We start from the raw sequence: 55915 nt of genomic DNA on the forward strand, positions 1-55915 counted from the left end.
CGGCCTGCATCGCCGCGGCCGCTCGCAATTGTGGGATACCTTGCTGGCGCTGCCGCGGGAGCGTGAGTCCGAAAAGGAACTGCGGACACGCGCGGCGGAAATCCTGGCGCTGGTTGGTATTGAACGCCGCTCGCGTGAAATGGCAGGCTCGCTCGCCTATGGCGATCAGCGGCTTCTGGGTGTGGCATTGGCGTTGGCTGCGGATCCTTCGATGCTGCTGCTCGATGAGCCGGTCTCGGGCATGAACGCAACTGAGACAGCGCGATTCATGCAGCTTCTCGATAAGTTACGTGGTCTCGGCGTCACGATCCTGCTCGTCGAGCATGACATGCCAATGGTGATGGGCGTGTCGGACCGCATTGTTGTTCTTAACTACGGCCGGATCATTGCCGAAGGCCCACCGTCGGCAATTCAGGGTAATCCTGAAGTCATTCGTGCTTATCTCGGGCAAGGAGCGAAGAAACGTGCTAGAGATTAGCGATCTCGTTTGCCGTTACGGCAAAGTTGAAGCGATCAAGGGTATCTCTCTCTCGATCAAGCAGGGGCAGCTCGTCGCGCTGATTGGCGCGAACGGGGCCGGGAAGAGCACGACATTGCGCTCCATTTCTGGAATCTTGCCCTCGGCGTCCGGCCGCATGATCTTCGAAGGAGAAGACATCACCCGGTGTTCGGCGCGGGAGATTCTGGCGCGAGGTATTGCCCACTGTCCTGAAGGACGCCGGGTGTTCCCTGACATGACAGTCGAGGAGAACCTCGATATGGGGGCGTATCTGCGGCGTGACGCTGATGGTGTTGCAGAGGATCGTGATCGGGTTCTCACGCAGTTTCCCCGGCTTGCGGAGCGGCGCAGTCAGGTGGCAGGGACTCTGTCGGGCGGCGAGCAGCAGATGCTGGCAATCGGCCGCGCGATTATGTCCAAACCGAAGCTGATGATGTTCGATGAACCATCCCTGGGGCTCGCGCCGAATATTGTGGAGCAGGTATTCGAGATCATCGACGGAATCCGCAAATCAGGCACCACGGTGCTGATGGTGGAGCAGAATGCCTACTCCGCGCTGGATATGTGCGACTATGCTTATCTGATGGAAGCTGGGTCGATCGTATTGTCGGGGCGGGGAGAAGAGTTGATCGACGACAAGCACATTCGCGAGGCTTATCTCGGCGGCTGACGATCTGACGGCGCAATTGTGCGCGCCACTTTGTGTGTAAAAAATCGCCGTGCTCCTTCATGGAGCACGGCGAAAATTTTTGCGGGGGCCTTAGCTGGCGCGATTCTGGGTTGTCTCCCGGCGAATGCCGCCGGCGGTTTCCTCGCGTTTCACTTCCGGAAACAGCCACATCGCGAACACCATGAAGACGCCCAGAAACACCACGAGATACTGAACGCGCTCGTGGCCGAGCGTGTGTTGCATATAGAATGCGACGGCCGCGACAATGATAACGACCAAAGACAGCGCCAATTTGATCTTCACGGGCATCGATTGCTCCTTTGGTTATATGGACAGAACGTCACGACAGGATCGCGAACGCTGAACCGCCGACTTTGGCAAGTACGGCGAGCGCCAGGATCTGAATGCCGACTAATACGGATAGTTCGATTGTTGTGTTACGCAGGGGCCAGCGCCATTCCTCGAATAGCGCTGGCGTGAACAGGAAAATAAGTCCGCTGACGACGACCAGCGTGCTCCACCGCAGTTCGGCATATCCGTAGAGTACAGTGCCGGCGAGCAGCATCGCGAGCAGAACGACGTTGCCGATAATCAACAAGGTTGCGGGAAGCGACCTTGCCGCGTCGGGCCGGGCATCGAGCGGAAATTTTCCAGCAACTATGAGAAAGGCAACGCCACAGACGGTTGCCAGTCCGGCGAACCAAACCAGGGACAACCAGTTCGGCTCAATCGTGCTCATGTCGAATCTCCCGCGCGTTTATTCGGCGGGCGTGGCAAAGCCCGAGCGCTGGCCGACAGCGTCGGGTTTTGGCGTACGCGAGGTTTTACGCATGTTTTTGCGGATGTAACGGGTGTCGTAGCCGTTGAAGATGTGGCCGATCAGTCCGCGATCGAGATCCGATGTGCCGAACAGCCAGTCCATTACGGGGAAGGTCAGGTTCATGTTTCGCTCCATCATGATCGATTGATTGTGATGAGCCGCATGATGCCGCCGGATGGTGTTGACGAACGGCATGTTGCGGACGAACCAGTTTTCGTCGACGTGGCAGCAGAAGTGCATGAACTCATAGATGAGATACATCGATGTCGTGGTGCAGATCAGTAGCCAGCCGACGTTCGGTGACACCAGCCACCCCAGCACGAGTGCCGGCGGAATCGACATCAATGTGAAGGTGACCAAGGCGTAGGGCGGGAAAAACGTCACGCGCCAGTCGTTATGGTCTGCGAAGCGCATCTCCTCTTCGGTGAAGAATTGGTGATGCATCAGGGTGTGCCGGTTGTAGATCGCACGGAATGCCTTGATCTGCGACGGCCGGTGCATGACGAACCGGTGAATCCACCATTCGAAGAAATTTGCCGCCAGGAAGGTGACAGGCACGATCAGCCATTCCCACCAGCGAACATTGCCGATGTTGGCGATGTAGACCGAGAGGGCAGTGAGCCCGATCACATAAATGACGAAGGCGTGTAGCCAGCCATTGTACCAGCCAGCGATGCGATCCCTGTAGGTGGCCCGGTATTTACGCTGCCGGTCGGTCATTGGGCTGGATGAGAGTTCCATGGCGCAATCTCCGTCATCTTCTGAACGGCCGGCGACGTCGTCCAGCCTCTTCAATCTGACATATCACCAATCTATTAGACCGGCAACCGGCATTGCGACACTGCGGCACGCAAAAAATGCTTGCTGAAATCTGTCTGATATATTTATCGTATGGCAACAGCGCACGGCAGATGCGCTTAGCTTACATGGGAGGATATCAATGGGGCTCACCCGTCGTGCCTTTTCGAAGCTCGCAGGTGCCGGTGTTGCCGCCGCCGCGGCGCCCCAGCTATTTGCCCCGGCCATTGCCCAGGACAAGCCATTCAAGATCGGCATCATCGCACCACGCTCCGGTGTCGCCGGTACCGCCGGCGAATGCGGTATCCGCGCCGTGCAATGGGCGGCGGACCGTATGAACAAGGAGGGTGGCATTGCCGGACGCAAGTTCGAGCTTGTCATTGAAGAAGAGACCAACCCCAAGGACACGATCGAACGTTTCCGTCGCCTGGTGCTGCAGGAGAAGGTCGAAAGCGTCCACGGACTGATCTCGACAGGCGTCAGCCTTGGCGTAGCTCCTGTTGCGGAAGAAGAGCAGTCGCTCCTGGTGATGTGGGATGGCACCACGCAGGACGGCGTCAAGGAAGTGATGCCGAAGTCGCGCTATGTATTTCGCTCGACTGACAATGAATGCGAGGCTGTGATGGCGTCGCTGCTCGCGGTCAAGCACTTCAAGGGTAAATTCAAACGGGTCGCTGGCATCAATCCGGATTACTCCTACGGCCGCAACAACTGGGAAGCTTTCCGGCAGATTCTCGCACGCTATGGTGTGGAGGCTGAGTTCGTCGCCGAGCAGTGGCCAAAGGTTGGCACCCTTGATCTGACATCACATATCGCCGCGCTCAAGGCCGCCAAGCCCGATCTGATCTTCTCATCGATGCTGTTCGCCGATCTTCCGGTATTCATGAAGCAGGGCGCTGCGGCGGGTCTGTTCGACGGCGTGAAGGTCGTGCTGCCGGCAGCCGGCTGGCAACTCAATCAGCTCAAGAAAGAATTCATGCCCGAGGGCGTGATCTTCGGACACAACACCCTCTATTTCGATCATCCGCAGGCATCGCCGCTGCAAAGGGCGTTTGTTCAGGATTACATGGATCGCTACAAGGAGGCGCCGCACTGGGAAGCGGATCGTGCCTACTTCGCGCTCGCAAGTTACAAGGCGGGCGTTGAAGCCGCGCAGAAAGCCGCGAAGAAATGGCCGACGCCGGATGTGGTCGCGGAAGCAATGCCCGGCCTCGAAGTGGAAAGCCTCGGCGGCAAGGGCCGATTCCGCAAGGACAAGATCGCGGAGCAGGTGTTCTATCAGGGGCCGTCGACAAACACGAACAAGTACGATTTCCCGACATTGGCTTCGATCGACACATTCCAGGCCGAACAGCTGCAGAAACCGCCGGGCGCGGATTTCTGGGAATGGATCAAGACCGCCAAGATGCCTGTCTGAGCCATGACGGCGATCGTCGATATCATTCTCGGTGGGACATTCCACGCCGCCATCCTGTTTCTGGTGGCGGCGGGGCTTCAGCTCGTATTCGGCGTGCAGCAGATCGTGAATCTCGCCTGTGGCTCATTTTATGCCCTCGGTGCATATTTCGGGATTACTGCGGTCGCTGTTGCGATGAAGTTCGGATTGCCGCCGCTCATGTTCTTTCCTGTGCTTATTCTCGCGGGGCTTGTAATCGGCGTCGTTGGACTGCCGATCGAGCGGGTGCTGCGTACGGTTTACCGCCGGGACGAGAGCTATCAGTTGCTGCTCACTTTCGGCCTGCTTCTGATGTTTCAGGATGTCTTTCGCTTCACGTGGGGCGCGACGCCGCGCACCATGGACAATGCCTACATGATATATGGCACGACCCATATCATGGGTGTGCAAGTGCCGACCTATAATCTGCTGGTGATAGCGGCGAGTATCGGCATTGCCGCCGCGCTAGGGCTGTTTCTGCAACGTACGAAAACCGGCCGCATCGTGCGGGCGACTGCGGAAAACCGCGATATGGCCGAAGGACTCGGTGTCAATGCGTCGAAAATTTTCGCGCTTGTCTTCACTGTTGGCTGCATGCTCGGAACGGTCGGCGGCGCACTGGTCGTCCCATCCAGTGCTGCGTCGCTCGACATGGCCGTTGAGCTGGTCGTGGAGGCGTTTGCCGTCGTTGTGATCGGCGGGCTGGGAAGCATGCGCGGCGCGCTTGTCGGTGCGTTGATCGTCGGACTGATGCGTGCGGCATCGATCTCGATCATGCCGGAAATGGAGCTGCTGTCAGTCTATCTCGTGGTCGTCGCGGCGCTCATCCTCAGACCCGCCGGATTGTTTGGCAAGGTGACGGCATGAGTGAACAATCCATCGATATTTCGTTGACTGCGCCGAGGCGTAACCCGTTCCCCCGGATCAAGGGCCTTTGGGTCTTTTTCGGCTTGATCGCGATTATGGGTCTGCTTCCGCTTGTCGCATCGCCGTATGCGCTTCTCTTGCTCGTGCCGTTCTTTGCCTACGCAATCGCGCTGTTTGGATTCAATCTTCTGTTCGGAACGACGGGCCTGCTGTCGTTTGGGCACGCCCTCTTTCTTGGCGTCGGTGCGTATACTGCATCGACACTGACGTCAAAATTCGGTGTGCTGAGTTTCGAACTGATTGTTTTGACCAGTGCGGTGGTCTCCGCTCTTGTTGCGCTTGTTATTGGCGTTCTTTGCGTTCGCTACACCCGAATCTTCTTTGGGATGCTGACGCTGGCTTTCGGGATGCTATTTCATTCCTTCCTGTTCAAATTCTACAGCGTGACCGGCGGCGACCAGGGGATGCGCGTGTTGCGTCCGCTGCTGTTCGGCATGGAATGGCGCGGAGGCAAGACCGCATTTCTCACGGGGCCTTTCTACTACTATGTGCTGGCGTTGCTGGCGCTGTTGGGAGCAACGATGTGGCGCATCACCCAGTCGCCATTTGGTTTGCATCTGAAGGCAATCCGGGAAAACGCCGGCAAGGCGGCTTACGTAGGCGTGCAGATTTTTCGCATGAGGCTGGCGGCGTTCGTGATCTCGGCGGTTTATGGCGGGATCGGCGGAACGATTCTCGCAATCACCACTGGCCTAGCCGATCCCGAACTCGCGTATTGGACCCACTCCGGCAACCTCGTTTTCATGGCGGTCCTTGGCGGTAGCGGAACTTTTGTCGGCCCGGCCATCGGCGCGCTCGCCTTTGTGCTGTTGCAGGACTTCGTGATGGCGATCACGCAGTACTGGCGCTTTGTGATGGGCGGCGTCCTGGTTCTGCTTGTTATCTTCTTGCCACAAGGCTTGTCAGGTGCCGTCGAGATGCTCGTCTCTCGCAAAGCAGGGGGCAGATGATGCATCCGATCAGTACATCGCCGGATGTCCGGGCGCCGCTATTCGAGACCATCAGCGTTTCCAAACACTACGGTGCATACAGAGCGCTACAGGACGTGTCTTTCCACGTCGCCGACGGCGAGTTCGTTTCGATTGTCGGACCAAACGGCGCAGGCAAGACCACCCTTGTCAATGTTGTCACCGGCCTGTTGCGGCCGACCATCGGCGAGGTTCGCTTTCTCGGGAACGACATCGCAGGTGTGGGTCCGGTTGAGTTGGCCCGGCGCGGAATGTCGCGTGCTTTCCAGCTCGTGAATGTATTTCCGGCGCTGACGGTACGCGAAACCCTTGCGGTTGCGGTTGCTTCGCGCTTGCGGCGCATTGCCAATCCATTCCGTTCGCTGTCGAAAGACAGCGAACTTCAAGCCGACGTTGAGCGCGTGGCGGAGGTTCTCGGTCTTCGCGCCAAGCTGGATACGGTGGCATCCACCCTTTCCCAGGGTGAAAAGAAGCTGCTGGATATTGCCAGCGCTTTTGCACTTAATCCGACAGTCATCCTGCTCGACGAGCCGACAAGCGGCGTGTCCACGGGAGACAAGCATTCCATCATGGAAGTTCTCGTGTCGGCAGCGAAGGCGGCAGGGGTACGAGCTATCGTTCAGGTCGAGCATGACATGGATCTCGTGGCGCGCTATTCGCACCGGATCGTGGCTCTGCAGGAGGGCAAGGTCCTGGCCGACATGCCCCCAGACCGGTTCTTTGCCGATCCGGCGATGATTTCGGCCGTCGTTGGAACACGGCCCCCGACCTTGAGGAGGGCGTCGTAATGCTCGAGCTCTCCAACGTAAAAGTCGATATTCAGGGCAGCCGCATTCTCAACGGTATCAGCCTTTCGGTTGCGGCGGGCGAACTCGTCTGTCTGGTCGGCCGTAACGGAGCGGGCAAAACCACGACATTTCGCAGCATTATGGGTTATCGCCGTCCGCTATCCGGTGAGATGACTTTTGACGGCGCCGATCTGACGAAGCTTCCGACGTGGCGGATCGCCCAGAGCGGGATCGGCTTCTCGCCAGAAGAGTCTGAAGTTTACGCCGACCTTACCGTGGCTGAAAACATCGAGCTTTCGACATGGACGCGGCCAACCGGTCGGCCGGCTCAGGAGCGCATCGAGGAAGCTTATGCGGTCTTCCCGAAACTGCGGCAGTATCTTGCGCGCGGCGGTGCGCAGTTGTCAGGCGGCGAGCGCAAGATGGTGTCCATTGCGCGTGCGCTGACGCTTGATCCGAAGCTTCTGTTGCTGGACGAGCCGTTCGAGGGATTGTCGCCAGCCATCATTCCGCTGATTGCAGAGGGCGTCGCGTCGATCCGGGCAATGGGGAAGGGCGTGTTGATGGCGGAATCGAATGTCCATCACATCCCTGACTACGTCGATCGCCTGTATGTGCTGGAGCGCGGCGAACTGATGTTTTCCGGCTCTCTGGCAGAAGCGCACCGCGACCGCGACGTCATGCGTGTGATCGCCGGCGAGGTGGAAGTGACGCACTAGTCCGATCGGCAACCGGGACGCAATGAGTGGAGAGAAAGAATGAAACATTATGTTGGGGACCGGACGATCGACGGCGTGAAGGTGACGGTCGACGGTGCACCGTTGAATCCCCGAACCGATGTGATGGAATATAGCAAAAATGGCTTTGAGTGGAGCTATGAGGGACCGGAGCCGCGCCAGCTCGCGTTGGCGCTACTCGCCGACCATCTTGGCGACGCGGCTGCTGCGAGAACGGCAGTCGATCCGTTCATGCGCGCCGTTGTGGCTAACTTCGGCAACGAATGGGAGATGACGTCATCCGATATCGATGTGGCGCTCAAGGCGCTGGGTGGTTCCGGGAAGGCAGTTGCATAGATGCCGCTTCAGTACCGCGCGGCAGTTCTCCACGCAGCGAAGGCGCCGCTCGTCATCGAGACCGTCACTGCGGCTGCGTTGAAGCCCACAGACGTTCTGGTGCGAATTCGTGCGGCGGGATTGTGTCACACCGATCTTGAAGTAATTGAAGGATCGTTGCGCTTTCCGATGCCGATCGTGCTCGGCCACGAAGCAGCCGGCATCGTCGAGGAGGTCGGCTCAGCCGCGCGGGGTGTAAGGAAGGGCGATCACGTCGTCTTGTCGTGGAACCCGCACTGCGGCCATTGCTTCTATTGCGATCGCGACTTGCCGATCCTTTGCGAGGAATATCTCGGCGAAGGTCCGAAGGCGAGGTCATTCGATGGAGAGAGCCGCGCAAGGCTTGCTGACGGCCGTGACGTGCAGCAACTGATGTTTCTCGGATCGTTTGGTGAATATTGCATCATACCGGATCAGCAGGCGATTGCAGTGCCGAAGGAGATCCCGTTCGATCGTGCCTGCTTGATCGGTTGCGGCGTAATGACCGGCGTTGGGGCTGCCCTGAATCTGGATGCGATCAAACATGGCGACGCGGTCATGGTGATCGGTTGTGGCGCAGTGGGTCTGGCGGCGGTGCAGGGTGCGCGGCTGGCAGGGGCTGGTACGATCATCGCTGTTGACCTCGATCGTGCAAAGCTTGCATTGGCGCTAACCATGGGCGCAACCCACACCGTCAATGCGTCAAATGACGATCCTGTCGCTGCGGCAAAGAGTGAGACGGGCGGCCGCGGTGTTGACGCCGTGATCGAGTCCGCCGGCAGCTTCGTGGCTTTCCGTGTCACCGCCGAAGCGGTTCGGCCAGGCGGCAACGTAATCTGGCTTGGCAAGGTCGACGTGCAGCAGGATGTATCGTTCCGGTGGGGTTCCCTCATGCAGGAAAAACGCATCCGCCGTGTCAGTTATGGCAACGCACGGCCGCGCCGCGACTTTCCGATGCTGGCGCGCGCCTATCTCGACGGATCGCTGATGTTAGATGATCTGATTTCGCGCCGTCTCTCTCTCAACGACATCAATGCGGGATTCGACGCGCTGAAACGTGGCGAAACCATTCGCAGCGTCGTGATGTTCGATTGATCTCGGATCAGGTATCGAGCGTCTTACGCGCGAAATCCTCGATATAGTCGATCAGCTTATCGGAGGCGGCGGCCGCGATTTTGGGCTTCTTCCCGGCGACAGCTTCTGCGACCGCGGCATGCAGCTTGGCGGCCAACGGCAAATCTGCGACTTCCTGATAGTGTTGATACCAGAAGCGGCGGGAGAGAGCATTCATGAGGCCCATCGATCGCCGCGCAAATTCATTACGCGCGGTCGTTGCGATCAGGAGATTGAATTTCTGATCGAGGCGCATGAATTCGATGTCGTCCGCCTGAGCCGCCGCCTTGAGCATTCCACGAGCCACTTCGGCGAATTCCTGACGTTCTTCGGGGGTGGCGCGTTCTGCTGCCAGTTTCGCCATCAGCCGCTCAAGCTCGCGGCGCACTTCGAGCAGCCGCAATTGCAGCCTGAGATTGATTTCCGAGACCATGATGCCGCGCCTCGGCATAATCACCACGAGACCGTCCCGCGCGAGACGTTGCAGCGCCTCACGAATCGGAGTCCGGCCGATCTTCAGTTTTAGTGCAAGGGTGTGTTCGGACAGTATGGTGCCGGGAGTCAGCTGAAGGGTGACGATCATTTCTTCGAGTTCTCGATAAGCACGATCTGTCAGCGTTCCGTCATCGGCCTCCGGATTTTGCGCTGCGCGCTTTGTAATCTTTTTAGATTTCAATTCACTCCCCATCCGCCGTAAATCGGTCCGATCAGCCCAAGCATATATTCGTAGTATATCAATGACAAGAACTCGTGCTCGCACGAGACAGGGGAGAGTCTTTGCGACGGCAGACGCGGTCTGTCCGACGCTTTACGCAACTCTGGAAAGGCAACTGGCTCGTCAGGTCAGATATGCATAGCCATGAATTCTCCAGTACAAGCACCGAATTGTCTGGTTGCGGGTAAGTCTCGGAGACTTGCATGGCGCTGGCGGTCTCCATAAATGCGGGCTAACGTAGGGGCTCGACAGGAATGAAAACACTGAGCGAGTGCTTGGACAATGACGTCGGGGGCTTAGCGATGCAATCGAAGGTGTTATCTGATCGTTTCTGGAGCTCCGGACGAAATAAATCTCTCCTGGCGCTTGTCGCCGTTGCAATTGGGATCGGTCTGGCCGGCTGCGAGAAGCCGGCTCAAGCGCCCGCTGCCAGTGCGCCCGCTGTCACGGTCGCCAATCCGACAAAAAGAACGGTGACGGACTGGGACGAGTTTACCGGCCGCTTTGATGCGATTGAGCAGGTTCAGGTCCGCGCTCGTGTGACAGGCTTTGTCATGAGCGTCGACTTCAAGGATGGCGCCATCGTCAAGACCGGCGATCTTCTTTATGTCATCGATCCACGGCAGTATGAGGCGGCAGCCGAACAGGCTCGTGGTCAGCTTGCGGACGCCAAGGCCAAGGTCGACCTGGCAGAGCGCGAGTTGACGCGAGCTGAAACGCTGGTGAAGACTTCAGCCGTCTCCGAGAGCGTTGTTGATCAGCGTCGCCAGACGCTGTCTGCGGCACAGGCGGCAACCATGCAGGCGGAGGGTGCTCTAAAGCGAGCGCTTCTCGATGTTGAGTATACCAGGGTAGTCGCCCCGATCGACGGCCGCGTCAGTCGCCACCTTGTGACGGTGGGTAATCTTGTACAGGGAAGCGAAAGCGGTGCGACGCTGCTGACGTCCATTGTCTCGCTCGATCCGATCCACGTCTATTTTGATATGGATGAGTCGATTTACATCAAGAACAGTCGATTGTGGTTTGAAGGAAAACGGCCGAGTTCGCGCGACACAGCCAATCCGGTTCAGGTGATCCTCTCCGGTGAGACAAAGCCCTCGCACGAGGGCTTTGTTGATTTCCTCGACAATCGACTCGACATCGGTACGGGCACGTTGCGAGGCCGAGGGCTGGTTAAGAATCAGGATCTGTCAATTCTTCCCGGTCAGTTTGCGCGCGTTCGGGTGCTTGGCAGCGCGCCTTATGAGGCGTTGCTGCTACCCGACACCGCCATCGCAACGGACCAGTCGCGCAAGATCGTCTTTGTCGTCAAAGCCGATAATACTGTCGAAGCGCGTCCCGTCGTTCTTGGTCCTCTTGATGATGGTCTGCGTGTTATTCGTGAGGGGTTGAAGCCCGACGACAAGGTCGTCATCGACGGACTTCAGCGCGTCAGGATCGGGGCCAAGGTTACGCCGCATCCGCCAGCTGCGAGTGGCGGGGCCAAGCCATGAATCTTGGACGCCTCTCCATAAACCAGCCGATTCTGGCGATGGTTTTGTCGATCGTGCTGCTTATCATCGGTGCGATTGCATACACGACTTTGCCAGTGGCGGAATATCCGCAGGTGGCGCCGCCAACGGTTGTCATCACCACGCAGTATCCGGGCGCCTCCGCGCAGACCGTCTCGGACACCGTTGCGACGCCAATCGAACAGGAGATCAACGGCGTAGAGGATATGGAGTACCTCTACAGTCAGGCGACATCGAACGGCCAGTTGAACATCACCGTCACGTTCAAGCTGGGGACGGATCTTGATAAGGCTCAGGTGCTGGTTCAGAATCGGGTGGCGATAGCACAGCCTCGCCTGCCTGAGGAAGTTCAGCGCAACGGTGTCGTCACTCGCAAGAATAGCCCCGACCTCATGATGGTCGTGTTCATGCTGTCGCCCGATGACACCTACGACCAGCTCTATATTTCCAACTATGCTTTGCGGCAGGTGCGCGACCAGTTGCTGCGGCTCGACGGCATCGGCGACATCCAGATTTTCGGAGCACGCGATTATTCGATGCGCTTGTGGCTCGATCCGGACAAGATTGCAACGCTGGGTATGACGGCAGGCGACGTGATTGCCGCTATACGGGCACAGAACCTTCAGATCGCGGGCGGTCAGATCGCCGAACCGCCCATTACGGATCGCGCTTTTCAGCCGAATCTTACTTTCACCGGCCGCCTGAAAGATCCTCAGCAGTTCGAGAATATTGTGATCAAGGCGGGAGCCGATGGTCGCACCGTCCGGCTGCGCGACGTCGCGCGTATTGAGCTTGGTGCGCTGAGCTCAACGACCAATGGTTTCCTGCTCCGGAAATCAGCCGTCGCAATGCTGGTTTTCCAGCGCCCCGGCTCGAATGCGCTTGCCACCGCAAAGAATATCTCTGACGAGATGGCGCGGCTCAAAACCGAGTTTCCGAAGGGCCTGGAATACAACATCGGTTACAATCCGACCGAGTTCATCGCTGAGTCGGTTCACGAACTGATCAAGACCATTTACGAGGCGATGGTTCTGGTGGTCATTGTCGTCCTTGTATTCTTGCAAGGCTGGCGTCCAGCGATCATTCCCATCATCGCGATCCCGGTATCGCTTGTTGGCACCTTTGCGGTGATGGCAGCGCTGGGATTTTCGATCAACAATCTCACGCTGTTCGGGCTTGTGCTCGCAGTCGGCATTGTGGTCGACGACGCGATCGTCGTGGTTGAAAATGTCGAGCGGCATCTGGTTGCGGGCTTAAGCAGACGTGAGGCAGCGCTGCTCACAATGCAGGAGGTTGGTGGTGCACTGGTATCGATTGCGCTGGTGCTATGTGCGGTGTTCGTGCCTACCGCATTCCTGGGGGGTATCTCCGGTCAGTTCTTTCAACAGTTCGCCGTCACCATAGCTGTCGCCACGGCGATTTCGTGCTTCTGTTCCCTAACGCTGTCGCCGGCGCTGGCGTCGCTGATCCTGCAGCCGCATCACGAGAAGAAACCACCAGCGAGCTGGAACCTGGTCGCGCGGGGCTGGGGAGCCGCGATCGGCGTGTTCAATCGCGGGTTCGATCGGCTGTCGCACAGCTACGGACATCTGGCTGACTTCGTTATTCGGCATTCCGTTGTGATGCTGCTTGTGTATGTTGCCTTGATTGCTTCTGCGGGGTGGCTGCTTGTCAGCACACCACAGGGCTTTATCCCGGCGCAGGATCGCGGATATGTGATTGTCGCGGTGCAACTCCCTGGGGCCGCCTCATTGGCTCGCACCACCGAAGTTGTTCGTCAGATTGAAAAAATAGCACTCGATACGCCCGGCGTTGTTCGTGTGCCAGCGCTCGCCGGTCTGTCGGGCGCGACACGAACTCAATCGAGCAATGCCGCGGCTCTATTTCCGGTTTTCGAAGAGCCTCAAATTCGGCTGAAGAAGGGACTCACGGCGGACGTTATCACTGCCGAGTTGCGCAAACGGCTGTCCAGCATTCAAAGTGCTTTCATCATCGTTATTCCTCCGCCAGCTGTTCCGGGCATTGGCACCGGCGGCGGATTTTCCATGCGCGTGCAGGATATTCAGGGCCGAGGGGCTGAATTGCTGGCGGCGTCAACCGATGAACTCGTGGCGGCTGCACGCAAGGAGCCAGGGCTGACAGCGGTGTTCTCACCGTTCACCGCAAATACTCCGCAGGTCTTCGTCGAAATCGATCGTCAGAAGGCACAGATGCTTGGTGTGCCCATCCAGAATGTGACGGAAGCGATTGAGGTGTATTTCGGCTCGTCCTATGTGAACGACTTCAATATCCTCGGACGCACCTATCACGTCACAGCACAGGCTGATTTGCCGTTCCGCAAGGAAACGTCGGATCTTGCCCGCCTAAAAACACGAAATTCGGCGGGCGAAATGGTGCTACTAGGAAGCGTCGTGAACTTCAAGGATACCGCCGGCCCTGATCGGGTAGCACGTTACAATCTGTATCCGGCCGCTGAACTTCAGGGTGATACGGTACGGGGAACGAGTTCGACGACCGCGATCAACATCATGCAGAAGCTTGCGAAAGAGACGTTGCCGAGCGGCTTCGCGTTCGAGTGGACCGATCTTTCCTATCAGCAGGTGAAGGGTGGAAACTCAGGTCTCTACGTGTTTCCGATCTGCGTGCTGTTTGTGTATCTCGTGCTTGCCGCGCAATACGGCAGCTGGACGCTACCATTTTCCGTGATCCTGATTGTGCCGATGTGCTTGCTTGCCGCAACCGTCGGCGTGCGCATCATGGGCCAGGACATTAATATCCTGACCCAGATCGGTTTCGTTGTGTTGGTCGGGCTGGCGGCCAAAAACGCCATTTTGATCGTGGAGTTTGCGCGCGACATCGAACGTGAGGGACGCAATCAGCTTGAGGCCGTTATTGAGGCGTGCCGGCTGCGATTGCGGCCGATCCTGATGACTTCGTTCGCATTCATTCTCGGTGTGCTCCCGCTGGTGATTTCATCGGGATCGGGATCGGAAATGCGTCAGGCGGTCGGCGTGGCTGTATTCTTCGGGATGCTTGGCGTCACGTTGTTCGGTCTGGTTTTCACGCCGATATTCTACATTTTGGTACGCAGGTTGTTCCCAGGCAGTGTCGTAATGGAGCCGAGGACCACGGAAAGCGTTCCAGGCTAGTCCGTCTGCTGCTTCATTCTATCGACGAGCAACTCCGCGACGCGGAGACTGGAAGGCGTGGTGTTGCGGGCTGCGAGTTGCACCAGCGTCACCTGTGTTGCTTCCAGCCGCTTATCGCGCAGCGGGATCGCGACCAAGGTGCCGGAGACCAGTTCAGGCATAGCCGCGTTCCGCGGCAGGAAAGTCCCGAGACCGGTCTTGGCAGCCATCGTTCGTGCGAAGGCGATGGAGTTGGTTTCGCTGTAGAGATCGAGCTCCACGTTTGCCTTTGCGCAGGCGCGATCGATTTCCTGGCGAATGCCAAACGATGGATCAGGCAAGATGACACGAAGTCCGGCCAGTTCCTTGATGGTACAGTGGTCCTTGCCGGCCATCGCATGATGCGGCGCGACCATCAGGCATAGCGATTGCCGCATGCGGGCCAGTTCGATCAGATCGCGTCGGGGTGCGCGACCGAAGACCAGCCCGAGATCGACCTCGTGCCGTCCGACCATTTCGGCCACACCGCGTGATCCCACGGTGGTCACCGCGATTGAAATGCCGGGATAGTCTCTCGAAAGGTCGACTACAAAATCCGACACGAAGCTTGCCAGTAGTCCCTCCACGGTTGCGAGCTTGACGTGCCCGCGCTGCAGCGAATCGAACTCCTCGACCTGGGCACGGACACGATCCAGTTTCGCCTGGCTCTCTTGTGCATAGCGATAGAGCAGGTGGCCGGCATTGGTCAGATTCATTCCCCGTGCGCCGCGTTCGAACAATTTGACCGAGAGCTCGTCTTCAAGCCCCTGGACCTGCCGGCTGATCGCGCTTGGTGCAATGCGAAGAGATTCTGCCGCGCGTTTGATCGAGCCGCGCTCCGTGACCTCGCGAAAATACCTGATAGCGGTGGATTCGATCATGTTTACGGGCCGATCGTTGGGGTGGAGGGATGCTCGAAATCAGGCAGGCTGTGCATAGTGTTCGAATATTCAGACCGCTTGCTTCGAATTTCAATGCTTTTATTCGATCCCTTATTTTGCCAAGATTTCAATCAGGTCACACCTTCGGTCCCTGATGGAGAATCTGGATGGCTCGCTCCCGGCTCGTCTCACGTGGTTTGAATTCATTCTTGGTTGTTGCTGCCTTGGGATTGTCCGCCTCGGTGGTGTCGGCACAGGACGTCATCCGCTTTGGCGCGCCGCTTCCGCTCACCGGGCCGCTTGCCCCTGAGGCGATCAAGCAGCAGCAGGGCTACGACTTGTGGGCCGAGCAGGCCAACAAGGCGGGTGGAATTTCGGTTGGTGGCAAGAAGTACAAGGTCGAGATCGTCTACGCCGACTACCAGTCGAATACGCCGCGTGCGGTGCAGACCACCGAGCAGATGATAACCCAGAACAACGTCAACTTCCTGTTTGGGCCTTTCGGATCTGGTGCGGCAAAGGCCGGCAGCAGCGTTTCCGAGAAGTACAAGGTGCCGACCATCGCAGCGACCGCATCGTCGTCTCAGGTCTACGACCAGGGTTACAAGTACCTGTTCGGGACTTTCACGCCGAACGATACGCTGACTACGCCACTCACGCAGATGGTCAAGGCGAAGGCGCCGGATGTGAAGAAGGTCGCGATTCTGGCGCGAAATGATCTGTTCCCGCTGGCCATTGCGCAGGAGATGGAAAAGTCCGCAAAGGGCAATGGTATCGAAGTCGCGTATTTCGAGAAGTATGCGATCGGAACGCTCGATCATTCAGCGACGCTGTCGCAGATCAAGTCGCTGGCGCCACAGTGGATCTTCGTGACCGGCTACATCAATGACCTGTTGCTGGTGAAGAAGCAGATGGCTGACCAGCAGATCAAGGCCACGGTGGTTTCCATGATCGCGGGCCCGGCCTACCAGGAGTTCATTGATGCCGCGGGTGCAGGCGGCGAGAACATCACCAGCGCTGCCTGGTGGCATCCTGCCGCGCAGTATGCTGGCAAGGACATTTTCGGCACCACCGCGAACTACGTGAAGCTATTCAAGGACAAGTACAAATCCGAACCTGATTACGCGCAGGCTTCGGCTTCCGTGTCGGGTGCGCTGTTCCAGATGGCGATCGAGAAAGCCGGATCGCTGGACAAGGACAAGGTGCGCGATGAACTCGCCAACATGGACGTGATGACGTTCTTCGGGCCGGTGAAGTTCGGGCCGACCGGGCAAATCAATTCACTGGAGCCGCCAGTATTCCAGCTTCAGGGCGGCAAGCCCGTGGTCCTCTCTCCCGCGCTGATCAAGCAGGGCGAATTCAAGCTCGGCGTTAACTGATCGACCGCGGGGAGGCGAGGACACCACATGCTGGCGGCCCAGGTTCTGATCAATGCTTTAGTGCTGGGCTGCCTTTACGCATGTATTGCGATTGGCTTCTCGCTGGTTTGGGGCGTTCTGAACGTCATCAACCTCATCCATGGCTCGTTTATCGTTCTCGGCGCTTATCTGGCCTGGGGACTTTATCAGTCGCTTCACATCTCGCCGTGGTACGCACTGGCGATCGCGGCGCCGTTATTCTTTGCGTTCGGCTACGTCATTCAGCGTCTTATTCTCAACCGTGTCATCACCGCTCCGGTGCTGGTGACGCTGACGCTGACCTTCGGTCTCGATCTGATTCTCAACAATGCGATGATCTACTATTTCAAGGCTGATTACCGGAAGCTGACGCTGACGCCGCCAATGGGATCTATCTCGCTGTTCGACGTCGTCGTTCCGGTCGATCGGCTGATTGCAACGGCGTCCGCGCTGGCACTGACCGGCGTGCTCTATCTCATCCTGCGCCGGCTGCGGGTGGGGCGAGCCATTGTTGCGGTGAGACTAGATCGCGACGCAGCGACGCTGATGGGCGTCGATGTCAATTCGATCTATGCAATAGCGTTCGGTCTGGGTGCAGCGCTGGCCGGGTGTGCCGGCGTGCTTATGGCGCTGATTTTCCCGATCTCACCGCTGACCTCAACGGCCTATCTCGGAAAGGCGTTCGTTGTCTGCGTGCTCGGTGGCCTCGGCAGTGTGTCAGGCGCGCTGGCAGGAGGGATTCTGCTGGCGCTGATCGAAGGCATCGGCTCCACCCTAATTGGCCCGGCGCATGCGACGACGCTGTCGTTTGTGCTGCTCATCATTTTCCTGATCGTCCGCCCTCAGGGTCTGCTTGGCCGAAAGGGCTTCGAATGACCCGATCGAATCTGATTCTGCTTGTACTGGTGGCTTGCATCGCCGCGCTGCCGCTGTTCGGCGGGGCGTATGCGCTGAGGCTTGGCACGATCGCATGCATGTATGCGATCCTTGCGTTGTCATGGAATATTGTCGGCGGGTTCGCGGGCTATCCTTCGTTTGCGACAGCGGCATTCTTTGGGCTCGGCGCGTACACAACTGGTGTGCTTATGTCACGTGGCGTGCCTCTTGGCGTCGCCGTCGCTGCCGCATGGGTCGCGTCATTCGTTCTTGCGGGTTTGCTTGGGGCTGCGCTGTTGCGCTTGCGCGGGCATTACTTCGCCATCGCCAGCCTCTCGCTGATCGAAGTGTTTCGCGAACTCGTCAACAACGCCACCGATCTGACGGGCGGGGGCATGGGCCTGAACATTCCGCTGACGTCTGCCGCTGGCGTGCTGTCGGATGCGACATTCTTCTTTTATGCGATGTGGGCGCTGCTGCTCGGGACGGCTGTTATGGTCATGGTTGTTGCCGGATCGAAGCTCGGTTTCGGGCTGGCCTGCATCCGCCAGAATGAGACCGCCGCAAACATGATCGGGCTCAATGCCACGCTCTACAAGAGCATCGCATTCGGCCTGTCGGCATGTTTTGTCAGCGCGGCGGGTGGCATCTACGCCGCGTGGGTTCACTACATCGATCCATCCGATGTGTTCGACATTCTTTACTCGGTCAAGCCAATCGTGATGGCGCTGATTGGCGGGCTTGGCTCGCCGCTTGGAGTGGTTGTCGGCGCGCTGGTCTATCTCGGACTGGAAGAGGTGGTCTGGCGCAACTACATCCAGATCCATAGCGGTGTGCTGGGCGTTCTCATTGTGGCGCTTCTGCTGTTCCTGCCACATGGCTTGATGTCGTTGCGCGATCGACTTCTTGCTTGGAGGCCGAAGCGTGTCTGAAATCCTCAAGCTAAAATCTGTTTCCCGTCACTTCAGTGGCCTGAAGGCGCTCAGCGACGTATCGCTCAGTATCGCCAAGGGTGAAGTTCTTGGTCTGATCGGGCCGAACGGTGCCGGGAAGACCACACTCGTCAATGTGGTGACCGGCGTCACGCCGGCCAGTTCGGGCACGGTGACGTTCGCAGGTCAGGACATCACACGCGTAAAGACCTATCAGTCTGCACGCCTTGGACTGTCCCGTACCTTTCAAATCGTGCAGCCGTTCGCCGAGCTCTCGGCCCTCGACAATGTGGCCGCCGCGGCGCTGTTTTCGCAGCCGAATGAGAGCCTGAAGTCTGCGCGGGAGTCAGCCCGGGAACGTCTGGCTTTCGTTGGTCTCGAAGCACAGTCCGATCAGCCGGCGGCAACACTTACACTGGCGATGCGCAAACGCCTGGAACTGGCAAAGGCGCTTGCGATGCGTCCGAAACTGTTGTTTCTCGATGAGGTCAACGCCGGGTTGAACAGCGCTGAAGTCGAGCGTGCGACCCGGCTTATTCACGAACTCGCGGCCAGCGGGATCACGATCGTGATGATCGAACATCTCATGAAGGTCGTGCTTAATGTGTGCACGCGGATCGTTGTTCTGCACAATGGGCGATTGATTGCCGATGGTTTGCCGCGCGATGTAATCAAAAACCCTGCTGTCGTGGAGGCTTATCTCGGTCAGCAATATGCCCAGAGAGCTGGCGCCCATGGCTGATATTGCTTCCATTCTCGAATTGCAGGGGCTTCGCGCTGGCTACGGTGAGGTTCAGGTGCTGTGGGGCATCGACCTTTCGGTACGCAGAGGTGAAATCACCGCGCTGATCGGTTCCAACGGCGCGGGCAAGACCACGCTGATGCGTGCCCTATCGGGCCTGATTCCTGTTCAGTCGGGTATCTATCGCTCCGATGGCGAAGATCTCGCAGGCGCGACCGCGGCAAAAATTCTTTCCCGCGGCATCGTCCATGTGCCCGAGGGGCGTCGGTTGTTCGGCGCGATGAGCATCGAAGACAATCTCTTGATGGGGGCCTATTCGCGAACAGCTTCGCGTGCCGAAATCAGCCGCGACATTGACAGGGTCTACACGACGTTCCCGAAATTGTCCGAACGCCGCAATCAAGCCGCCGCAACGCTCTCCGGCGGAGAGCAGCAGATGTGTGCCATCGGGCGTGGCCTCATGAGCGCGCCGAAGCTGCTAATGATCGACGAGCTATCACTCGGCCTTTCGCCTCTGCTGGTCGAACAGCTTGTTGCCGCGCTGCGTGCGCTTAATGCTGAAGGCATGTCGATCCTGTTGGTGGAGCAGGATGTTACGACAGCCCTGGACTTATGCGATGCCGCGTTCGTCATGGATATGGGCCGGATTGTCAGATCTGGATCTGGCACGGAATTGCTCGCAGATCCGATTATTCGCGACGCCTATCTCGGCGTTCTTGAAGAATAGCTTTCATCAACCGACCAAAATTCCGTTCTCGAAAAGCAAGAAGAGGCAATATGATCAAGACTGTTGAAGCGCCGAATGGTGGCTATCGTTTCATGGCGGGTGTCAGTCAGTATTCCGCCGGCGTTGCTGCGCTTCCTGGCTTTGCCCTCGAGCGAGTGCGGTTCGCGAATCCCGTGCCGCTGCGGCAGGGATTTGAGAAGATCGCGCAAATTCTTAAGGAAGCGGGCCGCCCATTGTCGGCTTTCGCGGCATGTGAATTGCGTTCACCTGCGCCTTTTACGGAAAGCGGATTCGTCAAGTTCAACGAGGAATACACCGGCACCTTGAAGGCATGGGGGCTGATGCAGGATGGCACCGCAAATCCCGTGGCGCGCAGCAACGTATGTCCAAAGATAACTCCTCCGTCGGAACCGGGCTTTCACGCTTTTTCATATACGGTGGTTGCGGCGGGAGCGCCGACGTCGTTTGTGATCGCGGGTAGTGGTGAAGCGCCGGAAGGAAAAGGGAGTTATCGCGATCATGCCGTCCGGCTTGGCGATACTTCACCAGCAGCAATGCTGGAAAAGGCAAAGTGGGTTCTGGGAGAGATGGAGCGGCGCATGAGTGCGTTCAGCGGGGACTGGAGTCAGGTGACTGCAACGCAACTCTATACCGTTCACGACATCTTTCCGTTCATTGAAAGTGAACTCGGAAAGCGCGGCATTTTCCGGCAGGGGCTCACCTGGCATCTGAATCGGCCGCCGGTGCAGGATCTCGAATACGAAATGGATTGCCGCCGCGTGCACACGGAGCGTGTGATCGAAGTCTGAGTCTGTCGTCGCTCACCCACCGACCTTGACGAATGCGTTCGGATACCGTCAAACTCCTCGAGAGTGGCGGCTCATGCGTATGAGTCATGCCGGAATCCAGCGATCAGATTTAGGCTCGGGATAGAACTATGCGGCTGGCGGCTGCGACAAAGCAGGGAAGGCGACCCAAAGCCGGTAAAGACACGCCATCTGTTCGTATTATTCAGAAGCCGCCGGTGTTGACCGAGCGGAACTGTTCCGTCGCCCGGACGGTCGGTATTCTTTCGGATGCGTGGGCGTTTCTCGTTATCCGTGAGGGGTTTTTCGGAGCTCGGCGGTTTGAGGAATTTCGCTCGGCTCTCGAAATTTCCAGAGCAACCCTGACGGATCGTCTACGCCGCTTGACCCGCGAGGGAATATTTCGGGAGATCAGCTATTCCGAAACATCGAGCCGCGTTGAATACAAGCTGACGAAGTCGGGTATCGATCTCTACCCCACCTTCATGGCTCTTATGCAATTCGGTGACCGGTGGCTGGCTGATCCGAAGGGAGCGCCGCTTCAGCTTATTCACGAGGGCTGCAATTGCGTCAGCAAGCCGTTCGTCTCGTGCTCGTGCTGCCATGAGCATGTAGTCGCGCGAAAGGTCAGCTACCGCGACGGGCCGGGGGCGGGGAAAACACCGATCGAGCCGTCGCGGCGCTCGCGCCGAACCGCCGATGATTTCATGCGCGGACGCCCAAGCTCGGTGTCGCGGGCGCTTGAAGTCATCGGCGACAGATGGAGTTTTCTGGTTATTCGAGAAGCGTTCTTTGGCGCCAGACGTTTCGACAAGCTCCAGGTGGAGCTAAATATTGCCTCAAATATCCTCACCGACCGTCTCGCGCGGCTTGTCGAACGCGGGGTTTTCAAGAAGCGGAAGTATCAGTCGTTACCCGAGAGATTCGAGTATCTGCTGACTCCGATGGGGATGGACCTGTATGGGCCATTGATCATGATGATGGCTTGGGGCGACAAATGGCGCGCGGAAGGGAAGCCTCCGCTCATCCTCAGGCACCTGGATTGCGGGAAGGATTTTACGCCGACGGTAATCTGCAATCGCTGCGGTGAACCAATTCACGCGACGTCGATGAAGTATCGCATGCGCTACAATCCCGACAAGTTCGGCGGCACAAAAAGCGGCCGGGCGGTGCCCGGCCGCGTCTGATCGGTGTTACGGCTTACTTCTTGATCAGCGGGCACTTGCTTTCCGACAGCGGGCGGAATGCCTCATCGCCCGGAACGACCGCGTGAAGTTTGTAGTAGTCCCACGCATATTTGGATTCCGAGGGTTTCTTGACCTCGTAAACGTACATGTCATGTACGAACCGGCCGTCCTCGCGAACACGGCCATTCTTGGCGAAGAAGTCATTCACCGGCATCTCGCGCATTTTTGCCATCACGGTTTTGGCGTCGTCGGTGCCGGCCGCCTTGATTGCGTTCAGGTAGTGCATTGTGGACGAGTAATCGCCGGCATCGCCCATGTGCGGCATGCGCTTCATCTTCGCGAAGAATCGCTTGGAGAATGCGCGAGTTTCCTCGTCTCGATCCCAATAGAACGCATTCGTCAAGAGGAGACCCTGTGCAGTCGACAGACCCATTGAGTCGATATCGGTGATCCAGACCAGCAACCCGGCAATGGTTTGCTTTCCGCCGTCGGTGAGACCAAAATCCTTCGCCGATTTGACCGCATTGATGAACGTTGTTCCAGAGCCGGCGACGGCAACAACCTTGGCCTTGGAAGCTTGCGCCTGAAGCAGGAATGACGAGTGATCGGCAGTATCGATGGGGTAGCGGATCGATCCAACGACCGTGCCGCCGTTCGCCTTCACCACGTTCGCCGTGTCGCTCTCAAGCGCATGTCCAAACGCATAGTCCGCTGTGAGGAAATACCAAGTATTCAAGCCTTCCTTGATAAGTGCCTTTCCGGTGCCTTGGGCCAGCGCATAGGTATCGTAAGCATAATGGATGCTGTTTGGGGTGCAGGAATCGTTTGTCAGTCGTGATGAGCCGGACCCGTTGACGATGGCGATTCGGTTTTTCTCCTGTGCGACGTTGGTGACTGCCAATGCGATTGATGAGTTGATCAGGTTGGCAATCAGGTCGACTTTGGTGACGTCGTACCACTCACGCGCCTTGGCAATCGCCACCTCGTTGCGGTTCTGGTGATCGGCGACGATCACCTCAATGGGCTTGCCGAGTACTGATCCGCCAAAATCCTCGACGGCCATCTTGATCGCGGTGACCGATCCTTCGCCGGACTCGTGAGAAAATTGCCCCGACATATCGGTCATTACACCGATCTTGACCACGTCGTCCGAGATCTTTGCCGTCTGCGCATATGCCGGGCTCGCCAGTCCGATGCCGACAGCGAGTATCATTGCCACTCTATTCATTTTGCTCCTCCCTTAATTTCTTACCTGATCGACAGGCTTGCATAACTAGACTAATTTGATATGACGCTGTCAACGGGCTCGCAAGGCTCATTGTCATTGCGACGCACAAAAATTCTCGGAGGAGATGATCCCGATGGAGGAAGCGTCGCATCATGCGGATGCCGATGTGGTGCTGGAAGCGCGCGGGCTGCGGAAGGAATTCCGCGGCTATGTTGCGGTAAACGGCGTCGATCTCGACATTCGGCGCGGCACGATTCACGCGCTGATCGGTCCCAACGGTGCCGGCAAGACAACAGTCTTCAATCTATTGACGAAATTTCTGGTGCCGACATCGGGCCGAATACGGCTGGAGGGCGCCGACGTGACGATGGAGCAGCCGGCGGCGCTCGCTCGTCTTGGTCTGGTGCGATCGTTTCAGATATCTGCAGTCTTTCCGCATCTTTCGGTGAGCGAGAATATTGCGATCGCGCTTCAGCGGAGATTTGTATCGCCCGCGACATTCTGGCGCGGTGGACTGCGGCCCGGCGATATGTCCGAGCGCATTTGCGGCCTGCTCGAGCAGGTTGATCTGGGAACCTTCGCGCACACCCGCGCCGGAGATCTGGCGTATGGCCGCAAGCGAGCACTCGAGCTCGCAACAACACTGGCGACGGAACCAAGGGTCATGCTTCTCGATGAGCCCACCCAAGGGCTCGGTCATGAGGACGTTGATCGCGTCACCGCTCTCATCAAACAGGCTGCGATTGGCCGCACCGTGGTCATGGTTGAGCACAACATGAAAATGGTGGCGCGGATCGCCGATCGGATCAGCGTGTTGCGGCGTGGTGAAATCATAGCGGAAGGGCCGTACGACGAGGTATCCCGCAATCCGCAGGTGATCGAATCCTACCTCGGCTCACGTTCGCGCGCGATGGGGAAAGCATCATGATTGCAAGCGGTCCGGGCGCTATCGATGTGTTGAACGTCGACCGTCTGCACGCCTGGTATGGCGAGTCGCATATCCTCCATGGCATGTCGTTTTCTCTGCGGCGGGGAGAGGTGGTTGCCCTTCTCGGCCGCAATGGTAGCGGCCGCACGACTACGCTGCGTGCAATTGTCGGATTGATCGACAAACGGAAAGGCTCGATTCAGATCGGCGGCAAGGACACGATCCGCCTCTCGCCCCATGTCATCGCGCGCATGGGGGTAGGCTATTGTCCCGAGGAACGCGGCATATTCGCCAGCTTGTCGTGTGAGGAGAACTTGCTGCTGCCACCGCAGCAATCCGGCGGTGGGATGTCTGTCGACGAAATCTATTCATTGCTCCCCAATCTTGCGGAGCGGCGCAGTACGCCCGGAACCAGACTATCCGGCGGCGAGCAACAGATGCTGGCAATCGCACGGATTTTGCGTACCGGCGCGCGGTTGCTGTTGCTCGATGAGATATCCGAGGGGCTTGCGCCCGTAATTGTTGATCGTCTTTTCGATCTTATCACCGAGTTGAAGTCGCGCGGCTACACGATCCTTCTCGTGGAGCAGAACAAGTATTTCGCCGCGCCGCTCGCGGACCGGTTTCTGGTCGTCGAGCACGGGGACATCACGATGCGACTGTCTGCGGCGGAGCTAGAGGCGAAGGCGGATCTCGTTGACCGAAGCCTGGGAGTTTGAGGACGAAATGTTTGATATTCCCGCACAGGTGCTGCTTGGCCAGGTTACGATCGGTCTCGTGAACGGTTGTTTCTATGCAATCTTGAGCCTTGGCCTTGCTCTGATTTTCGGCTTGCTCAACGTGATCAATTTCGCCCACGGCGCGCTCTATATGCTCGGCGCATTCGGTGTTTATCTCGCCATGCATAAGCTTGGTGTGAATTACTGGTGGTCTCTGCTGCTTGTGCCTCTCGTGATAGGTGCATTCGGTGCTTCGATCGAGCGGGTTCTGCTGCGCCGGCTGTCCGGTCTCGATCATCTCTATGGCCTGTTGTTCACATTCGGGCTTGCGTTGGTGCTGGAGGGCATTTTCCGCGACATCTATGGATCTGCGGGCCTGCCTTACCAGACACCATCGGCTCTGCGCGGGCTGGTCGATCTCGGCTTCATGAGAATGCCGATTTACCGGGTGTGGATCGTCGGCGTGTCGCTGCTCGTTTGCCTCGCGATCTGGTTTCTGATCGAGAAAACGCGTCTTGGATCGTATCTGCGCGCCGGTACCGAGAATGCGAGGCTGGTGCAGGCCCTCGGAATTAATGTCCCGCTGATGGTCACCTTCGTTTACGCGCTTGGCGCGGCACTGGCGGCCTTTGCCGGTGTGCTGGCTGCACCGATCTATCAAGTTCAGCCGCTGATGGGGTCGAACATTCTGATCGTCACTTTTGCGGTCGTGGTGATTGGCGGATTGGGGTCGACGGCGGGTGCGATCGCGACTGGTCTTGCGCTTGGCGTCATCGAGGGTCTCTCCAAGGTCTTTTATCCTGAAGTGTCATCGACCATCGTTTTCATCGTCATGGCGCTTGTTCTGCTTGTCAGGCCCGCCGGGTTGTTTGGACGTGAGACATGAGCACCATGAACATGAAAACGTCGACCGCTCTTTTGCTTGGATTGGCTGTGGTCGGTATCCTTGCTCCATTTGCCGGGCTTTATGCACAGTTCCTGATGAAGTGCGTGGCATTCGCGCTGTTCGCGGTGGCGTTCAACTTTTTCACCGGAAATGTGGGACTTCTATCGATCGGGCATGCGGCCTTCTTTGGTTTCGGTGCGTATGCAGCAGGCTACGCCACCAAGTCGTGGGGCTTCACGCCGGAGCTTGCGTTGGGAGTCAGTCTTTTCATTGGTGCCGCGCTTGGTGCCGTCATGGGCGGAATGGCGATCCGGCGGCAGGGTATCTACTTCGCCATGATCACGCTGGCGCTTGCGCAAATGGTGTACTTCATTTGCGTGCAAGCGCCTTTCACCGGCGCAGAAGATGGCCTCCAGCGCATTCCGCGGCGCGCCCTGTTCGGACTGTTCGATCTTTCGAGCGACCACGCGATGTACGCTTTCGCGCTGGTCGTGATGCTTGTCGCGGTTTGGGGATTTCAACGTGTGATGGAAGCGCCCTTTGGACAGGTGCTTCTCGCCATTCGTGACAACGAGCCGCGAGCCATCTCGTTGGGATACGATGTTCAGAAATACAAGCTCTCAGCATTCACGATGTCCGCCGCGATTGCAGGTCTTGCAGGCGGCCTGAAGGCCCTGACGCTTGGATTTGCCGGCTTGCCCGATGCGCACTGGACCCAATCAGGTAACGTTATCCTGATGTGCCTGCTCGGAGGGCTGGGGACACCGCTCGGTCCGATCATTGGGGCCATTCTTGTTGTGACACTTGAGAGCAAGCTCTCCGGCGTAGGTGTTGTCCAGATTGGTTCTCTTGCTATCGACTTGTCGAGCAAGGTTCCAATTATCATCGGTCTGATTTTCATGGTTTGCGTCATGCTTTTCCGCAGGGGAATCGTCGGAGAAATCAGTGCTGCCCTTGCAGCCGCAAAACCAACAGAAGCTCGCGGAACCGCAGAAAAAGGTATTCGACCGAGTTGACATCGGTCATGGAAATTAGTCTAGTTATGAAAGTCACTATTTCGCGCTGATGCTGAACGGAGCTTGCGGTGCAGGGGTTTGTTTTTCAGTCAACTAAATCAATCCTGGTCGAGCCGGGATGCTCATCGCGCATCGGTGAACTTGTCAAAGATCTTGGCTGCAAGTCTGTACTTTTGGTCAGCGATCCCGGTGTTAAATCCGCCGGCCTGCTACAGGCGGGATTGCATGGGCTGGAGCAGCAGGGTGTTTCGGTCACGTTGTTTACCGGCGTGGAAGCAGATCCTCCGGTTCATGTGATTGATGCCGCGGTCAGGTTGGCGACGGACGCAAAAGTCGACGGCGTGGTCTCAGTCGGCGGCGGAAGTTCGATGGATGTCGCCAAGTTGGTCGCGCTGCTCGCGGTGGGCCGGGAAAAGCTCGCGGATATCTACGGCGTCGGCTTCGCCAAGGGTCCGCGTTTGCCATTGGTGCTCGCGCCCACCACCGCCGGCACGGGCTCGGAGGTGACGCCGATCTCAATCGTAACCACCGGCGAGGGGGAAAAGAAAGGCGTCGTGTCACCCGTCCTGCTGCCTGATTGGGCTGTGCTGGACGCCGAGTTAACGCTCGGGTTGCCGCCAGCGGTGACGGCAGCCACCGGCATTGACGCGATGGTCCACGCCATCGAAGCTTATACCAGCAAGCGTCTGAAGAACCCGCTGTCCGATGCATTGGCACGCGAAGCTCTCAGGCTTCTCGGTGGCAACATCCACGAGGTCTGCCGTAACGGAACCAATCGTGAGGCGCGTCACAATATGCTGCTCGGCTCCATGCTCGCTGGAATGGCGTTTGCAAATGCGCCGGTCGCAGCCGTGCATGCGCTGGCCTATCCGGTCGGTGCGCGATTCCATGTTCCTCACGGGCTGTCGAATTCTCTTGTGCTTCCGCAGGTCATTCAGTTCAACGCAGGTTCAGCGGAAAGTCATTACAGCGAACTAGCGTCTATTCTGACTCCGCAAGCGACCGGCGGCGCAGCCGATCGCACCAAGGCGCTTGTGCAGATGCTGTCGAATCTTCCCGTCGAACTTGGGCTTCCGACGCGCCTGCGCGACGTGGGAATTGCGCCGCAGGATGTGGCAATGCTTGCTGAAGATGCGATGAAACAGACGCGGCTTCTCGTCAATAACCCACGCGAAGTCACCCATTCCGATGCACTTGCGATCTACGAGGCATCGCTATGACGGATCGGCCGAAACCTGAGTTCCGCAGCAGCTATATGCACTTTCAAACCATGACGACGCGTTGGATGGACAACGACGTCTACCGTCACATGAACAATACGACGTACTATTCATTCTTCGATACGCTCGTATGTCAGTATCTTATTGAGAGAGGAGCGCTCGATGTTGAGAAGAGCCCGGTGATCGGTCTTGTTGCCGAAACCACCTGCCGCTTCTTCAAATCGATTGCGTTTCCTTCGAAGGTCAATGCGGGTCTCCGCATCGGCCATCAGGGCAACAGTAGCATCCGCTATGACATCGGCCTCTTTAAGGATGACGAGAACATCGCATCTGCCCAAGGGCATTTCGTGCATGTCTATGTCGATCGCGCGAACGGCAGGCCTGTAACCTTGCCGGACGCAGTGAAACTGGCAGTCGCACCGTTGCACATGATGGCGGTAAAGTCGGCGGCTACTGAATAACTGCGGTTGGAGGAGTATTTGTATGGAAATGTCGGGACAAACCACGTTGAATGCCTCGCAGGCCGATGTCTGGGCGGCGTTAAACGACCCCGTCATCCTTCGTCAGGCCATCCCCGGCTGCGAAACGCTTGATATGACGTCGGAGACGGAATTCGCGGCTTCGGTTGTTCTGAAAGTCGGGCCCATCAAGGCCAAGTTTCTTGGACGCGTTACACTATCCGATATCGCCCCTCCGGAAGGCTATACCATCACTGGCCAGGGGCAAGGTGGCATCGCCGGGTTTGCCGAGGGCGGCGCGACTGTCAGGCTGGAAGCGCTGGATTCTGCGCATACGGTCCTCCACTATGACGTCCAGGCAAAGGTCGGCGGTAAGATTGCGCAGCTTGGCGCGCGGCTGATCGATTCAACGGCGAAAAAGCTCGCCGGACAATTCTTCGACCGGTTTGGAGAACTGGTCAGCGGCAATCCGGAACAATCCGAGAATGACAAAGCATTGAAGCGGGCGTCGATCTAGTCGTCTGCGGGAGGAAGTCTTGGCTGATATCGAAGTCACGGTTGACGACAAGATTGCGGTCGTCAGGCTGAACAGGCCCGCCGAGCGCAACGCCATGACGCTTGCGATGTGGCAGGAGATGGCTCGACTCTTCGGAAAACTCGGCGCAGACCCAGACGTCCGAGTGATTATTCTGACTGGAACTGGCGGCAACTTCAGCGTCGGTGCTGACGTCTCGGAGTTCGGCACGGTTCGGTCGAACGTCGAAGAAAGCGCTGCCTATGAGGCGGCGGTGGATGCTTCATCCGACGCTATCGCGGATGTGCCGAAGCCGGTCATTGCGGTGATCGAGGGGTATTGCCTTGGCGGCGGATGTCACCTGTCCATGGCGTGCGATTTTCGCTTCACGCATATGAATGCGTCGATCGGCATTCCGGCCGCAAAGCTTTCGATCGTTTATGGTATTCGCAGCACGCAGCGGCTGTTGTCGCTGGTCGGCCTCCCCAGCGCAAAGCGTATCCTTTACGGCGCCGAGCGATTTGACGCGCGTGAAGCCGAAAAGATGGGCTTTGCCGATCGCGTATCGAGCGATCCGATGGGTGATGCCAAGGGTTTCGCGGCGAATATCGCAACGCTCGCACCATTGTCGATAGCTGGAGCGAAGCTGATTTTGACGGGTCTTGCGATGGGGGCCGGTGACCTCGACGCGAGGTCGGCACAAAGTTTCATCGACCGCGTTTCCGCAAGCGATGATTATAAAGAGGGCCGCAAAGCTTTCGCCGAGAAACGGCCACCCGCATTCAAGGGATGCTGAGCAGATGAAGCCCGCTGCCTTCGATTATGTCGTCGCCGATAGCGTGGAATCCGCTGTGGCCTCGCTTGCAGCCGCGGGAGGCGATGGCAAGATCATTGCAGGCGGTCAAAGTCTCGTGCCGATGCTCAACTTTCGCCTGCTTCGGCCCTCTGTGCTGGTGGACATTAATCGTATTCCGGGTCTGGCAGGCATAGAGGATTGCGGGAAGTCGATCAGGATCGGCGCTTTGACGCGTCACGTCTCCCTTGAAACGTCGGGCATCGTTTCTGAGTATTTTCCGGTGTTGCACGAAGCGATGACCTTCGTTGCGCACCTGGCCATCCGTAATCGCGGCACCATTGGCGGTAGCCTGTCTCATGCTGATCCAGCCGCTGAGCTGCCGATGATGTCCCTGCTTCTCAATGCGAAGCTAGGAATCGCGTCGAGTGCTGGCCGGCGGACCGTTGATCCCGCGGAATTCTTCCTTGGCGCGCTTACCACGGATCTTGGTGATGACGATCTTCTGACCGACATTGAATTTCCCAAATTGCCCCCGCAAACCGGATGGGGCTTCGAGGAAGTTGCGCGGCGCTCCGGCGATTTTGCGCTCGCATGTGTTGCTGCCACCGTCTCCATAGCCGATGGCGTGATCGGAGAAGTGCGGATTGGGATGATGGGGGTCGGCGAGACCGCATTGCGGGCAACTGATGCCGAGCATCTCCTTGCCGGTCAGAAATTGTCCGATGAATTGCTGGATGAAGCCGTCGCATCGATTAGGGTAGCGGTTGAGCCGAATTCTGATTTGCATGCATCGTCGGATTATCGCCGTCATCTCGTCGGCGTTCTGGCGCGTCGCGCACTCACTGCCGCGTGGCAGCGTGCCGGGGGAATGGCCACATGACCATCTCTCGCGATGTCAAGGTGACGGTGAATGGCGTTGTGCACGAGAAAAGCGTGGAGCCTCGGTTGCTCTTGGCGGATTTCCTGCGGAATACGCTTGGTTTGACCGGAACTCACATCGGCTGCGAGCACGGAGTTTGCGGCGCATGTACCATCATTGTGAACGGCGACAGCGTGCGCTCATGCCTGTTGCTGGCAGTACAGATGGATGGTTGTGAAATCGAGACAGTTGAAGGCCTCGGGACCATCCACAATATGGGTGTAATCCAGGAGGCTTTCCGGGAGCATCACGCCTTGCAGTGCGGGTTTTGTACGCCAGGGATGCTGATCACAGCAAAAGATCTGATCGCCAAGCATCCGCTCGCAACGGATGACGATATCCGCGAAGGACTATCGGGAAACCTTTGTCGCTGTACCGGATATGAAAATATCGTGCGCGCCGTGCGATCCGCATCGGATGCGTTGAAGGAGAAGATGCCATGAAGATGCATGTTCTGTCCGGTGGCCGTCTTCGTATGAAGAAGAGTACTTACTTTCCGGACGCGGACCGATCAGAAATGATCGATCTGCCAGTGTCCTGCATGCTGATGCGGCATGTCCAAGGCAATGTGCTGTTTGATACGGGCTGTCATCCGCAAGTGGCTGAAAACCCCGAGGCGCGGCTGGGTGGGCTTGCAAAATTCATGACCCCCATCATGCCGCCCGGCGAACATGTTCTTAGCGGTCTCAAAGCCGTCGGGCTCGGCCCCGACGATGTGGATGTTGTGGTTTGTTCGCATTTCCATACGGACCACTGCGGCTGCAATGAGTTCTTCAAGAAGGCGACGATCTTTGTTCATGCGCTTGAGCTTGAGGCGGCGAAAGCGCCGGATGCGATAAGCAGCGGCTACCTCGCGATCGACTGGGATCATCCGATCCCCATGAATGTCATTGCCGGGCAAACGGATATTTTCGGGGACGGAAAGATCACCTTGATCCCTCTGCCGGGCCATACGCCAGGAACGATAGGTGCGCTGGTCAAGCTGGATCGCAGCGGAGAATTCCTTTTGACCTCCGACGCGGTGAGTCTTCGCGCCAATCTCGATAACAATACCGTTCCGCGCAATACGAAAAATGCCGAACTATTTTTGAAGTCGTTCGCAGAAGTCCGCAAGATCGAATCCGGCGGCGCGACCGTTATATGCAGTCATGATAGCGCGCAGTGGGATCAATTGCGCAAAGGTCCGCACGCATATGACTGAGAAAGTCCGACTAGGAAAGGACATGCATAACGTCGGAGATGATCTCGCAACGCGTCCAAAGATGGTCGGCGCGCGTGTGAGACGTACTGAAGATCCGCGCCTTTTGACGGGAAACGGCAATTACGTTGATGATCGACAGTCCGCCGGAATGCTTCATGTCGCGTTCCGGCGAAGCGATCATTCACACGCTCGCATCGTTTCAATCAACTGTGAGGCAGCCCGCCGGTCTCCGGGTGTGATAGGGATATTCACCGGCGCAGACTTGGAAGGCCGAATCAAGCCGCTTATCGCAACGTCGCGGATGGCGAACTATCACGCGACCCCGCTTGTCGCGCTCGCTCAGGGCAAGGTTCGCTATGTCGGGGAACCCGTCGTCGCGGTCGTCGCGGAAAGCCGGTATCTCGCAGAAGATGCGATTGAGCTGATCGAGATCGATTTTGAGGCTCTGCCCGTTGTCATAGATCCTGAAGCCGCCGTGCAGCCGGATTCTCCGCTGTTGCATAAAGAAATTGGGACAAATGTTTTGCTCTCGCGCGAATTCAAGCGCGGCGACGTCGATGCCGAGATGGAGAATGCCGTTGTTCGGGTCTCGGGCCGCTTCCGGATGCGGCGCAAGACCCCGCTTGCAATGGAGAATCGCTCCTATGTCGCCGAATATTCGGCGGGGCAGGATGCACTTACGTTGTATTCGGCAACACAGATTCCCGGGATCATCCGTGACGCGCTCTCGGAAGCCCTCGACATGCCAGGTAACCGGCTGCGTGTGATCGCGCCGGATGTTGGCGGTGGTTTCGGCGGAAAAGCTTCGCTTTATCCAGAGGAACTCTTTGTGACATTTGCCGCGCGTCATCTTGGCCGAGCGGTGAAGTGGACAAGCGATCGTCTTGAAGACCTTGCTTCGACCAGCCAGGGGTTCGACGAGATTATCGATGCCGAACTCGGTTTTGACAAAGCCGGCTTTGCGGTTGCGCTTCGGGCGGATGTCATCGGCGACGTCGGAGCGTATTCGATTTATCCATGGACGGCCGTACTCGAGCCCGTTCAGGTGGTCAGCTTCCTACCGGGGCCATACAAAATCCAGCATTATCGCGGCCGTGTGCGTGGGGTTGCGACCTCGAAGCCGCCGATGGGGCCGTATCGTGGTGTCGGGCGCCCGGCATCGACGTTCGTGACCGAGCGCCTGATGGACATGGCGGCGCGCAAGTTCAATGTCGATCCAAAACTGCTTCGGCTGAAAAACATGATTCAGCCGGATGAGTTTCCGCACAAGATCGGGTCGGGAATCGTATGGGATCAGTGCAGCTTTACCGAGTGCCTTGAAGCGGCGTGCGAGAGAATTGGCTACGCCACGTTGCGAGAGCGTCAGGCCCAGGCGCGGGCCGAGGGGCGCTGGTTCGGCATCGGTATGGCATGCTACGCGGAGCTCACCGGAATTGGGTCGCGTATTTCCGTTGCGCCTGGCATGCCGATCAATACAGGAACTGAAACCGCCAAGATACTGATCGATTCTACCGGTGCTGTGACGGTTGCTGTCGGTACGGCGGCGCACGGACAGGGGCACGAAACCACGTTTGCCCAGGTCGTTGCAGAGCATCTTGGCGCGCGGTTACAGGACATCCGCGTCATTCACGGAGATAGCGCCGCGGTTCCGAATGCTACGGGCTCCTACGCGAGCCGGAGCGCGGTGCTTGCCGGCGGCGCCGCGACGCTCGCGGCCCAAGACGTCAAAGAGAAGGTGCTACGTGCCGCATCTCATTTGCTGGAAGCGTCGGTTGCGGATCTGACGATCGAGGATGGCAGGATCGCAGTCGCGGGTACCGACCGGGCGATGACATTTCGAGAGCTTGCACGCGCGGTCTATTCGGAGATGGGACGCATTCCCAGCGATCAACGTGAGGAATTGTCGTCGACAAAGACCTATGATCCGGTGTTTGGCACAGCGGCTACGGCGGCTCACGTCGCGGTATTGGAGATCGATCCGGAAACCTATCAGGTGAAGCTGGAGCGATTCCTCGTCGCTGAGGACTGTGGCAAGCTTATCAATCCGATGATCGTCGATGGCCAGGTTCATGGCGGTGTGGCGCAGGGCATCGGTGCCGCGCTCTATGAGGAAGTCATCTACAACGATGAAGGCCAGAACGTAACGGCTAGTCTCGTTGACTACGTGGTTCCCTCGGCAAGCGAGGTTCCTTCGATCGACGTCGTGCATATCGAGGCCGCTTCAAAAACCACGCTGGGTGGTTTCCGCGGGATGGGCGAGGGGGGCACAATCGGAGCCCCGGCGGCTGTCGCTAATGCCATTTCAGATGCATTGGCTTCGCTCAATATCGATGTCTTTGAGCTTCCGGTGACGCCGGAAAGATTGTTTCGCCTGATCGAAAACGCAAAAGCACACTCTTGAGGAGCAAGAAAAATGGATATGCAGTTGAAGGGGAAGGTGGCTCTGGTCACTGGCGGCGCGCGCGACGTGGGGCGCGAGATAGCGCTCAGCCTTGCTGCGGAAGGCGCTATGGTCGCCGTCAACTATAATGGATCGCGTAGCAGCGCCGAGGCTGTGGTGGCCGAGATCGAGAAGTCTGGCGGCAAGGCCAAGGCTTACAAAGCCGATGTCGCCAATTTCGATGAAGTGAACACCATGGTTACCTCGATTGCCTCGGATTTTGGCGGCCTCAATATCGTCGTGAATAACGCAGGCGTTGCGCTTCGGAATCGTTTCGTCGAAACGACTCCCGAGGAGTGGCAGAAGCAGATCAACATCTGTCTTTATGGCGCGATCCATATCTCGAAAGCGGCGGCACCTCATCTCGAGAGAGCTGGTGACGGCCGGATCATTGCGCTGGTTGGCGATTCGTCTCGGGTCGGGGAATCCGGACTTGCAATCGTTGCCGCCGCACGTGCCGGTGTCATCGCGTTGATGAAGTCGCTGGCTCGTGAATTCGGACGTTTCGGAACTACCGCAAACACTATCTCGCTCGGTTTGATCGAAACCCCTCATGATCTTGAATGGGTCAATGCCAATCGCGACAAACTGACCAAGCTTTATCCGTTGCGCCGTCTTGGCTTTCCGTCGGACATCGCGCCCATGGTGACTCTGCTGTCGTCGAAGCACGGCGGATGGATAACCGGGCAGACTGTCAGCATCAGCGGCGGGTTCAGTATGGTTTGACGGAAAGCGACACGGGAGAGCAAATATGCTGCACACCGATTTGATAGCGCCGATTCCGGTGTTGCTCCAACGCCATGCAACGGATCGTGGATCGAAGATCGCCTATCGTGATGCGTCATCGAAGGTGACTTACGCTGAGCTCGCAACGCGCACAGGTAATCTTGCCGGACACCTTGCGGACAACGGAATTCAGGCTGGCGATAAAGTCGCGATCTTTCTTCCGAATTCGGTGGCATGGATTGAGAGCTGCCTGGCGATCAATCGCGCGGGCGCGATTAGCGTGCCGATCAGCTATGAAGCTACCGAATCGGAGATTCTGTATCGATTGCAGGATGCAGATTGCTCTGGCGTCATCACCACGGACCAGCAAGCGTCGTTAATTGCAAGATTGCAGCAGCAACTGCCGGCTCTCGGTGTCAATGTCTTTGTTAGCCAGGGTGCGCAGCGGGGTGAGGGATTGCGTTACGAGGGCCTCGCGGCATCAGCACCAAGGTCGCAGCCGAAGGATCCGATCGAGATCGAGCAACCCGCATTCATTATCTATACATCCGGCACTACCGGCCGGGCCAAGGGCGTTGTTCTCTCGGTCCATAGTATGCTGTGGGTGACCGCAGCGTGCTGGGTACCGATCGCGGGGCTTTCGGAAAAGGACGTCGTGCTTTCGCCGTTGCCTTTGTTTCACTCGTATGCGCTGAATTTGTCGGTTCTCAGCATTCTTGCCGCGGGAGCGACCGAATACATCATGGATAAGTATTCGACGACCGAGGCGGTGCGTCTGTTAAAGACGGGCGAGTTCACCCTCTTTCCCGGCGTGCCGACAATGTTTCACTATTTTCTGGAAGCGACCAAGGCGGAGTCAGATCTGAGAATTCCGGGTTTGCGGCTCAGCGTGTCAGCCGGTGCCATCATGCCCGCTACGCTCAATCGGGAGTTTGAATCTCGTTTCGGGATCAAGCTACTGGACGGTTATGGGATTACCGAAACATCAACAATGGTGACGATGAATTGGCAAACCGGGACGCGGGTGATGGGGTCTTGCGGCCTGCCGCTTGGAGGTCTTGCCGTCCGGATTGTTTCGCCGGTAACGGGTGACGATGTCGCGATCGGCGAGGAAGGCGAACTGATCGTACGCGGACCCAACCTTATGAGCGGCTATCACAACAAGCCGCAGGAGACCGCGTCCGCGCTCCGCAAGGGCTGGTATCACACAGGCGACCTTGCCAAGAGCGATCGTGATGGATTTCTCACCATCACCGGACGCTTGAAGGAATTGATCATTCGTGGCGGCCAGAACATCGCGCCGGCTGAAATTGAGGAAGTCGTCAATACGATCGAGAATGTGGTCGACAGCGCGGTGGTTGGAATTCCCCATGAGCATTTAGGCGAGGTGCCGGCATTGTTCGTTGTTGCCAGGACGGGCACGAATGTAGGAACCAAGGACATCCTCGATCATTGCCGTGGGCATCTGTCGTCCTACAAGGTTCCGTTCTCGGTTCATTTCGTGGACGAGATTCCGCGCACGGGATCGGGTAAGATTATCCGGTTTAAATTGCGCGAAACGCTCGTCACACCCGTTAACAAGGCATCATAAAATGGCTTCGAAACTGACCCTGAAAGACGCTTCTCTTCTGCGAGACGCCTGCTTTATCGGTGGCGAGTGGGTTGCCGCGGACGGCGGCGGCACCATCAAGGTCGACAATCCGGCGAATGGCGATCTGGTTGGCAGCGTCCCCAACATGGGCGCCGGCGAAACCAGGCGCGCGATTGAACTGGCAAATGCCGCGCTTCCAGCGTGGCGGGCAAAGACCGCTAAGGAGCGTTCAGCAATTCTGCGCAAGTGGTTCGACCTGATGATTGCCAATCAGGATGATCTTGCAGCCATCATGACGGCCGAACAGGGCAAGCCGTTGGCGGAGAGCAAGGGCGAGATCGCCTATGCGGCGAGTTTTATCGAGTGGTTCGCAGAGGAGGGTAAGCGCATTTACGGGGATACGATTCCGCCTTTCACTTCGGATCGACGCATCGTTGTTCTGAAGCAGCCTATCGGTGTATGCGCTGCGATTACGCCGTGGAATTTCCCAGCCGCAATGATCACCCGCAAGGCGGGACCGGCGCTTGCGGCAGGCTGTACGATGGTAGTGAAACCGGCCAGCCAGACGCCGCTCTCTGCACTGGCCCTGGCCGTACTTGCCGAAAGGGCGGGCGTGCCGAAGGGCGTGTTCTCCGTGGTGACGGGATCGGCCTCTGCGATCGGCGGCGAGATGACGTCCAATCCGATCGTGCGCAAGGTCACCTTCACGGGCTCGACCGAGATTGGCAAGAAACTGATGGAGCAGAGCGCGTCCACCGTGAAACGAACGTCGATGGAACTCGGCGGCAATGCGCCGTTCATTGTGTTTGACGACGCGGACATCGATGCTGCCGTAAAGGGGGCGATGGCGTCAAAGTATCGCAATGCCGGGCAGACCTGCGTTTGCGTGAATCGTATTTTCGCGCAGGACAAGATTTACGACGCGTTCGTTGAAAGGTTATCGCAGGCGGTTCGTGGTCTGAAGGTCGGCGACGGGTTTGGTGAGGGTGTCACCATTGGACCGCTGATCAACATGGCTGCGGTCGAGAAGGTCGAAGAGCATATTGCCGACGCGACCGGCAAGGGTGCCAGGGTGGCGGTGGGCGGTAAGCGTCATGCTCTCGGGCGGACTTTTTACGAGCCGACAGTGCTAACCGGCACGACGCCGGATATGCTGATTTTTCGAGAGGAGACGTTCGGTCCGGTGGCTCCGGTGTTCAGGTTCAAGACTGAAGAAGAGGCTATCCGCCTCGCCAACGACACCGAATTCGGGCTGGCCGCCTATTTCTACGGCCGCGATATCGGCCGGGTATGGCGCGTCGCCGAGGCGCTTGAGTACGGCATGGTCGGCATCAACGAAGGCATCATTTCAACCGAGGTCGCCCCCTTCGGCGGTGTCAAGGAAAGCGGCAATGGCCGCGAGGGCTCCAAGTACGGCATCGAGGATTATCTCGAAATCAAGTACCTCTGTATGGGCGGAATCTGACAGTCGCTCATTCCAAACGCGACACTTCAAGAGGGGCAGCATCGACAGCGGAAAGGCCGCAGGTTAACAATTCCCGCAAGTAAAGATCACTGCCTGTCCTAGCCCACGGGGAGTTGTATGCCAGTTGTTCTTGATCCGGATGCAGCCGCTGTTCTTGACGCTTTCCGTGAAGCTCGCCGCCCGCCGTATGAAACGCTTTCTCCGGCTGAAGCCCGCCAGATGTATCTGGCGAGTCGCGTTGTTTCCAATCCCGAACCGCCCCGTATTGCATCGGCGGAATCGATAACGATACCTGGGCCGGGTGGAGCGATTCCCGCGCGCCTCTACAAGCCCCTGACCTTGAGACAGGCAGAGGGGCTGTCACCGTGCCTTATTTTTTTTCACGGTGGGGGCTGGGTCATCGGCAATCTCGATTCCCATGATGTGGTCTGCCGCACGCTTGCCGATGAGGGGCAGCTCATTGTGGTGTCGATCGACTATCGGCTCGCACCAGAGCACAAATTTCCCGCGGCGGTCGATGATGCCATTGCCGCGACGGAGTGGATTTCTGCTAACGCCCGTAAGTTGAAGATAGACCAGACCCGGCTGATGGTGGGCGGCGACAGTGCCGGCGGTAACCTCGCTGCAATCGTAGCCATCAATGCGCGGGTTGCGGGACCGAAAATCGCTGGTCAGGTTCTGATCTACCCTGCGACCGATTTTTCAATGAGCCATCCCTCTCACACGGAGCCTGAGACCGACGCCTTGCTGACTCATTCCGTGGTCCGCTGGTTTCGCGGGCACTATCTGAGCAATGAAGCCGACTCCGGAGATTGGCGGGCTTCTCCGGCGGTCGTGGAGCAGCTTGAAGGTTTGCCTCCTGCAATTGTGCTGACGGCCGGAGCTGATCCGTTGCGCGACGAAGGCGATGAGTTCGCCAGGCGGCTCAGCGATGCGGGCGTGCCGGTCGCGCACCGGACATATCCCGGTCAATTCCACGGCTTTATCACCATGGGCAAACTCCTTCCCAAGGCGAATGACGCGCTGCGCGAAATCGGCAACTGGCTGAAGGCCCTGGGATAACCCACACCGGTTTTGCGCCGGCCTCTGCATGGCTGCCCTGCCGCAGGACTTTGCTGACGATCTCGCTGCGGAGACTCGAATGGTCTCAAGCAGATGCGCGCGGTACGGCGGCTGCGATTCTGGCTTTAGAGACATCGGCCGTTCTCCGACGCGCAGTTCGCGGAGATAATGACTTGCAAAATGCAAGTCATTATCTATTCTGAGCGAAACGGAGCGGAAATTTCAGCTCCTGCCAAAAAATCACGGAGGAATGGGCTGGTGAAGCTTGCAACATGCCGTCTGAATGACAAGGAACGCGTCGCGATTGTGCATCACGGCGACACGAGTTTGTTCGATATCGCTGCGGCCTCTTCACGCGCCGGAAATGCCAACCCGGCATTCAATTCCATGATCGCGCTGATTGACGGCGGCGAGGCTGCGCTCGATCAGGCCAGAGCATTGTTCGAGCGTTATGGCCGCGACGCGGATTTGTCGACGGCTGTCTCTAACGCCGAAATCCTGGCGCCTCTTCCAGAGCCGCGTCAGATGCGGGACGGCATGTCGTTTCCGCTGCACATCCGCCAGTCGCCTCGCGGCCAACTGAAGCTTAAGGCCCGCGCGGAAGGCAACAAAGCTGAATTGGCCCGCCTCGAAGCAGAGCCATTGCCCGAACTTCCTGAAATTTACCGCAAGCAGCCGATTTACTACATCACCAATCGATTCAGTGTGAAGGGCACCAACACGACCGTCAAATGGCCGCGCTACAGCAACGTCATGGACTATGAGCTTGAATTCGGCGTCGTCACCAAGGGCAAGGGTGCGAACATCTCGGCTGCAAAGGCGCGGGATCATATTTTCGGCTATACGATCTTCAACGACTTTTCTGCTCGCGATGCCCAGCGTGTCGAGATGGAAGGCCGGCTCGGCCCTGCAAAGGGTAAAAGCTTCGATGGCGGCAATGTGCTCGGGCCGTGGATCGTTACGCCCGATGAAATCGGCGATCCCTACAAGCTGAATATGGAAGTTCGCGTCAATGGAGAGGTTCGCTCCAAAGGTGTGAGCGATGGCATGCTCTTCTCGTTTGAAGAGATCATCCAGCATGTCACCCAGGACGAGACCTTGATGCCGGGCGAGTTCATCGGCTCCGGTACGGTCGGAAATGGATGCGGCCTCGAACTTGGCTGGTTCCTTGAGCATGGGGACGAGATTGAGCTCGAGGTTCAGAACATCGGCGTGCTGAAGAACCGCGTCGAGCGGCAGGATGGCTGACCTGCGTCAATCTAAACTTGCAAACTGAAAGTCGTTAGCTAGGCTTGATTTATCAAAGGCATCGGCGCGGATGAATGCGCCTGCGAAAAACGGGAGAGTCGTCTTGTCTGAGGATGCACTGGTTACGCGCGAACAGCGCGGCAATATCTCAATACTGACCATGGTTTATCGGCCCTATAATTTGCTGGGCCCCAAGCTCATCAACGCCATTGTTGAAAAAGTTGAAGAAGCGCAGAAAGACGGCAGCCGTGCGATCGTGATCCGCAGCGGCTTGCGGCATTTTTCCGCGGGCGCCGATCTCGACATCTTCGACAAGCGTGTTTCGGAAGGCAGCGGCGATCAGACCAACGAGAATCGGCGGCTCACCGGTGTTGAATTCCTTCGGTTCATGGAATTACTGCCGATCCCGCTGATCGCCAGCGTGCACGGTGTCTGCCTTGGCGGCGGGCTCGAACTCGCATTGAGCTGCGACTACATCATTGCGGCGTCGTCGGCGAAGATCGGTTCGGTGGAGGCGACGCTTGGGCTTCATCCGCTGCTCGGTGGAATCCAGCGTCAGGTCCAGCGCATCGGCGCACAGCGCGCCAAGGAAATGTCCATGCTGGCGCGGCGCTACGATGCGCCGACCTTGGAGAAATGGGGCTTGATCAATCTCACCGTGCCTGAGGAGTCGCTGGAAAGCGCGACGATGTCGGTTGCGGAAGAGTTCGCGCAGGGGCCGACATTGGCTCACGCGGCCACCAAGCAGCTCGTGCATGTTGCAGTCAATGAAGGCGTTGACGCTGCTGACGAGGCCATGGCCCGTATTCAGGCGCCGATCTGGTCATCCGAGGATCTCAAGGCCGGTCTTGCATCCTTCCGCAAGAACGGTCCGGGTCTCGCCAAATTCGCGGGGCGCTGACATGAGTGGCCCTCTTAGCGGAATCCGCATCGTCGATTTCTCCCGCGTGCTGGCGGGTCCCTTGTGTGCACGTACGTTGCAGGACCTCGGTGCCGAGGTCATCAAGATCGAACCGCCGAGCCCCGATGTGTCGCGCTTTGCGTTTCCATCGACGGATGGCATGTCGGGCTATTACGCCCAGCAGAACGCCGGAAAACGCAACGTCAGCATCAATCTGAATCTGCCGGGCGCGTATGAGCTGGTGCTTAAGCTGTGTGACACGGCGGACATTGTGGTCGAAAACTTTCGCGCGGGAACGCTCGGCTTCTTCGGCCTCGATTACGAAACGTTGTCGAAGCGCAATCCGCGCTTGATCTATGCGTCCATCACAGGCTATGGCCAGAGTGGCCCGTGGCGCAGCCGCATGGCCTACGCACCGACGGTGCAGGCCGAGGCGGGATTCACGCACAACAGCGTGCGGCACTACGGCGAAGCGCTTGCGGAGCCGCGCACCGACAGCCTGTCGCATGCCGACGTCTACACCGGGCTCCAAGCGGTCATCGCCATTCTCGCCGCGCTCAACAGCCGTCAGAAGTCGGGTAAGGGCCAATACATCGATGTGGCCATGGCGGCAACGCTGCTGGCGATCAATGAGCGTGCCCATCTCGATATGTCCGATGACGATATCGGCGCGGAGCCCGCGATCCTTGGCGCAACGGATTGCTCGTTTTTCACCGGGCCGAACGGTGAGCATTTCACGGTGGCGACCAGCATCGTCGGAAGCCGCACGTTTCCGTCATGGCTGCGCGCTATGCGGAGGGTCGATCTGATGGACGATCCGCGGTTCTCGTCGGCCGCGGCCCGCCGTCTGAATTTCGGTGCGTTGCATCAAATCATCCAGTCGTGGATGCTGACGTTCCCCGACATGGCGACCCTCGATGCACAATTCGATGAAGCCAAGATCGCGATGGGCGAGATCCGCTCGACCAAGGATCTCATCAAATCGGAGTGGAGTGAATACTGGGGTGCAGTCCAACATGTGTCGGATCGTAACGGTGGCGAATATCGTCTGCCGGGCCGGCCGTGGCATTTCTCCGGCGATGAGCTGACGCCGATCGGAACACCGGCTTTCCAGGGTGAGCACAACTATGCGGTGTTCAGAGAACTCGGCATCCCCGAGTCGGAATTGAAGCGTCTGGCAGAGGCAGGTGTGCTCGTTTCGCATCCTCGCGCATCGCAGCCGGAGCCGTCTGTAAAGGCGAAGGAATCCGGCCAGGCGGCCTGATTAATCCTGTTTCACGGATCGAGATCGTCGGCCGCGCGTCATGCGCGGCCGAAACGGGAAATTGTGTCTGGAGGACGCCGAGATGCGCGCAATCACATCCATGGCCTGTGCAATGGCGATTGCCATACTCGCCTGCGGCGATGCCGGCGCCGCGGAGAAGAAATACGATACTGGCGCAACCGACAGTGAGATCAAGATCGGCAACACCATGCCTTATAGCGGGCAGGGTTCCGCGTGGAGCCTGATTGGGAAGGCCGAGGCCGCATACTTTGACAAGGTGAATGCCGAGGGCGGCGTGAATGGTCGCAAGATCAAATTCATCAGTTACGACGATGCCTACAGCCCGCCCAAGACAGTGGAACAAACCCGCAGACTGGTCGAGAACGACGAAGTCTTGCTGCTGTTTAGCATGTTTGGTGTTCCGACCAACACGGCCATCCATAAGTATGTGAATACCAAGAAGGTACCGCATCTCTTTGTCGGTGGTGGCGGGTCGAAATGGAACGATCCAAAGAATTTCCCATGGACCACCGGATTCCAGCCGTCGTTTCTAACCGAGGGTAGGGTTTACGGCCAATACATTGCGGCTAATCACCCAGGCGGGAAGATCGCCGTGCTTTACCAGCACGACGATTACGGCAAGGACATTCTGAACGGTCTGAAGCAGGGTCTTGGTGCGAAAGCTTCGATGATCGTGGCGGAAGCGAGTTATGAAGTTTCGGTCCCGACGGTCGACTCCCAGGTCGTCGCGCTGAAGGCCAGTGGCGCCGATATCTTCATGAATTTCACCGGTCCGAAATTCGCAGCCCAGGCGATCCGGAAAATTGCAGAACTGGGATGGAAGCCGGTCCATATTCTCAACATTCCTTCGGCTTCGATCGGCAGCGTTATCAAACCTGCAGGATTCGATGTTTCGCAAGGTATTATCAGTGGCGGCTTTCTTAAGGACGCGACCGATCCGGCGATGGCCGGTGATCCGGGCGTCAGAGCCTACCTGGCCTTTCTGGAAAAATACTATGCCGGCGCCGATGTGACCGCGACAGGCAATGCGCAGGGCTATGTCATGGCGCAGACGATGGTGCAGGTTCTGAAGCAGGCCGGCGACGACCTCACCCGCGACAATGTCATGCGTCAGGCCTCTAACATCCCGAATTTTGAGGTCGATATGCTGATGCCGGGCATCAAGGTCAGTACCAGCCCGGATGATCTTGCCCCCATAAAATCCATGCAACTCCGCCGCTTGGTGGGAGAACGGTGGCAGCCGTTCGGCCCTGTCATCGACGCTACTTCCGGTCCTTGACAGTGCGGGGCAGCAAGACATCGAGGCGGTTCAAAACCCTACTAAATGCGGGCAGGAGGGTGCTGGACAGACGAACATAGGCCTCCGATATTGTGCGGCGGCAAGATTCGAGGATTGAAAGACCTGCAATGGCCGATGTGAAGCGAAGCCGTAATGCCAATAAGGAGTGTTCGGTGGCTCGCGCCATGGAAGCTGTGGGAGACCGGTGGTCGATCCTGCTGCTGCGCGAGGCCTATTACGGCGTCAAGCGCTTCGATGAATTCCAATACTATATCGGAATAGCTCCGAACATTCTCAGTACCCGCCTGAAGAAACTCGTCGACGCCGGGATCATGACCCGTGTTCCTCTGCCTGAACATGCCGGCCGATATGAGTATGTATTGACCGAAAAGGGCCGGGATTTTTTTCCGACCTATCTGGCGCTTAAAAAATGGGGTGACGACTGGCTAGCCGAGCCTGCGGGACCGCAGGTCGTTTTCCACGACCGGTCCAATGGGCAGGAGGTCCAGTATCCCCAATTGCTGACTGCGCGCGGTAAACCGCTCCATCTTGAAGATATCGAGATTGTTGCCGGCTCCGGTGCCGTCCCGTTTAACCGGAAGAGATTTGGTGCGGCCGCTGCTAGCCCCGCGGCTGACCGGGGCAGGACAGCCGCAAAGCCCCGTGGCTCATCTTCGAGACGGAAGAGCAAATAGACCGCGGGCGACCCCATTGCGGGTCGCGCACAGCTGCGATCATGCGGTCCCGACCAGCGACGTCAGCGCCCTTGCGACCTCCGTCTTGACGAGGTGTTGGCGATACTCTGCTGATGCATAGTGATCGGACAGACATGGGGCTTGCTCACTCGCAAGCCGCGCGGCTGCTTCGATCGTTTCTCGCCCAAGGGCTTTACCGGCCAGATATCCAGTTGCCGTATCGGCCGCGAAGGCGTGACCAGTCGCGCCGGTGATCCCGATGGCGATGTTCGAGACGACGCCATCATTCAGGGATGCGGCGACCGCAATTCCGACCACGGCATAGCCGCTCGCAGGGTGCCGGATCTTGCGGTACCTGAACTGAGTTCCGGTTTCAGGATGCGGAATATGGACCGCCACCAGAACTTCGTCAGTTTCAAGCGCAGTTGTGAATATGTCGACGAAGAAATCCGCTGCGCCGATGCGCCGGGAGCCGCTGGGACCTGCGATCTCCAGTTCTGCCTTCAGCGCGATAACGACGGCTGGCCAGTCCGCCGCGGGATCAGCGTTGGCCAGCGAACCGCCGATGGTGCCGCGATTGCGCACCTGGGGGTCGGCGATGATGTCCGCGGCCTGACGGAAGATCGGCAGTACGTCGTGCAACTCGCGAGATGCCAGGAGTTCAGCATGTTTGGTCAGCGCCCCGATCCTGATCCCGTCACCAACCTCGATTCCTTTCAGTTCTGCGATGCTTCCGATATCGATCAGCAACGCCGGCGATGCCAGCCGCAGCTTCAATGTCGGGATCAGCGTATGGCCCCCAGCAACGAGCTTCGTGCCATCGGGGTCCTTCTGCAACAGGCCGATCACCTCAGAGAGCGAAGTCGCGCGGACGTAGTCGAAGGATGCCGGGATCATTGAGTAACTCCTGCGCGTGCCTGTTGAACCGCGGACCAGATACGCGGTGGCGTCATAGGCATATCCAAATGCAAGATTTCGAACGGCGACAGTGCGTCGAGCACCGCGTGAACCATGCATGGCGGGGCTGCGATGGATCCGCTTTCGCCAACACCCTTGACGCCGATCGGGTTGGTTGGGGACGGCGTCTCCTGAAACGATGAGCGTATATTGGGAACATGCTCTGCGCGCGGAACTGCATAGTCCAGCAACGAGCCTGTCATCAATTGCCCGGTGTCCGGATCGTAACTAACCTCTTCGTACAGAGCCTGAGCGATGCCCTGCACAACGCCACCATGAATTTGTCCAGCTGCGAGCAGGGGATTGATGATCGTGCCGACATCGTCCACCGCGACATAGTCGAGGATATCGACCATGCCGGTTTCAGGATCGACTTCGATATAGGCCATATGGATTCCAGAAGGCGATCCCATACCAGCCGGATCGTAAAACGTCGTTTCGTCAAGACCCGGCTCCATACCGTCAGGCAGCTTGTGACCGACATAGGCCATGCGGGCGATCTTGCCGAAGCTGAGTGGTGCGATGTCTGTACCCGGCACGCTGAATTCCCCGGCCCGGTACGAAACGTCCTTTTCGTCGACCTCCAGCATGCTTGCTGCGATCTTCCTGGCTTTGGCGACGATCCGTTGCGATGTGACGTGAACGCTCGATCCGCCGACTGCCATGGAGCGGGAATTGAAAGTGCCGTGGCCGGCCTGAACCTGCCGCGTATCGCCCTGTACGATGTCGATGCTTTCGATCGGAATCTGAAGAACGTCTGCCGCGATCTGGGCAAGTGACGTGTTGTGGCCGTGGCCCTGGCTCATGGAGCCGGAGAAGATCGTGGCGCGCCCGCTCGAGTCGATGCTTACACGGGCGCTTTCCCAGCCTCCGCGATTGAATCCCATCAATGACAAGCGGCGCGATGGGGCCATGCCGCACATATGAGTGTAAGCGGCGACGCCAATGCCGCGATAACGGCCTTGACTGCGCAACTGATCGCGTTCGGCGATCCTCTCATCGTACTTGAAAACCTCCAGAGCTTTTGCCAGCAAGCCCTGGTAGTTGCCGCTGTCGTAGATCACAGCCGGTCCGTTATAAGGCCGATGAGGGAAGTCGGCGCGCTGAATGAAATTCCGTTTGCGCACTTCGACCTGATCGAGCTTCAGATGACGTGCGACCGCGTCGATGGCACGCTCCGCGATGTATCCGCCTTCGGGGCGGCCATAACCGCGGTAGGCATCGACCGGCACGGTATTGGTGACAACGACCCGGGAGAATGCCTCGTAGTTGTCGATCTTATACGTACCCGTGCCGAAGTTGACCGTGTTTACCGTGGGGCCGCCGGACGCCATATTCGATAGATAGGCACCGACGTTGCCGAGCGTTTCAACTCTCAGTCCGAGTATCTTTCCATCGTTGCGGAATGCAACCTCGATGGTCTCGGTATGGGCGCGCCCGTGGTTGGTGGATTGATGGCTCTCCGAGCGGGACTCCCACCATTTCACCGGCACGCCGAGCTGGCGCGCAAGATAAGGGCAGAGCAGTTCCTCGGGATAAAGATGCATCTTTGCGCCGAACCCGCCGCCGATGTCCGGCGCGACGATCCGGAGCTGGTGCTCAGGAATGCGGACCGTATCGGCGATCCAGCGCCTGTGCATGTGAGGAACCTGACTCTGAATGTTGACGGTCAGCGTTCCATCGACGTTCGGCTCCGCAAGGATGGAGCGCGTCTCCATACAGGTGGGTATCAGGCGGTTGTTGATCACACGAAGCTTGATCACGTGGTCCGCTTCGCTGGCGGCCTTCTTGTAGTCACCACCGCCAATCTTATAGAGCGTCGTAATGTTCTTCGGTACGTTGTCATGAAGCTGGGGCGCACCCTCGCGGATGGCGGCCTCTTCATCGATGACGGCAGGGAGCGTCTCGTAATCAACTTCGATCAATCCGACAGCGTCGTGAGCCAGGGCCTGCGTTTCGGCGACGACGACCGCAACGCATTCACCGACGAAGCGGACGCGATCCACCGCAACAACCGGACGATCTGGGACCTTGGTCCCCGGAATGACCCAGTTGGGTTCTATCGAGCCCATTTTTCCGACGAGGTCGGCACCGGACAAAACAAGATGAACACCTGGCGCGCTCTGAGCCGTAGAAAGATCAACATGCTTGATGACGGCATGGGCATGCGGCGAGCGGAGAATCGCCATGTGGAGCATGCCTGGCGACTTCATGTCGTCCGTATAGCGCCCCTTACCGGTAATGAACTTGAAGTCTTCGCGTCGCCGCAACGGCTGACCCATGTACCTGATGGCGGCTGCTTCAGTCATGATGATGTGCTCCCGCTGCAAGCGATTCAACTGCCCGTACGATGTTGTGGTAGCCGGTGCAGCGGCAAATGTTGCCTGTGAGGTTGTGGCGGATTTCGTCTTCCGTGGGATTCGGGTGTTGCTTGAGCAACTGGCGAACGCTCATGATCATTCCCGGCGTGCAGAAACCGCATTGCAGGGCGTGATGTTCGTGAAACGCTGCTTGAATGGGATGCAGAGCACCGCCAGCCGGTGCTAGGCCCTCGATCGTCGTGATGGACGACCCATCGGCCATCACCGCGAGAACGGTGCAGGATTTGACCGCTTGTCCATCGATATCCACGGTGCATGCGCCGCACTGCGAGGTGTCGCAGCCGACATGCGTGCCGGTCAGATTCAGATCGTCCCGAAGCAGATGGACCAGCAGCTTGCGCGCCTCCACCGACGCGGCCTGGCGTATGCCGTTGACGGTCAACGTCACCGTGTGTTGTTTTTCGTTGGTCTCTGGCACTTGTTCCTCCGATATACGCGTTGCCGTTCGACGGCTGTTCGATTGGGCGGATACCGCCGCTGCCTCAGGAGAAGCTGATGTTCGCTATATCGATAGCGACAGGTGCAGGGACGGCAGTGCTATCCGGGTTGCGGCGCAGCGCGCGCCGAAGCTTGCTCATGGTTGCCGTCCCTAGACCGCTTTTGCGATGTCGTTGTTTTCGCGCCGTCTCAGTCCGGTCCCGAGAAGACTGGACGGTCAGTTACTCTAATGATAAGAGTTACTAGGAGGCAAGTACTTTTATGAAGTCAAAAGGCTTTGAGGGAATGGCGTGCTCGATCGCCGGCGTATTGGCCGCGATCGGCGATCGATGGGCCGTGCTGATTTTGCGCGACCTCTCATTCGGTCTGAGCAAGTATGAGGATTTGCGCCGCTCGACCGGAGTGACCAACGCGACGCTGTCCGATCGGCTCAAGCACCTCGAAGAAAACGCGTTGATTGAGCGTCGCCGCTATCAGGTGAACCCAGAGCGCTACGAATACATTCTGACGCGAAAGGGCAGGGACACGATCCTGTTGACCCAGGCGCTGATTCAGGTGGGGGACAAGTGGGAGGTGTCCGGAAGGGCTGGGCCGCCGCTCAAGTTTACCAATCGAAAGACCGGCGGGGCCGTGAAGCTTGCGATGGTTGACCAGGACACAGGCGAAACCGTTCAACTGAACGACTTGCAGCCGCAAGCGGGTCCCGGGGCTGACGATCTCGTCCGGTGGCGCCTGACCTATCTGCGCAGCTAAGCAGGTGCGTTACGCACCGAGATCGCTGATCGAAATTGCTCACATTGGACCGCGATAATGCTGTGCGTTGGCTCGGACAAAATCTGTGCATTGCGAAAATGAGCACAAAAAATATGCATACGATCATCTTTGTATGCAATCTGATAGTTGCAAATAGCCGGCTTGCCCTTCTTGATTTCTGAAATCCATCAACAAGACAGCATCTTAGTCGGGTTTTAGTACCTTCTTAAGATTTGGCACGAAGCTTGCGAAGTCATCTCCAGCGAAGTCTCAACGCGTTGGAGAACATCATGAAGCGTCGCGATTTTCTGAAGACGGTCACCGGAGCAGCGGCGGGTGCAGCGCTACCGGGACCGGCGATCTGGTCTGCCGCAAAGGCGGACGCGCGGTCTGAAACGCTGCTGATCGTATCCGAAAGCGGCCCCAACAATCTGGATATCCACGGTGTCGGCACCAATGTGCCTGGATACGAAGTATCCTGGAATTGCTACGACCGCCTCATCACCCATGAGATGAAAACCGGCGCCAACGGCGTTCCGTATTACGACCGCGACAAGTTCAAGCCTGAACTGGCTGAGGACATGAACGTCGGCGATATGTCGGTGACGTTCAAACTGAAGAAAAAGGCCACCTTTCATGACGGCGCGCCGGTGACGGCAAAGGATGTGAAATGGTCGCTTGACCGTGCCGTGAGCGTCGGTGGCTTCCCGACTTTTCAGATGAGCGCAGGCTCGCTCACCAAGCCCGAGCAGTTCGTTATCGTCGACGACAATACAGTGCGCGTGGATTTCGCGAAGAAGGATCGCCTCACGATTCCTGATCTCGCGGTGATCGTTCCCTGCATCGTCAATTCCGAACTGGTGAAGAAAAGCGCGACCGAGAAAGATCCGTGGGGCCTCGAATACACCAAACAGAACACCGCGGGCTCCGGCGCCTATCAGGTCAAGAGCTGGACCGCCGGCACCGAAGTGCTGATGGAGCGCAACGAAAACTGGGTCGGCGGACCGATGCCGAAGATCAAGCGCGTTATATGGCGCATGGTCCCGCAGTCCGGCAACCGGCGGGCACTGCTGGAACGCGGCGATGCCGATATTTCCTATGATCTGCCCAACAAGGACTTCGTCGAGCTGAAGGATTCCGGCAAGCTCAACATTGTATCGACGCCATACTCAAACGGCGTTCAGTACATCGGCATGAACGTCACCCAGCCGCCGTTCGACAATCCGAAGGTGCGCCAGGCCGTCGCCTATGCGCTGCCTTACCAGAAGATTATGGATGCAGTGTTGTTCGGGCTCGCGAAGCCAATGTTCGGCGGCACCGGCGAGACGGAAGTCGCTTGGCCCCAGCCGCACAAGTTCAACACCGACATCGCAAAGGCCAAAGCTCTCCTCGCGGAGGCTGGTTACCCGAACGGCTTTGAAACCACGCTGTCGTTCGATCTCGGTTTTGCCGGTGTCAACGAGCCGCTTTGCATTCTGGTTCAGGAAAGCCTCGGCCAGATCGGCATCAAGACTACCATCAACAAGATCCCCGGCGCCAACTGGCGTACAGAGCTAAACAAGAAGGTGCTGCCGCTTTATACCAACGTATTCTCCGGATGGCTCGACTATCCCGAATACTTCTTCATCTGGTGCTACAGCGGCAAGAATTCGATCTTCAACACGATGAGTTACAAATCGCCGGAGATGGACAAGTTCATCAACGGCGCAGTCGATGCCGCCGCGGTCGGCGACACGCCCACCTACGAAAAGGACGTAAGGGGCTTTGTCGATCTCGCCTACACGGACATTCCGCGCATTCCGCTGTATCAGCCCTACGTCAACGTCGCGATGCAGAAGAATGTCTCAGGCTATCAGTACTGGTTCCATCGCCGTCTCGATTATCGCGCACTGGTGAAGGCGTAACGGTCAGGGCGGGGACGTTCCATGCTCGGCATGATCGGAAAAAGGCTGGCGTTTGCGATCCCGAGTTTGATCGGGGTCGTGATTGTAACGTTTCTTCTGACCCGCGCGCTGCCGGGAGATCCGGCGGCTTATTTCGCAGGACCTGCGGCGACCAAGGAGGCCATTGAGCAAATTCGCAAGAAACTCGGTCTCGACAAGCCGCTGATCGAGCAGTTTGTGCGCTACACTGTGGATTTGTCGAAAGGCGACTTCGGGAATTCGCTCACCACCGGCCAGCCGGTCGCAACGGAAATCCGCAATCGGCTGCCCGCGTCAGCAGAATTGACCCTGACCGGGTTGCTGATTGCCGTGTCGATTGCGATTCCGCTGGGTATTTTGGCTGCGACGCGGCCGGGCTCATGGATCGATCATCTCTGCCGCGTTCTGACAACTGCCGGCGTATCGCTGCCGGTGTTTTTCACGGGTCTGGTGCTTGTCTATGTGTTCTATTTCAAGCTTGGCTGGTCACCGGCGCCACTCGGCCGTTTGGATGTATTTGCCAGCGCGCCGCCTGCGGTTACCGGATTTTACCTGATAGACAGCTTGCTCGCACGAAACTTTGAGACGTTTCGTTCGGCGCTGAGTCAGTTGATCCTGCCCGCGGCTACGCTCGCGATCTTCTCACTCGCGCCGATTGCACGCATGACCCGCGCCTCGATGCTGGCCGTTCTGGCGTCGGACTTTGTCCGAACCGCGCGGGCAAGCGGACTATCTCCGTCCAAGGTCATCGTCACTTACGCGTTTCGCAACGCGATGCTGCCGGTGATTACCACGCTGAGCATGGTGTTCTCATTCCTCCTCGGCGCCAACGTGCTGGTGGAGAAAGTTTTCGCGTGGCCCGGTATCGGCTCCTACGCGGTTGAGGCGTTGATCTCGTCTGATTTCGCGCCGGTACAGGGCTTCGTTCTGACGATGGCAGTCATGTATGTGCTGCTTAACCTGGTCATCGACATTCTTTATGGCGTCATCGATCCGCGCGTGAGGTTGGAAGGATGAGCACTGTCGCACCCGTTGCCGAAATCGCATCAACCACCCAGGCCTCTGGCTTTAAGGCCACGCTCCAGCACGCACGATATATCCTGGGTGAGAACCTCGTCACGGCGTTCGCCTTCGGACTTCTTGTTCTGATTGTTTTTGCGGCGGTGTTCGGTCCCTCGATCGTGCCTTACGATCCGCTGGCCAGTAATACTGCCCAGGCGTTGAAGCCGCCCTCGGCGGCACACTGGTTCGGCACTGACCAGCTCGGGCGTGACATCCTGAGCCGGGTGATTGTTGCGACCCGGCTCGACTTCTTCATCGCAGCCGCTTCAGTCGTGCTTGTGTTCTTCATGGGCGGCATTGCGGGAATTGCCGCAGGCTATTTCGGTGGTTGGACCGATCGCATTGTGGGACGTATCGCCGACACCATCATGGCGTTTCCGCTATTCGTGCTTGCGATGGGCATCGTCGCTGCACTCGGCAACACAGTGCAGAATATCATTATTGCAACGGCGATCGTGAACTTCCCGCTCTACGTGCGCGTGGCGCGTGCCGAAGCCAACGTCCGCCGTGATGCGGGTTTCGTGCAAGCGGCCAGATTGTCCGGCAATGGCGAGTATCGAATCCTGCTCGGGCACATTTTGCCCAACATCATGCCGATCATGATCGTCCAGATGTCGCTGACTATGGGATACGCGATCCTCAACGCCGCGGGCCTATCCTTTATCGGGCTTGGTGTGCGTCCGCCGACGGCGGAGTGGGGGATCATGGTTGCTGAAGGCGCGACTTTCATGGTCTCGGGGGAATGGTGGATCGCATTCTTTCCCGGTCTCGCGCTGATGATCGCGGTGTTCTGCTTCAATCTGCTCGGCGACGGACTGCGCGACATCGTCGATCCGCAGCGGAGGACATAACGGATGACCGCGATGCCGTTGCTCGACGTCAATGACCTCACGGTCGAGTTTGCGACCCGGCGCGGCATCGTTCGCGCCATTCAGAAGGTCAATGTCAGTGTCGCCAAGGGCGAGACGCTGGGCATTGTCGGGGAATCCGGCTCCGGAAAATCGGTGACGTCTTATGCGGTGATGCGGATTCTCGACCGCGCCGGCAAGATTGCCGACGGTTCCATCATGTTTTCCGGGATCGACGTCAAGAATGCGTCCGAGACGGAGATGCGCGATTTGCGCGGGCGCGAGATGTCGATGATTTTCCAGAATCCGCGAGCCGCGCTCAATCCGATCCGAAAGGTCGGCGACCAGATCGAGGATGTGCTGCGCCAGCACGTTCAGGCGACATCCAATGACCGTGGCGAGAAGGCAATTGAAGCACTGGAACAGGTGAAAATCGCACGCCCGCGCGAACGCTACCATGCCTATCCATTTGAGTTGTCCGGCGGCATGTGCCAGCGCGTCGTCATTGCTCTCGCATTGGCATGCAATCCCCAGCTTCTGATCGCGGACGAGCCGACCACTGGTCTTGATGTTACCACCCAAAAGGCGGTGATGGACCTGATCGTGGAATTGACCAAAAGCCGCGGAATGTCCACCATCCTCATCACACACGATCTCGGGCTTGCGGCGGCTTATTGCGACCGCGTCATGGTGATGGAAAAAGGAAACGTCGTCGAGACCGCGCTTTCAAAGGATATTTTCGCCAAACCCGAGCATCCCTATACGCGCAAGCTGATGCGGGCGACCCCGAGACTCGGCGTTTCACTGCGGGATTTGCTGTCCGATGAGGACAGGGCTGCGTTGCCCGTTCCACGGGAAGGAATGGAGTCGGCGCAAGTGGATGCCACTCCGCTTCTGGTCGTCGACAAACTCGTCAAGGAATATCCACGTCAGGGTGTGTCAAAAACCCTGTCTTCGCTGTTCGGCCGTAAGCCGCCAGTCGAGCTGGAACAGTTTCGGGCCGTTGATGGCATCAGTTTCTCGGTCAATCGCGGGGAAAGCGTCGGCCTCGTCGGTGAATCCGGTTGCGGGAAATCCACCACATCCATGATGGTCATGCGCCTGCTCGACCAGACCTCGGGGCGGATCGTGTTTGGCGGCGAAGACATCAGCGCCATTGCGCCCAATGCCTTTGCGCGATTGCCGCTGCGCAAGCGCATCCAGATGGTGTTTCAGGATCCCACCGACAGTCTCAATCCGCGGTTCACGGCAGCGCGTGCCATTGCCGATCCGATCATCCAACTGGGTGACATTAAGGGCGGCGCTGCGTTGCGTGCCCGCTGCGAGGAATTGGCGTGTCAGGTCGGTTTACCGCTATCGCTGCTCGATCGCTTTCCGCATCAGATGTCTGGAGGTCAGAAGGCGCGTGTCGGCATCGCCCGCGCGATTGCGTTGAAGCCCGACCTGATCATACTCGATGAACCCACCGCCGCTCTCGACGTGTCGGTGCAGGCGGTGGTCTTGAATCTTTTGCATGATCTCAAGCAGTCGATGGGTATGAGTTACCTGTTCGTCTCACATGATCTGAATGTGGTGCGGCTCCTGTGTGATCGGGTCATCGTGATGCGCAGCGGGCGCATCGTCGAGCAAGGACAAACCGAGACAGTGCTTGGCGCACCCCAGGATGCCTATACACGCGAGTTGTTATCGGCGATTCCACATCCACCGCTTCCCGTGCATTGAAGGTTGCCGAGACAGACATGTCATCTGATCCGCTTGAAACTTACATCGATGCCGCCGCGGAAGTCCTTGGCCTGCCCATTCAGCCGGTCTGGAAGCCTGCTGTTCGCGCGAATCTGGACGTCTCGCTGAAGATGGCGCACATGATTCAGGAGTTTCCGCTGCCTGACGAAATCGAGCCGGCGAGCGTCTATGAAGCCTGATGCCGTCTTACCCGTCGAAATGGACTGGTCATCGGCATCGGAGATTGCCGATGCGGTTTCGTCTCGCCGGGTGTCCGCCATCGATGTAACCAATGGAGCGCTGAGGCGGATTGCGGCGCACGACTCCAGGCTGAATTCATTCACCGATCTCGTTGCCGCGCGCGCACGGGAGACAGCGAGCAGGGTCGACGCGACAATTGCTGCCGGCGGTGAAGCTGGCCCGCTTGCGGGCGTGCCGTTCGCGGTGAAGAATCTCTTTGACATCGAAGGCCTGCCGACCCGTGCCGGATCGAAGATCAATCGCGACCGTGCTGTTTCAAGCCGCGATGCGACTCTGATCGAACGTCTGGAGGCCGCGGGTGCGGTTCTGGTTGGCGCGCTCAACATGGGCGAGTATGCCTACGACTTCACTGGCGAGAATGTTCACGACGGTCCTTCGCGCAATCCGCATGATCTCACGCGGATGTCTGGAGGTTCATCCGGTGGTTCAGGCAGCGCGGTGGGCGGTGGCCTCGTCCCGTTGGCGCTCGGCTCAGACACCAATGGATCGATCCGTGTACCGTCATCATTTTGCGGGATCTTCGGCTTGAAGCCGACTTACGGCAGATTGTCGCGCGCCCGGTCATTTCCGTTTGTGGCAAGTTTTGATCATCTCGGGCCATTTGCGCGAACGACCAGGGATCTGGCGATCGCTTACGATGCAATGCAAGGACCCGATGCGGACGATGCGGCGTGCGTGGATCGTCCGATCGAGCCTGTGACCCAGTTGCTAGGGCAGGGCATTGGTAACTTGCGGATCGCTGTCGCAGGAGGTTACTTCAAGAGCTCTCTTTCACCCGAAGCGCGGGAAGCCGTGGCTCGTGTCGCAAACGCATTGTCGGTGACGCGGGAGGTTGAACTTCCGGAAGCCGCGCGGGCTCGCGCTGCGGCCTTCGTGATCACCACAAGCGAAGGAGCGTCACTGCATCTCGACCGGTTGCGGAGCCGCCCGAGCGATTTCGATCC

The 55915-nt window shown here is 58.2% G+C and carries 55 protein-coding genes (2 of these 55 only partly in view); 46 read left to right on the forward strand and 9 right to left on the reverse strand.

All coding sequences use genetic code 11. The features are described from left to right. Positions 1-478: the 3' portion of an ABC transporter ATP-binding protein gene (locus HMPREF9695_RS03880; RefSeq protein WP_006019487.1), read on the forward strand. The gene continues 344 nt to the left of window position 1, outside the view; the window shows 478 of its 822 coding nt (coding positions 345-822); its start codon lies off the left edge, out of view; it ends in the stop codon at positions 476-478. Then, a complete protein-coding gene (locus tag HMPREF9695_RS03885; RefSeq protein WP_006019488.1) occupies positions 465-1169 on the forward strand; it encodes an ABC transporter ATP-binding protein in 705 nt (234 codons plus the stop codon). The genes HMPREF9695_RS03880 and HMPREF9695_RS03885 overlap by 14 nt, the downstream gene beginning before the upstream one ends. Positions 1170-1259: 90 nt before the next feature. Here HMPREF9695_RS03885 and HMPREF9695_RS03890 read toward each other — a convergent pair whose 3' ends face one another. From HMPREF9695_RS03890 to HMPREF9695_RS03900, 3 genes are read right to left on the reverse strand one after another with little or no spacing between them, the layout of a single operon-like run. Then, complete coding sequence (locus HMPREF9695_RS03890; RefSeq protein WP_006019489.1) at positions 1260-1478, reverse strand: hypothetical protein; 219 nt, start codon at positions 1476-1478, stop codon at positions 1260-1262. Between the two features lie 31 nt (positions 1479-1509). After that, positions 1510-1908 (reverse strand): hypothetical protein, encoded by a 399-nt coding sequence (locus HMPREF9695_RS03895; protein ID WP_006019490.1) that lies wholly within the window; start codon positions 1906-1908, stop codon positions 1510-1512. 18 nt (positions 1909-1926) lie between these two features. Continuing rightward, positions 1927-2730 carry a sterol desaturase family protein gene (locus tag HMPREF9695_RS03900; RefSeq protein ID WP_006019491.1) on the reverse strand — a complete coding sequence of 268 codons (804 nt, stop codon included), beginning with the start codon at positions 2728-2730 and terminating at the stop codon, positions 1927-1929. Between the two features lie 199 nt (positions 2731-2929). Between HMPREF9695_RS03900 and HMPREF9695_RS03905 the strand changes: the two genes are divergently transcribed. From HMPREF9695_RS03905 to HMPREF9695_RS03935, 7 genes are read left to right on the forward strand one after another with little or no spacing between them, the layout of a single operon-like run. Next, positions 2930-4204, forward strand: coding sequence for an ABC transporter substrate-binding protein (locus tag HMPREF9695_RS03905; RefSeq protein ID WP_006019492.1), 1275 nt, complete (start codon positions 2930-2932; stop codon positions 4202-4204). Positions 4205-4207: 3 nt separating this feature from the next. Beyond that, complete coding sequence (locus tag HMPREF9695_RS03910; RefSeq protein WP_006019493.1) at positions 4208-5089, forward strand: branched-chain amino acid ABC transporter permease; 882 nt, start codon at positions 4208-4210, stop codon at positions 5087-5089. Beyond that, positions 5086-6099: a branched-chain amino acid ABC transporter permease gene (locus HMPREF9695_RS03915; RefSeq protein ID WP_006019494.1), complete on the forward strand. Its 1014-nt coding sequence runs from the start codon at positions 5086-5088 to the stop codon at positions 6097-6099. Before HMPREF9695_RS03910 ends, HMPREF9695_RS03915 begins: the two co-directional genes overlap by 4 nt. Then, complete coding sequence (locus HMPREF9695_RS03920; protein ID WP_006019495.1) at positions 6099-6905, forward strand: ABC transporter ATP-binding protein; 807 nt, start codon at positions 6099-6101, stop codon at positions 6903-6905. Before HMPREF9695_RS03915 ends, HMPREF9695_RS03920 begins: the two co-directional genes overlap by 1 nt. Further along, positions 6905-7624, forward strand: a complete 720-nt coding sequence (locus tag HMPREF9695_RS03925; RefSeq protein WP_006019497.1) for an ABC transporter ATP-binding protein — start codon at positions 6905-6907, stop codon at positions 7622-7624. Before HMPREF9695_RS03920 ends, HMPREF9695_RS03925 begins: the two co-directional genes overlap by 1 nt. A gap of 39 nt (positions 7625-7663) precedes the next feature. Next, positions 7664-7978 (forward strand): DUF6166 domain-containing protein, encoded by a 315-nt coding sequence (locus HMPREF9695_RS03930; protein ID WP_006019498.1) that lies wholly within the window; start codon positions 7664-7666, stop codon positions 7976-7978. Beyond that, entirely contained in the window at positions 7979-9091 is a 1113-nt protein-coding gene (locus HMPREF9695_RS03935) for a Zn-dependent alcohol dehydrogenase (RefSeq protein ID WP_006019500.1), read from the forward strand. A 7-nt stretch (positions 9092-9098) separates the two neighbouring features. Here the strand turns inward: HMPREF9695_RS03935 and HMPREF9695_RS03940 are convergent, their stop codons facing one another. Then, positions 9099-9797, reverse strand: a complete 699-nt coding sequence (locus HMPREF9695_RS03940) for a GntR family transcriptional regulator (protein ID WP_006019501.1) — start codon at positions 9795-9797, stop codon at positions 9099-9101. 329 nt (positions 9798-10126) lie between these two features. Here HMPREF9695_RS03940 and HMPREF9695_RS03945 point away from each other — a divergent pair, with 329 nt between their 5' ends. Both HMPREF9695_RS03945 and HMPREF9695_RS03950 read left to right on the forward strand, forming a co-directional pair. Next, positions 10127-11317 carry an efflux RND transporter periplasmic adaptor subunit gene (locus tag HMPREF9695_RS03945; RefSeq protein ID WP_041711221.1) on the forward strand — a complete coding sequence of 397 codons (1191 nt, stop codon included), beginning with the start codon at positions 10127-10129 and terminating at the stop codon, positions 11315-11317. Further along, the gene (locus tag HMPREF9695_RS03950; protein ID WP_006019503.1) at positions 11314-14484 is read left to right on the forward strand and encodes an efflux RND transporter permease subunit; all 3171 of its coding nucleotides are present in this window, start codon (positions 11314-11316) and stop codon (positions 14482-14484) included. The genes HMPREF9695_RS03945 and HMPREF9695_RS03950 overlap by 4 nt, the downstream gene beginning before the upstream one ends. Here HMPREF9695_RS03950 and HMPREF9695_RS03955 read toward each other — a convergent pair. After that, the gene (locus tag HMPREF9695_RS03955) at positions 14481-15383 is read right to left on the reverse strand and encodes a LysR family transcriptional regulator (protein WP_006019504.1); all 903 of its coding nucleotides are present in this window, start codon (positions 15381-15383) and stop codon (positions 14481-14483) included. The two genes, HMPREF9695_RS03950 and HMPREF9695_RS03955, sit on opposite strands and share 4 nt — an antisense overlap. Positions 15384-15550: 167 nt before the next feature. Between HMPREF9695_RS03955 and HMPREF9695_RS03960 the strand changes: the two genes are divergently transcribed. The 7 genes from HMPREF9695_RS03960 to HMPREF9695_RS03990 all read left to right on the forward strand — a co-directional run bounded on the left by HMPREF9695_RS03960 (position 15551) and on the right by HMPREF9695_RS03990 (position 22050). Then, the gene (locus HMPREF9695_RS03960; RefSeq protein WP_006019506.1) at positions 15551-16762 is read left to right on the forward strand and encodes an amino acid ABC transporter substrate-binding protein; all 1212 of its coding nucleotides are present in this window, start codon (positions 15551-15553) and stop codon (positions 16760-16762) included. A gap of 27 nt (positions 16763-16789) precedes the next feature. Beyond that, positions 16790-17656, forward strand: a complete 867-nt coding sequence (locus tag HMPREF9695_RS03965; protein WP_006019507.1) for a branched-chain amino acid ABC transporter permease — start codon at positions 16790-16792, stop codon at positions 17654-17656. Further along, positions 17653-18588, forward strand: a complete 936-nt coding sequence (locus tag HMPREF9695_RS03970; protein WP_006019508.1) for a branched-chain amino acid ABC transporter permease — start codon at positions 17653-17655, stop codon at positions 18586-18588. The genes HMPREF9695_RS03965 and HMPREF9695_RS03970 overlap by 4 nt, the downstream gene beginning before the upstream one ends. Beyond that, complete coding sequence (locus HMPREF9695_RS03975) at positions 18581-19330, forward strand: ABC transporter ATP-binding protein (RefSeq protein WP_006019509.1); 750 nt, start codon at positions 18581-18583, stop codon at positions 19328-19330. Before HMPREF9695_RS03970 ends, HMPREF9695_RS03975 begins: the two co-directional genes overlap by 8 nt. Continuing rightward, positions 19323-20057 (forward strand): ABC transporter ATP-binding protein, encoded by a 735-nt coding sequence (locus HMPREF9695_RS03980; protein ID WP_006019510.1) that lies wholly within the window; start codon positions 19323-19325, stop codon positions 20055-20057. The genes HMPREF9695_RS03975 and HMPREF9695_RS03980 overlap by 8 nt, the downstream gene beginning before the upstream one ends. A 50-nt stretch (positions 20058-20107) precedes the next feature. Continuing rightward, the gene (gene cnbZ, locus HMPREF9695_RS03985; protein ID WP_006019511.1) at positions 20108-20866 is read left to right on the forward strand and encodes a 2-amino-5-chloromuconate deaminase CnbZ; all 759 of its coding nucleotides are present in this window, start codon (positions 20108-20110) and stop codon (positions 20864-20866) included. A gap of 128 nt (positions 20867-20994) precedes the next feature. Next, positions 20995-22050, forward strand: coding sequence for a winged helix-turn-helix transcriptional regulator (locus HMPREF9695_RS03990; RefSeq protein WP_006019512.1), 1056 nt, complete (start codon positions 20995-20997; stop codon positions 22048-22050). 13 nt (positions 22051-22063) lie between these two features. Here HMPREF9695_RS03990 and HMPREF9695_RS03995 read toward each other — a convergent pair whose 3' ends face one another. Beyond that, positions 22064-23278, reverse strand: coding sequence for an ABC transporter substrate-binding protein (locus HMPREF9695_RS03995; RefSeq protein WP_006019514.1), 1215 nt, complete (start codon positions 23276-23278; stop codon positions 22064-22066). 133 nt (positions 23279-23411) lie between these two features. Here HMPREF9695_RS03995 and HMPREF9695_RS04000 point away from each other — a divergent pair, with 133 nt between their 5' ends. The 21 genes from HMPREF9695_RS04000 (at position 23412) to HMPREF9695_RS04100 (ending at position 44627) form a co-directional block, all read left to right on the forward strand. Then, entirely contained in the window at positions 23412-24206 is a 795-nt protein-coding gene (locus HMPREF9695_RS04000; protein WP_006019516.1) for an ABC transporter ATP-binding protein, read from the forward strand. Next, the gene (locus HMPREF9695_RS04005; protein WP_006019517.1) at positions 24203-24925 is read left to right on the forward strand and encodes an ABC transporter ATP-binding protein; all 723 of its coding nucleotides are present in this window, start codon (positions 24203-24205) and stop codon (positions 24923-24925) included. The genes HMPREF9695_RS04000 and HMPREF9695_RS04005 overlap by 4 nt, the downstream gene beginning before the upstream one ends. 7 nt (positions 24926-24932) lie before the next feature. Further along, entirely contained in the window at positions 24933-25811 is an 879-nt protein-coding gene (locus HMPREF9695_RS04010) for a branched-chain amino acid ABC transporter permease (protein ID WP_006019518.1), read from the forward strand. Beyond that, complete coding sequence (locus HMPREF9695_RS04015; protein ID WP_006019519.1) at positions 25808-26827, forward strand: branched-chain amino acid ABC transporter permease; 1020 nt, start codon at positions 25808-25810, stop codon at positions 26825-26827. Before HMPREF9695_RS04010 ends, HMPREF9695_RS04015 begins: the two co-directional genes overlap by 4 nt. Positions 26828-26895: 68 nt before the next feature. Next, a complete protein-coding gene (locus HMPREF9695_RS04020; protein ID WP_006019520.1) occupies positions 26896-28047 on the forward strand; it encodes an iron-containing alcohol dehydrogenase in 1152 nt (383 codons plus the stop codon). Continuing rightward, positions 28044-28508, forward strand: coding sequence for an acyl-CoA thioesterase (locus HMPREF9695_RS04025; protein ID WP_006019521.1), 465 nt, complete (start codon positions 28044-28046; stop codon positions 28506-28508). The genes HMPREF9695_RS04020 and HMPREF9695_RS04025 overlap by 4 nt, the downstream gene beginning before the upstream one ends. Before the next feature lie 22 nt (positions 28509-28530). Next, entirely contained in the window at positions 28531-29022 is a 492-nt protein-coding gene (locus HMPREF9695_RS04030) for an SRPBCC family protein (protein WP_006019522.1), read from the forward strand. A 19-nt stretch (positions 29023-29041) separates the two neighbouring features. Then, positions 29042-29815: an enoyl-CoA hydratase-related protein gene (locus tag HMPREF9695_RS04035; protein WP_006019523.1), complete on the forward strand. Its 774-nt coding sequence runs from the start codon at positions 29042-29044 to the stop codon at positions 29813-29815. Between the two features lie 4 nt (positions 29816-29819). Further along, positions 29820-30695, forward strand: a complete 876-nt coding sequence (locus HMPREF9695_RS04040; protein WP_006019524.1) for an FAD binding domain-containing protein — start codon at positions 29820-29822, stop codon at positions 30693-30695. Continuing rightward, on the forward strand, positions 30692-31177 hold the full coding sequence (locus HMPREF9695_RS04045) for a (2Fe-2S)-binding protein (RefSeq protein ID WP_006019525.1): 486 nt from the start codon (positions 30692-30694) through the stop codon (positions 31175-31177). Before HMPREF9695_RS04040 ends, HMPREF9695_RS04045 begins: the two co-directional genes overlap by 4 nt. Continuing rightward, entirely contained in the window at positions 31174-31935 is a 762-nt protein-coding gene (locus HMPREF9695_RS04050) for an N-acyl homoserine lactonase family protein (protein WP_006019526.1), read from the forward strand. The genes HMPREF9695_RS04045 and HMPREF9695_RS04050 overlap by 4 nt, the downstream gene beginning before the upstream one ends. Before the next feature lie 61 nt (positions 31936-31996). Beyond that, positions 31997-34336 carry a xanthine dehydrogenase family protein molybdopterin-binding subunit gene (locus HMPREF9695_RS04055; RefSeq protein WP_347335803.1) on the forward strand — a complete coding sequence of 780 codons (2340 nt, stop codon included), beginning with the start codon at positions 31997-31999 and terminating at the stop codon, positions 34334-34336. Positions 34337-34348: 12 nt separating this feature from the next. Further along, the gene (locus tag HMPREF9695_RS04060) at positions 34349-35101 is read left to right on the forward strand and encodes an SDR family NAD(P)-dependent oxidoreductase (RefSeq protein WP_006019528.1); all 753 of its coding nucleotides are present in this window, start codon (positions 34349-34351) and stop codon (positions 35099-35101) included. 25 nt (positions 35102-35126) lie between these two features. Then, positions 35127-36692, forward strand: a complete 1566-nt coding sequence (locus HMPREF9695_RS04065; protein WP_006019529.1) for a class I adenylate-forming enzyme family protein — start codon at positions 35127-35129, stop codon at positions 36690-36692. 1 nt (position 36693) lies between these two features. Next, entirely contained in the window at positions 36694-38157 is a 1464-nt protein-coding gene (gene gabD / locus HMPREF9695_RS04070; protein WP_006019530.1) for an NADP-dependent succinate-semialdehyde dehydrogenase, read from the forward strand. Positions 38158-38274: 117 nt separating this feature from the next. Beyond that, positions 38275-39219, forward strand: a complete 945-nt coding sequence (locus tag HMPREF9695_RS04075; protein ID WP_006019531.1) for an alpha/beta hydrolase — start codon at positions 38275-38277, stop codon at positions 39217-39219. Positions 39220-39477: 258 nt separating this feature from the next. Beyond that, positions 39478-40467, forward strand: coding sequence for a fumarylacetoacetate hydrolase family protein (locus HMPREF9695_RS04080; protein ID WP_006019532.1), 990 nt, complete (start codon positions 39478-39480; stop codon positions 40465-40467). Between the two features lie 103 nt (positions 40468-40570). Continuing rightward, positions 40571-41368: an enoyl-CoA hydratase/isomerase family protein gene (locus HMPREF9695_RS04085; protein ID WP_041711861.1), complete on the forward strand. Its 798-nt coding sequence runs from the start codon at positions 40571-40573 to the stop codon at positions 41366-41368. Position 41369: 1 nt separating this feature from the next. Beyond that, positions 41370-42632, forward strand: coding sequence for a CaiB/BaiF CoA transferase family protein (locus HMPREF9695_RS04090; protein WP_006019534.1), 1263 nt, complete (start codon positions 41370-41372; stop codon positions 42630-42632). A gap of 82 nt (positions 42633-42714) precedes the next feature. After that, positions 42715-43932, forward strand: a complete 1218-nt coding sequence (locus HMPREF9695_RS04095; RefSeq protein ID WP_006019535.1) for an ABC transporter substrate-binding protein — start codon at positions 42715-42717, stop codon at positions 43930-43932. 128 nt (positions 43933-44060) lie between these two features. Then, the gene (locus HMPREF9695_RS04100) at positions 44061-44627 is read left to right on the forward strand and encodes a winged helix-turn-helix transcriptional regulator (protein ID WP_024919771.1); all 567 of its coding nucleotides are present in this window, start codon (positions 44061-44063) and stop codon (positions 44625-44627) included. 39 nt (positions 44628-44666) lie between these two features. Here the strand turns inward: HMPREF9695_RS04100 and HMPREF9695_RS04105 are convergent, their stop codons facing one another. The 3 genes from HMPREF9695_RS04105 to HMPREF9695_RS04115 are packed head-to-tail and all read right to left on the reverse strand — an operon-like array spanning position 44667 to position 48383. Next, positions 44667-45524, reverse strand: coding sequence for an FAD binding domain-containing protein (locus tag HMPREF9695_RS04105; RefSeq protein WP_006019537.1), 858 nt, complete (start codon positions 45522-45524; stop codon positions 44667-44669). Continuing rightward, entirely contained in the window at positions 45521-47893 is a 2373-nt protein-coding gene (locus tag HMPREF9695_RS04110; RefSeq protein WP_006019538.1) for a xanthine dehydrogenase family protein molybdopterin-binding subunit, read from the reverse strand. The genes HMPREF9695_RS04105 and HMPREF9695_RS04110 overlap by 4 nt, the downstream gene beginning before the upstream one ends. Beyond that, entirely contained in the window at positions 47886-48383 is a 498-nt protein-coding gene (locus tag HMPREF9695_RS04115) for a (2Fe-2S)-binding protein (protein ID WP_006019539.1), read from the reverse strand. The genes HMPREF9695_RS04110 and HMPREF9695_RS04115 overlap by 8 nt, the downstream gene beginning before the upstream one ends. Before the next feature lie 329 nt (positions 48384-48712). On the opposite strand from HMPREF9695_RS04115, the gene HMPREF9695_RS04120 reads away from it, so the two are divergent. The 7 genes from HMPREF9695_RS04120 to HMPREF9695_RS04150 all read left to right on the forward strand — a co-directional run. Further along, positions 48713-49156: a winged helix-turn-helix transcriptional regulator gene (locus HMPREF9695_RS04120; RefSeq protein ID WP_245258712.1), complete on the forward strand. Its 444-nt coding sequence runs from the start codon at positions 48713-48715 to the stop codon at positions 49154-49156. A 290-nt stretch (positions 49157-49446) separates the two neighbouring features. Beyond that, positions 49447-51060, forward strand: coding sequence for an ABC transporter substrate-binding protein (locus HMPREF9695_RS04125; RefSeq protein WP_006019541.1), 1614 nt, complete (start codon positions 49447-49449; stop codon positions 51058-51060). Positions 51061-51081: 21 nt separating this feature from the next. After that, positions 51082-52095: an ABC transporter permease gene (locus HMPREF9695_RS04130; protein ID WP_006019542.1), complete on the forward strand. Its 1014-nt coding sequence runs from the start codon at positions 51082-51084 to the stop codon at positions 52093-52095. After that, the gene (locus tag HMPREF9695_RS04135) at positions 52092-52991 is read left to right on the forward strand and encodes an ABC transporter permease (protein ID WP_006019543.1); all 900 of its coding nucleotides are present in this window, start codon (positions 52092-52094) and stop codon (positions 52989-52991) included. The genes HMPREF9695_RS04130 and HMPREF9695_RS04135 overlap by 4 nt, the downstream gene beginning before the upstream one ends. A 3-nt stretch (positions 52992-52994) precedes the next feature. After that, positions 52995-54710 (forward strand): dipeptide ABC transporter ATP-binding protein, encoded by a 1716-nt coding sequence (locus HMPREF9695_RS04140; protein ID WP_006019544.1) that lies wholly within the window; start codon positions 52995-52997, stop codon positions 54708-54710. Positions 54711-54727: 17 nt separating this feature from the next. Next, positions 54728-54910, forward strand: coding sequence for a DUF4089 domain-containing protein (locus HMPREF9695_RS04145; protein ID WP_006019545.1), 183 nt, complete (start codon positions 54728-54730; stop codon positions 54908-54910). Then, positions 54900-55915: the 5' portion of an AtzE family amidohydrolase gene (locus tag HMPREF9695_RS04150; protein ID WP_006019546.1), read on the forward strand. Its footprint extends 400 nt past the window's final position; 1016 of the gene's 1416 nt are visible here — the first part of the coding sequence; its start codon is at positions 54900-54902; the stop codon falls past the right edge of the window. The genes HMPREF9695_RS04145 and HMPREF9695_RS04150 overlap by 11 nt, the downstream gene beginning before the upstream one ends.

It is taken from the genome of Afipia broomeae ATCC 49717 (assembly GCF_000314675.2).
GTDB lineage: Bacteria > Pseudomonadota > Alphaproteobacteria > Rhizobiales > Xanthobacteraceae > Afipia > Afipia broomeae.

Excerpts from the sequence above, each read along its gene's own strand:
- HMPREF9695_RS03890 (WP_006019489.1), bottom strand. The coding sequence starts at position 1,478 with ATGCCCGTGAAGATCAAATTGGCGCTGTCTTTGGTCGTTATCATTGTC.
- HMPREF9695_RS03895 (WP_006019490.1), bottom strand. The coding sequence starts at position 1,908 with ATGAGCACGATTGAGCCGAACTGGTTGTCCCTGGTTTGGTTCGCCGGA.
- HMPREF9695_RS03900 (WP_006019491.1), bottom strand. The coding sequence starts at position 2,730 with ATGGAACTCTCATCCAGCCCAATGACCGACCGGCAGCGTAAATACCGG.
- HMPREF9695_RS03905 (WP_006019492.1), top strand. The coding sequence starts at position 2,930 with ATGGGGCTCACCCGTCGTGCCTTTTCGAAGCTCGCAGGTGCCGGTGTT.
- HMPREF9695_RS03910 (WP_006019493.1), top strand. The coding sequence starts at position 4,208 with ATGACGGCGATCGTCGATATCATTCTCGGTGGGACATTCCACGCCGCC.
- HMPREF9695_RS03915 (WP_006019494.1), top strand. The coding sequence starts at position 5,086 with ATGAGTGAACAATCCATCGATATTTCGTTGACTGCGCCGAGGCGTAAC.
- HMPREF9695_RS03920 (WP_006019495.1), top strand. The coding sequence starts at position 6,099 with ATGCATCCGATCAGTACATCGCCGGATGTCCGGGCGCCGCTATTCGAG.
- HMPREF9695_RS03925 (WP_006019497.1), top strand. The coding sequence starts at position 6,905 with ATGCTCGAGCTCTCCAACGTAAAAGTCGATATTCAGGGCAGCCGCATT.
- HMPREF9695_RS03930 (WP_006019498.1), top strand. The coding sequence starts at position 7,664 with ATGAAACATTATGTTGGGGACCGGACGATCGACGGCGTGAAGGTGACG.
- HMPREF9695_RS03935 (WP_006019500.1), top strand. The coding sequence starts at position 7,979 with ATGCCGCTTCAGTACCGCGCGGCAGTTCTCCACGCAGCGAAGGCGCCG.
- HMPREF9695_RS03940 (WP_006019501.1), bottom strand. The coding sequence starts at position 9,797 with ATGGGGAGTGAATTGAAATCTAAAAAGATTACAAAGCGCGCAGCGCAA.
- HMPREF9695_RS03945 (WP_041711221.1), top strand. The coding sequence starts at position 10,127 with ATGCAATCGAAGGTGTTATCTGATCGTTTCTGGAGCTCCGGACGAAAT.
- HMPREF9695_RS03950 (WP_006019503.1), top strand. The coding sequence starts at position 11,314 with ATGAATCTTGGACGCCTCTCCATAAACCAGCCGATTCTGGCGATGGTT.
- HMPREF9695_RS03955 (WP_006019504.1), bottom strand. The coding sequence starts at position 15,383 with ATGATCGAATCCACCGCTATCAGGTATTTTCGCGAGGTCACGGAGCGC.
- HMPREF9695_RS03960 (WP_006019506.1), top strand. The coding sequence starts at position 15,551 with ATGGCTCGCTCCCGGCTCGTCTCACGTGGTTTGAATTCATTCTTGGTT.
- HMPREF9695_RS03965 (WP_006019507.1), top strand. The coding sequence starts at position 16,790 with ATGCTGGCGGCCCAGGTTCTGATCAATGCTTTAGTGCTGGGCTGCCTT.
- HMPREF9695_RS03970 (WP_006019508.1), top strand. The coding sequence starts at position 17,653 with ATGACCCGATCGAATCTGATTCTGCTTGTACTGGTGGCTTGCATCGCC.
- HMPREF9695_RS03980 (WP_006019510.1), top strand. The coding sequence starts at position 19,323 with ATGGCTGATATTGCTTCCATTCTCGAATTGCAGGGGCTTCGCGCTGGC.
- cnbZ (WP_006019511.1), top strand. The coding sequence starts at position 20,108 with ATGATCAAGACTGTTGAAGCGCCGAATGGTGGCTATCGTTTCATGGCG.
- HMPREF9695_RS03990 (WP_006019512.1), top strand. The coding sequence starts at position 20,995 with ATGCGGCTGGCGGCTGCGACAAAGCAGGGAAGGCGACCCAAAGCCGGT.
- HMPREF9695_RS03995 (WP_006019514.1), bottom strand. The coding sequence starts at position 23,278 with ATGAATAGAGTGGCAATGATACTCGCTGTCGGCATCGGACTGGCGAGC.
- HMPREF9695_RS04000 (WP_006019516.1), top strand. The coding sequence starts at position 23,412 with ATGGAGGAAGCGTCGCATCATGCGGATGCCGATGTGGTGCTGGAAGCG.
- HMPREF9695_RS04005 (WP_006019517.1), top strand. The coding sequence starts at position 24,203 with ATGATTGCAAGCGGTCCGGGCGCTATCGATGTGTTGAACGTCGACCGT.
- HMPREF9695_RS04010 (WP_006019518.1), top strand. The coding sequence starts at position 24,933 with ATGTTTGATATTCCCGCACAGGTGCTGCTTGGCCAGGTTACGATCGGT.
- HMPREF9695_RS04015 (WP_006019519.1), top strand. The coding sequence starts at position 25,808 with ATGAGCACCATGAACATGAAAACGTCGACCGCTCTTTTGCTTGGATTG.
- HMPREF9695_RS04025 (WP_006019521.1), top strand. The coding sequence starts at position 28,044 with ATGACGGATCGGCCGAAACCTGAGTTCCGCAGCAGCTATATGCACTTT.
- HMPREF9695_RS04030 (WP_006019522.1), top strand. The coding sequence starts at position 28,531 with ATGGAAATGTCGGGACAAACCACGTTGAATGCCTCGCAGGCCGATGTC.
- HMPREF9695_RS04040 (WP_006019524.1), top strand. The coding sequence starts at position 29,820 with ATGAAGCCCGCTGCCTTCGATTATGTCGTCGCCGATAGCGTGGAATCC.
- HMPREF9695_RS04045 (WP_006019525.1), top strand. The coding sequence starts at position 30,692 with ATGACCATCTCTCGCGATGTCAAGGTGACGGTGAATGGCGTTGTGCAC.
- HMPREF9695_RS04050 (WP_006019526.1), top strand. The coding sequence starts at position 31,174 with ATGAAGATGCATGTTCTGTCCGGTGGCCGTCTTCGTATGAAGAAGAGT.
- HMPREF9695_RS04055 (WP_347335803.1), top strand. The coding sequence starts at position 31,997 with ATGGTCGGCGCGCGTGTGAGACGTACTGAAGATCCGCGCCTTTTGACG.
- HMPREF9695_RS04060 (WP_006019528.1), top strand. The coding sequence starts at position 34,349 with ATGGATATGCAGTTGAAGGGGAAGGTGGCTCTGGTCACTGGCGGCGCG.
- HMPREF9695_RS04065 (WP_006019529.1), top strand. The coding sequence starts at position 35,127 with ATGCTGCACACCGATTTGATAGCGCCGATTCCGGTGTTGCTCCAACGC.
- gabD (WP_006019530.1), top strand. The coding sequence starts at position 36,694 with ATGGCTTCGAAACTGACCCTGAAAGACGCTTCTCTTCTGCGAGACGCC.
- HMPREF9695_RS04075 (WP_006019531.1), top strand. The coding sequence starts at position 38,275 with ATGCCAGTTGTTCTTGATCCGGATGCAGCCGCTGTTCTTGACGCTTTC.
- HMPREF9695_RS04090 (WP_006019534.1), top strand. The coding sequence starts at position 41,370 with ATGAGTGGCCCTCTTAGCGGAATCCGCATCGTCGATTTCTCCCGCGTG.
- HMPREF9695_RS04095 (WP_006019535.1), top strand. The coding sequence starts at position 42,715 with ATGCGCGCAATCACATCCATGGCCTGTGCAATGGCGATTGCCATACTC.
- HMPREF9695_RS04100 (WP_024919771.1), top strand. The coding sequence starts at position 44,061 with ATGGCCGATGTGAAGCGAAGCCGTAATGCCAATAAGGAGTGTTCGGTG.
- HMPREF9695_RS04105 (WP_006019537.1), bottom strand. The coding sequence starts at position 45,524 with ATGATCCCGGCATCCTTCGACTACGTCCGCGCGACTTCGCTCTCTGAG.
- HMPREF9695_RS04110 (WP_006019538.1), bottom strand. The coding sequence starts at position 47,893 with ATGACTGAAGCAGCCGCCATCAGGTACATGGGTCAGCCGTTGCGGCGA.
- HMPREF9695_RS04125 (WP_006019541.1), top strand. The coding sequence starts at position 49,447 with ATGAAGCGTCGCGATTTTCTGAAGACGGTCACCGGAGCAGCGGCGGGT.
- HMPREF9695_RS04130 (WP_006019542.1), top strand. The coding sequence starts at position 51,082 with ATGCTCGGCATGATCGGAAAAAGGCTGGCGTTTGCGATCCCGAGTTTG.
- HMPREF9695_RS04135 (WP_006019543.1), top strand. The coding sequence starts at position 52,092 with ATGAGCACTGTCGCACCCGTTGCCGAAATCGCATCAACCACCCAGGCC.
- HMPREF9695_RS04140 (WP_006019544.1), top strand. The coding sequence starts at position 52,995 with ATGACCGCGATGCCGTTGCTCGACGTCAATGACCTCACGGTCGAGTTT.
- HMPREF9695_RS04145 (WP_006019545.1), top strand. The coding sequence starts at position 54,728 with ATGTCATCTGATCCGCTTGAAACTTACATCGATGCCGCCGCGGAAGTC.